Genomic DNA, 57,375 nt, shown 5'->3' with positions numbered 1-57,375 from the left:
CCAAGCTTCCAGTCCGGGTGAGTGGACTGAACCTTAATTACATCAGAATTGAATTTGTTCGGGTTCTCCCCAGCCAAAATGACAGCTGCTTTACCATTTTGGAGCAGAGAATTGGATGTATCCTTCACGTTCAGTACGTTTTTCGGGAAGAAACCTTTATCCATCCAGCGTTTGTATGTTTTCAGGTCTTGTAAATGCTGTGGTGAGCCCCAATAGGACGTCACTGTAGAAGGTGTATCATACATAATATCCAGTCCATATGGAAGCTGACCAGCCGTATTTACCAACTTGGAAGTTAATTGGCGAACACCATGCGTATGATTTGCATTGCTGTCTGCAATTGGAATCATGTTGGGTTCATTCGCCTTGATGCCGTCCAGGTATGCTTCGAGCGTTTCCATCGATTCTGGCTTCGGCAGATTATACTTCTCACGCAGGTCTTCACGGTACGCTATACCCTCGGTTACATATTCAATCCATGTCGATGGAACCGTGTAGATTTTGTCGTTAATCTTAACCGCATTCCACATATCATCCGGGACATGAGATTTGAGCTTTGGTGTTTTTGCCAACAGTTCATCCAGCGGCAGGAAAGCACCTTTCTTCGCATAAGACTGGTAATTCGTCCAGTCTGCTGTAAAGATTAAGTCAATTGGCTGTCCGGAAGACAGCAGCAATTTATATTTTTGATCCCAGTCCGTCCATGACGTGAAGTTGAATTTTACATTCACATTCAGATCGGCCTCAGCAAGCTTGTTAATTTCCGACTCAATCACAGGCAGATCTTTCGGAGCATCTCCAAGCATGTAAAATTGCAGGGTTACTTTTTCGCCTTTATTATCCGATGAGCCTCCCTGAGCATTACCTTGCGCATTCCCTCCCGAACCGCCGCCGTTGCACGCGGCCAGCACGCCAGCAAATAACATCAGAACAAGTACCATAGACAGGTGCCGAATCATTTTATTACGCATATGCATCCTCCCTTTTTGTGTTAAACCTATATGTTAGCGCAGACCCGCTATGCATCAGACCATCCATTTCCCCGGCAGCCTGACGTCCCCAACGTGTGTACGTTCTAACCTTTGACGGCTCCAATCGTGAGTCCTTTGACAAAATAACGTTGAACAAACGGATACAGGAACAAAATCGGGCCAGTTACGATAATCGCCATCGCCATCTTGGTCGACTCTGTTGGAACGTCTTGACTAAGCGTTACCCCCGTGCCAATCGCCATCTGGTCAATGAAGGTAATCGTATTCATCGTGTTGTACAAGTAAAATTGGAGCTGGTACATATCCGGGTTGTTGATAAACAAGGAAGATGTGAACCAGTCATTCCAATAGCCCAGGGCAAGAAATAGTCCAACGGTTGCAATGCCCGGCATCGCCAGTTTTAACACAATACTGAAGTAGATCCTGAAATCGTTGGCACCGTCAATCTTCGCCGATTCGATTAGTTCATCCGGCACCGCGGAGCGAATAAAGTTTTTCATGAGAATGATCAGAAACGGAGTCATCAGCCCGGGGAATATCAGCACAGTATACGTATCCGTCAGGTTGAAGTAGTTCGCCAGCATAATGTACCAAGGCACAAGACCTCCGCCAAACAGCGTTGTGAAGTAAATGAAAAAGGAGAACGTATTCCGGTACTTGAAATCTTTACGCTGGAGTACAAATCCCGCCATCGTGATAAAAAACAAGCCCAGTGTTGTGCCGACAACCGTTGTGAACACCGTTACCCCATACGCTTTGAGTACCTGTGTCGGGAATTTGAATACCATTTTGTAACCTTCCAGAGAGAAGTGTGTCGGAAAAAGATGATACCCATCCCGCACAATCGATTCGTTGCTGCTGAATGAACCTGACAAAATGAGCAGGAATGGCAACAGGCACATCAGCGACAAAACAATGATGATACCATAGGCAATGAGCTGAAAAGCCAAGTTGAATTCCGAATCTTTGGCACGAGTCTGGGTTCGTATCCGTCTTTGGGTATGTGTTTGTGTGCTCATGGTTATTCTCCCTTCTGCCCTGAGGGCGAGCTTATTCTAGAACAAAGCGTAATCTTCGTTGATTTTGCGGATAATGTAGTTGACCGTCATGATGAGGATGAAACCGAATAAGGATTGGTACAAACCAGCTGCGGTTGCCATACCAATATCAAAGGTTACTTTCAATGAACGATAGACATACGTATCAATGATATCCGTAGCGTTGTAGAGCACGCCGTTGTTCCCGATCAATTGATAGAACAGGTCGAACTGCCCTTTCATGATGCTGCCAAGTGAGAATAACAAGAGAATGACAAACGTTGGTTTGAGCATCGGCACTGTAATGTACCATATCCGTTGAAAGATATTCGCCCCGTCAATGCGGGCCGCTTCATAATACTCGTCACTTATTCCCGTTATTGCGGCTAGATAGATGACCATGCTGTACCCGAGGTTTTTCCATAAATAAAAGATAATGATCAGAAACACCCAGATCCATGGTGTGTTGTAGATATCAACCGGCCCTGCCTCAAAACGTTTGAGCACGGTATTCACAAACCCAGATTCATAGTTAAACATGTTGTAAGCGATTACACTTAATAGAACAAAAGAGATAAAGTAAGGCAGAAACATGACGGACTGGGTTATTTTTTTGAACAACTTCCCCCGAATTTCACTTAGCATGATCGCACAAAAGATCGCTAGACCGTTCCCCAGTATAATGAAAGCCAGGTTATACCCTACGGTATTTGTCGTAAGTTTCAGCAGCATTCCTGATTGCCAGAGAAACTTAAAGTTGTCTAACCCGACAAACGGACTTCCGAATAATCCTCCTGCAAAATCATAACTGGTGAATGCGTAGTAAATACCGACCATCGGAAAATACGAGTTAATGAGAAAAAAGATCAGCGTGGGCAGCAGCATCAGAAACATGATTTTGTTTTTGTTCAATTCTTTGAGCATGACTCGATCCCTCCCAAATGTAACGGTGATACGTAATAAAGAATGTTGTTGGTGCATGATGATCATGTTTGTTGCTGGTGAATATGGAGGCGAATGTTGATGTGCGTATGATGCCTGCACCAGTGAAGCTCTGAATTTATTGTAGACTGACCCCTTCGTTTCTGAATACTGAAGCTTCCTCCCATTCGTGAACGATGCTGCGAAATGAGAAGTGAACAATATGTACTAAGTATGAAATGAACGCATGTACGTTCACAAAAGTTGATATCGTGCATAGCTTCAGCCTAATGAACAATCCCGCGAAAGTTGAACTTTATCTAGGGAAAAGGAACTAAAAGGCTTGTCCAGCATTGATGTAAACGCATACATATTATATAATTTAAGTTACCTTGCTCTTCTGTTTTGCTACATATGAAATTCAGTACTTCTTATGAAAAATACATAAGTTCACTCATATCAGGAGGTTCGAGGGGGAAAAAGAATGCGCAAACGTTCAGAGGACAGTCAGAAAGTATTCACGCGGATTCTGATCGGTATTATTATCAGCACTGCCGCAACTCTACTTGTGGCATCAACCATTTTATACGTTAACTACAATCGTATTGCTCTCCGCCAGGTCTATCGTACCGATGTGAATAGCCTCACCCAGACGAGCCGTGAAGTGGCCAAAATGACGGAAAGTGCCAAGTCTCTCTCCTACCAGATTTATCAGGACTACACGATTTCTTCCCTGATGCTCTACTCCAAGCCCAGTATCTATCAGATCACTTCGGCCATGGAGCAACTCGATAACTACCGCATGTCTCTTCCTTTTATTGAATCCATCTATGTATATAACTCGAAAAGCAATGAATTTTTTATCAGTTCCGACGGAGTTCGCAATGGACAACAGTCTATATCCGAGATTGATGACCAAGGAATCAAACATATTCTGGATCGTTTCCATGACTATAAACCCTTTGTGCCTATCCCGCGCACGTATAAGGTCGGCTCAACCGAGGCCAGTGAGGTGAACAGTTACACTTACCTGTGCTACGACACCATTAATGACAACGCCAAACTCAATTACGCCGTTATCGTGAACATTAAAGATGACTGGCTTAGTCCCAATATGAATGCAGCAGACCAGCCGGGCAAAACCTTCATTGTGAATGAACAAGGCGAGTTGTTGTCCGATTTTGGAGACCGCCCACTGCTTAACAATCTCGCAAGCGAAACATTCATGCGTCCAATCATGCAAGATACCGAGCATTCTGCTTATTTTACCGAGCAAGTGGATGGGGAGAAATCACTCATCACCTACACCTCCCCAGACAGTCTAGGATGGCGTTATGTACGCATCACTCCCTATGATGTGATTACAGCTGATATTCGCGGCATGCGCACGCATACCCTGTTATTCTGCCTCGGATTGCTGGCTGCGGGCTTGATTCTTTCTTATCTTGTCTCCCGGAAGTTGTATCATCCGATTAATAACGTGCTTGTCCGCATGCGTGTAATGGAAGCCGAACGCCGGGGCAGTCTGCAACTGCTAAGGCAAGACTTTCTAAGGGGTGCTCTTCAAGGGCGTGAAACGGCAACCTGTAATATGCTTGAGGATCGGATGAGATTCTACGGTTCTCCCGTTGATGTACATCAATCGTCAAGACTCGTGCTTTTGCGCATCGACCATTATACAGAATTTTGCGAAACTTACCGGGAAGATACCCAACTTGTAAAATACGCGATGATGAACATTTGCACCGAGACGGCAGATACTCACTATTACGTGGAAGCTGTGGATATGGGCGGTGACCAGATTACACTGCTGTTTAATGAAAAATCGGAAAATAATTCTTTGTCAGAGCATGAGGATTCACATCAAATTGAAGAATTGCTACGTATGATGCAGGCTGCAGTCATGACTCATCTCAAATGCTCTATCTCTTGTACGCTGGGGCCAGAAGAAAATTCACTAGAGGAATGCATTGAAGGTTACGCTCGTTCCGCTGAGGCATCGCTGCATCGCCTGTTCAAGGGGCCAGGTTGCTTGATTCATACCGCAGGCATCATGGCGTATCAGAGCAAAGAGTATACTTTTCCTGCAGGCAAAGAAAGACAGCTTGTGGAATGCTTGATGACGGGCAAGACTGAGGAAGCCAAGCTAATCTACGCAGATATCGTTAGTGAGACAGCCGCCTATCCGTTTACCGTCTTTCAGCTTGCGCTGTCCCATCTGACGATGACCCTTAATCACGTTCGCAACACTCTCAAGAAGAACAATCAACTTACACTGGATTCCGTTTCAGGCAGTTTGATGCTTCCATTGAAAAATGCTGAGGATCTCAGCGAGGTGCATGAACATTTTTATCGGATGTTTGATGAACTCGGCTCCAAGGTAGAGGAAAAACGCACACTTAAGCATGAGGAACTCATTCGGAGAATCAACGATATAGTTGAACGCGATTATGCTGACCCGAATCTGTGCTTAACCTCCATTGCAGAGGAACTAGGCATGTCGCCAATCTACGTCAGCAGGTTATATAAACAGCTCACATTAAAAGGACTCACGGATGTCATTAATGAGACACGCATTGCTAAAGCACAGCATATGCTTGTGCAGACCGAAAATTCCGTTGCGGATATCGCAGAGCGAACCGGTTTTACCAACAGCTCTTATTTTTATCGGATGTTCAAAAAATTGAATGGCGTGACTCCTAACGATTATCGCCGTAAAGAGCTTCATTCTGAACATCTCTAATGTCCATTTATAAAAAGAAAAAGAGCGGTACCTTAGAGCAATGCATTTGCCCTTAGATACCGCCCCTTTTTTTATGCTTCGTCCTGATCTTCACCAGACTCGTCTGTAGCTTCACGCACTTTGTACTTATCCAGACGCATTTCATTGTACTCTCGCAAAGCCTCTTCCCCTACAATCACTTCGACACGGTGAATGTTCATGCCTTTACCCATGAATTTTTGTTCATATTCGGTCATAACGTGCTCTTCATTCAAACCGTCACGGTGCAGATTCAGAGACAAATTCGTCATCTGCAAGCCAAAATCTGCGATCGAGTTCAGGGAGAATTCAAACAAGGTTTCTGAATCCGTTTTAAAATGAATCTGCCCTTTTGGATTCAGCAGTTCAATATACTTTTTCAAGAAGCGTGGGTGTGTCAACCGACGGCGTGCATGTTTCGCTTTTGGCCACGGATCACTAAAATTCAAATAAATGCGTTCCAGTTCCTTAGGTTCAAACACTTCTTCAATCTGTTCGATGTTCGCGAGCGCCAGCTTTAGGTTCGGAGGTGTCTCTACCTCAGCCTGACTCCAAGCGTTACGAGCTTTTTCACTAGCACGGCGGACGAGCTCATCATACATATCGATACCGATAAAATTATATTGCGGATATTTATAACTCATTTGGCTGATAAATTGACCTTTACCCATGCCAAACTCGACAAAGATCGGATGATCATTGCCAAACAGCTCAGCCCACTTGCCTTTGTGTTGCTTTGGCTCCAGGACAACCAGATCCTCTTGTTGTTCCAGATTTTCTCTAATCCCTTTTCTACCACGTAAACGCATGTTATTCCTCCGTTTGTCCATACTTGTCCTAGACTCATTTTGCCCAAGAACCGGCAAATTGTAAAGAGCAATGAAAAAGGAATCTCCGGACCTGCCACGTTGGGCAAATCTCAAAGATTCCCTTTTCGATTTATTTGGAATTGGGGTCCAACTACTTTAGTAGTTCATAGTCTACCTTATCTTGGTGTGAAAAATCAAATGTCTTTTCGAAAGCATCGCGAACTTTTTGTCTTGCAGCCGCTTTCACTTTCGGATTTCCATTAAAACGAACGCCTGTCAAAGCCAGTGCCTCTTCTGCCGTCAGCTCAACAGATACATGCTGGAATTCATTATTTTTAACTTGGGAATTCATTCATATCACCTCACGGTATAGTATGATCCATGACGTCAACATTCATTCAAATGCCACGATGAAAACTACTCACTGGATGGTGTCTGACGCTGATTTAAATATAACACAAGGTGTAAACTACATCAAGTAAAAACCCTTGATTTGGCGGCCTTTTTTTCGTTTACATTCCCCTTTTTTTCGGATTTTTGATACAATAAATGACGAAAACCGCACAGCATCTGCATACCTTGCTCAGGTTTGATATTACAGAATAAGAAATAAATCAAAAAAAGGATTATATTTTAAGCCATAGACCTCAAAGGAGTACCTTGAAAATGAATGCACCAGCAACACAATCGCCACTAATGTGGGGGGATAAACGGTTCCACACCTGGAATTATGAAATGCGCGATCAGTTTAATAACAAAGTATTTAAAGTGATGCTGGATGCCGGGTTCACCTGCCCGAATCGGGATGGCTCCATTGCCAAAGGGGGCTGTACCTTCTGCAGTGCACGTGGATCAGGCGATTTTGCAGGTAGCAGACGTGAAGATCTCGTTAGCCAGTTCAATACGATTCGCGACAGACAGCATCTGAAATGGCCTTCAGCTCACTATATCGGTTACTTTCAGGCCTACACCAATACCTATGCACCAGTCGAAGAGCTGCGCGAATACTTTGAAGAGATTTTACAACAGCCGGGCGTTGTCGGTTTATCTATAGCTACTCGTCCAGACTGTTTACCAGACGACGTTGTGGAGTATTTGGCAGAGCTTAATCAGCGCACCTATTTATGGGTAGAGATGGGATTGCAGACGATCCACGATTCCACTTCGACTTTGATCAACCGTGCACATGATACGGCGTGTTATGAAGAAGCGGTAGAAAAGCTGCGTAAACACAATATTCGAGTCTGCACACACATTATCTATGGCTTGCCGCAAGAAACCCACGAAATGATGCTGGACACCGGTCGCGCGGTGGCAAATATGGATGTGCAGGGCATTAAGATTCATCTGCTTCATCTCATGCGTAAAACGCCAATGGTCAAACAGTATGAAGCCGGTCTGCTTCGGTTTCTTGAGCAGGATGAATATATTAAGCTGATCGTAGATACGCTCGAGATGCTCCCGCCCGAAATGATCGTACATCGCCTTACAGGAGATGCTCCTCGTAACCTGCTTATTGGACCCATGTGGTCTTTGAACAAATGGGAAGTTCTAAATTCCATTGACCGAGAACTGCGTGAACGTGATACATGGCAGGGTAAGTATTGGAGGGAGGCATAGATGGGCTTTCTGTCGGTTCTAAGCTGTGCGCATCAATGGATCGCTTCTCGGCTTCAGCCAGGAGATTTCGCAATTGATGCCACGGTGGGTACAGGTGCTGATACCTTGTTTCTCGCAAAGCAGGTAGGCCAGCGTGGTCAGGTCATCGGATTTGATATTCAAAACGAAGCGCTAACGCTAGCCCAGGCCAGGATTCGAAAGCATGCTGAAAGCAGCAAACTCGGCTCTATTTCCTTGATGGAATTAAGCCATGCACGAATGGCCGAAGCCGTCCCAGACGGCTGGATTGGTAAAGTAGGAGCTATTATGTTTAATCTGGGTTACTTACCTGCTGAAGGAGCAGATGCTTCTATCATTACCGAAACAACCAGCACAATCACAGCACTTGATGCTGCTACGATGTTATTGCGTCCACGCGGTATAATTACTGTCGTCTTATATCCGGGTCATGACGGTGGCGCTCAGGAAGCTGAGGCTGTATCCACATGGGCAGCTGCTTTACCTGTCGAACAGGCTCAGGTTGTGATGTACCGCCAGTTGCAGCGTCAAACTTCACCTTATTTAATCGGTATTGAAAAAAAATAAAAAATAATTTCCTTTGTTCACCAAATGAAATACACTGAACACATTGACTGGACCAGCCTTTGCTTTTTCATCCATGTCGCCGTGTTCACCTGCACGTATGCAATCGCATTCACTTGTTCTTCTTCATCTGCATGTGCCGGGTCGTTAGAGGGCCCAGAACTGGTTAAAGCGATTCACCAATTCATATACTAGAGGAGAGATATCCATGTCTACGCCATACCCGCTACAATTCCAACCTGAATTCAAAGAACGTGTATGGGGAGGCCGAGCGCTCGAGCAATTTGGTCTTACCCCCCCTGAAGGACATATTGGGGAAGGCTGGATGATTGCAGATCACGCCAACGGTACGACCAAGGTAATAAATGGCCCACTCGCTGGCAAAGGACTTGATGAGGTTCGTGAACAACTCGGAACAGCCTGGCTGGGTTCCAAAGGCGTTTCTGAAAAAGGCGGACGTTTCCCTCTGCTAATCAAACTGCTTGATTGTAACGACGACCTCTCCGTTCAGGTTCATCCTACGGATGATTACAAGGCTCTTCCTCCAGGTGAACTGGGTAAAACCGAAATGTGGTACGTGCTCGACGCCAAACCCGGCGCTCATATTATCTACGGCCTTAATGAAGGTGTAGATCGCGAAGGATTGAGACAGGCGCTGGAGAATGGTACCGTTATGGATACTCTTCGTCAAGTCCCCGTGGAAGCCGGAGATACATTCTTCATCCCTGCTGGAACAGTGCACGCTCTCTGCGCCGGTGTTGTTGTAGCAGAAATACAGCAAAATTCAGACACAACGTACCGGATCTATGATTACAACCGTCCTGGACTGGACGGCAAGCCACGTGAACTGCATGTGGAGGATTCCTTGAATGTCACCGCCTATGAAGGTGCCGGAGCAACAACAATGAAAACGAGCAATGCAGTACCTGGTGAATGGCTCCAGCTTGCTTCTTGTCCTTACTTTGTAGTAGAGAAAGGCGTGGTAAATGAACGCTGGGCGTTATCTACGACACCGGACAGCTTTACCATTCTTGTTGTGTGTGAAGGTGAGGGTACGCTTGAATGGAGTGGTTCTGAAGAAGGCGAGCAGTTGACATTGAAAGCAGGCCAATGTTATCTTCTGCCGGCTAATCTGGGTAACTATACACTAAGTGGCAATACAACCGTTCTTCGATCCTATCTTCCTTAAGTTTTAGTTACCGATAACCTGTGAAGGAGGAATTACACGAGATGCAGGAATCTACCTTTACGCTGATGGGCAATGAAGGTACCCGTGTTCATGTGTACCGCTGGCTTCCCGATCCGGACGAACACATTCAAGGCGTTGTACAAATCGCGCATGGAATGGGTGAAACCGCAGCGCGTTATGCCGAATTTGCGGGTTATCTCACCAAGCACGGCTTTGCTGTGTATGCTAATGACCATCGGGGTCATGGAAAAACGGTGGAGAGCACCGAATCACTGGGTGATGCAGGTGTGGACGCATTTCGCTGGATGGCTAAAGATATGGTCAATCTGGGCGAGCTAGTTGCCAAAGAACACTCCGGTGTCCCCCTGTTCCTTATGGGGCACAGTATGGGTTCCTTTTTGGTACAGCACCTGATGTATGCAGCGCACGAGAGATACCACGCGTTTGTGCTGTCCGGCACAAACGGCAAACGAGGATTACTTCGGTTTGGAGAAAAGCTGGCCCTACTCCAGTGCGGCATCCAAGGTGACAATCATCGAAGCCTGTTGCTGAATGCCATTGTATTTGGCGGATTTAACCGTGCGTTCCGTCCAGCTGCAACGCCTTTTGACTGGTTATCTCGTGACCAGCAGGAAGTGCAGCGATTCATCGACGACCCGATGTGTGGAGCGATATGTACCGCTGGCTTTTTCCGTGATTTTTTTAAACTGCTCCTTGAAATCCATCTTCCGCAGCACATGGAACGTATCCCCAAATCCAAGCCGGTTCTCCTGTTCTCTGGTGAACTGGATCCTGTCGGTCTTCGGGGTAAAGGTGTGTTAAACCTATACTCCCACTATAAGAAGCTTGGACTTCAAGATGTAGAATACCGTCTTTATCCAGGCGGACGACATGAGATGCTCCATGAGACCAATCGTAACGAAGTAGCTCAAGATGTCCTGAATTGGTTACAACGTCATATGCCAACGATCGAGCAACAACCTACACAAAATAGTAGTCAACAAGATTTCGATAAAGATCCGTCTTTGGAGATTCAATCGAATCAGACAGCTTTGATGTAAGATCTTTTTCTGATTCAATACCGATTCAAATGCGAGCAAAAACCCCCTGAACGAGCACATTACATATTGTGCTCGTTCAGGGGGTTTTATTCTATTGAAGTATCTCAGATTTCATAGGATGAGAAATAAAGTAGAGCGCAAATCTCAGAACTATTAACCTTCAATCAACAATGATTCTGGATCTTCAAGCAATTCTTTTACAGTCACCAGGAATCGTACAGCTTCGCTTCCATCAATAATCCGGTGATCGTAGGACAAGGCGATGTACATCATTGGACGGTTTTCCATCCGTTCAGCATCAATCGCCACTGGGCGAAGCTGAATTTTGTGCATCCCGAGAATACCTACCTGCGGAGTATTCAGGATTGGCGTAGACAGTAGGGAACCGAATGTTCCGCCATTGGTAATCGTAAATGTACCACCTTGCAGGTCAGACAATGCGAGCGTGTTGGAACGTGCTTTGGACGCCAGGTCTGCAATGCTTCTTTCGATTTCGGCAAAGCCCAGACGGTCAGCATCACGTACAACCGGAACAACCAAACCTTCTTTGGCAGATACCGCAATACCGATATCGTAGAATTTTTTCAATACAACGTCTTCGCCATCGATCTCTGCGTTAATCGTTGGGAATTTTTTAAGTGCACCTACAACTGCTTTGGTAAAGAAAGACATGAAGCCCAGGTTGATATCATGCTTCTCTTTGAACTTGTCCTTGCGACGTTTACGAACGTCCATGATCGCTGTCATGTCAACCTCATTGAAGGTAGTCAACATCGCTGCGGTCTGCTGTGCTTCAACCAAACGTTTCGCGATAGTTGCCCGGCGACGGGACATACGCTGACGCTCTACAGGCTTTGAAAAAGTTGTGCCGCTCGCTGCTGGAGCGCTAGGCGCGGAAGCAGGAGCTTTGGCTGCTGGCGGTGCCGCTGGAGTGGACGGCTGACTTCCATGGCTTTTCACATCATCCTGATACACACGGCCAATCGGATCTTTGCTCTGCACCTGATCCAGTTCAATCCCACGCTCACGAGCAAGCTTGCGTGCAGAAGGAGAAGCCGTTTTAATGCTATCCGATGGCTCAGGCGGTGCAGCAACAGCCGTTGCCGGAGCTACTGGAGCCCCAGGAGCAGGTGCGGAGGCCGATTTAGATTCGGACGTTGCTGGTTCGGAAGCAGCTGGAGTGCTTCCTCCCCCTGCCCCAGCTGAAAGCGTACCGATCGTTTCACCAATCTCAACGGTCTCACCTTCCTGACGAATGATCTTCTCGAGCACACCGCTCTCCTCAGCACTGATCTCGATGTTGACCTTGTCTGTCTCCAGTTCAAGCAGAACATCACCTTGATTAACGGTGTCTCCTTCTTTTACCATCCATCTGGATACCGTTCCCTCAGTTATTGACTCACCCATTGCAGGTACTTTAATTTCACTCACAGCTGTTACCTCCCCAGTGGAATATTATTCTTCGCCATTTGTTTCAACGCTGCTGTAATAATCAATTGCTGCTCCATGCTATGCACAAGCTGGTAACCGCTAGAAGGACTTGCATGCTCCGGACGGCCTTCATATCTCACGGTAGTGCCTTCAGGCGCGATCTCACGAAGACGAGGCTCCATATATGTCCATGCACCCATGTTTTTGTTCTCTTCCTGCACCCATACCAGCTCTTTTAATTGGCTGAAACGTACGAGTACACGTTTGATCTCTTCCGCTGGGAACGGATAGAGTTGCTCGACACGAATAATGTGAAGCCAGGAATAATCGCCCTTCTCCTTCTCAATCGCATCTTCCAGATCAATAGCAACTTTACCACTGCACAAAATAATGCGTTCCACCCGATCCGGTTTTGTACCTAAACCTGGTTGCTCCAGCACAAGTTCGAATTTACCTTCACTAAACTCCACGGCTGGTGACGCAACACGCGGATTACGAATCAAGCTTTTTGGTGACATCATCACAAGTGGTCGTGCATCTTCTGTCTCGGTTAAGGAAGCTTGACGACGCAACAGGTGGAAGTACTGTGAAGCACTCGACAGATTAACCACTGTCATATTGTCTTCCGCACACAATTGCAGGAAACGTTCCAGGCGTGCGCTAGTATGTTCTGGCCCTTGGCCTTCGTTAGCGTGTGGGAGTAACATAACCAGACTCGATTTTTGAGACCATTTTGCACGCCCTGCTGATACGAACTGGTCAAAAATGACCTGTGCACAGTTTGCAAAATCACCGAATTGTGCTTCCCAGATTACGAGTGTATCTGGTGAGTACACATTGTACCCATATTCAAATCCAACGACAGACTCTTCTGACAGTGGGCTGTTATAGATTGCAAACGATGCTTTTGCTTGTGGCAGATGGTGCAACGGACAGAATTTATCTCCATTCGTAGCATCATGCAGTACAAGGTTACGATGAGCAAAGGTTGCACGCTCCGCATCTTGACCACTGATACGGATCGGCTTGCCGTCTGCCAATATCGTTGCAAATGCCAGTGTTTCGGCAAGGCTCCAGTCTACTTTTTCCCCTTCATTCAGAGCTGTACTCCGGCGTTGCAAAATCCGTTGCAATTTTGGATATACATTGAACGTCTCTGGCCATTTCAGAAGATCAGCATTAATGCTGCGCAGTTGCTCCAAAGGCACCGCTGTTGGCGTAATTGTGACTGCCTCAGACTCGCTGATGTTGCGCTGGTAGTATTCATGCACTTCATTTTTCTTCATCTGATCATAGGCTTCTTTTAAGCGATCCGCTACGGCATTACGTACACTCGCGATGAAGGCATCATCAATGACGGACTCTTTCTTGAGCATATCCTGATACAGATGACTAACTGTTGGGTGATTCTTCACTTTGTCATACACGAGCGGCTGTGTCGTTTCAGGATCATCCGTTTCGTTATGACCGTAACGACGATATCCGATAAGGTCAATCAGGAAATCCTTCTTGAAACGGTTGCGATACTCCGCTGCCATGCGGATCGCCGCAATACAAGCCTCAGGGTTATCTGCGTTGACATGTACAATCGGAATTTCATAACCTTTGGCAAGGTCACTTGCATAATAAGTTGAACGCGAGTCACTGCTGTCCGTAGTGAAACCAAGACGGTTGTTCACGATGATGTGAATCGTTCCGCCATTTTGGTATCCTGGCAATGCTTTGAAATTAAGCGTTTCGGCCACAATACCTTCTCCCGGGAATGCCGCATCCCCGTGCATAAGAATGGTCGCTGCCTTCGTTACATCCTGCTTCGGATAACCTGGTTCACGGCGATCATCCTGAGCTGCACGTGCAAAACCTTGCACAACCGGATTGACGTACTCTAGATGGCTAGGGTTGTTGGCGAGTGTCAGGCGAGCCTGTACAGTCTCCCCGTCTTTCACAAAACGGTTCGCGCCCATATGGTATTTGACATCCCCCGTCCAACCATAATTGATCCCAGTTGAACCTTCTGATGGAACCAAGTCTTTGTTCGGGGCATGATGGAATTCAGAGAAAATTTTGCTATAAGGTTTGCCCAGGACATGAGCGAGCACGTTCAGACGTCCGCGGTGAGCCATCCCCATCAGAATATGACTGGAGCCTGCTTCCGTCATAAGGCGGACCGCTTCATCCAGCATAGGAACAAGAACATCGTTCCCCTCAATCGAGAAACGTTTCTGTCCAACAAACGTTTTGTGCAGGAAATCTTCAAATTGTTCAGCTTCAACCAAACGTTCCAGCAATGCTGTACGTTCTTGTTGCGTAAGCGGGGCCGGGGATGTGCGGGATTCCGCGCGACGATTCAGCCACTCGCGTTCTTGTACTTCATGCACATGGCTGAATTCGTAAGCGATCGGACCTGTATAGATTTGACGAAGACGTTGAATTGCATCCCAGCCAGTCGTTGTCTGACCGTCTGCACCTTCCCAGATCAGGGAAGCAGGCAGTGCTTTCAAATCTTCCTCATTTAATTGAAAATGCTTCGGTTCCAGCAAAGACGTATCTGTTGCTTCACTGATTCCAAGTGGATCAATATCTGCAGCCAGATGGCCATACGTACGGATGTTCCATACAAGTTTGCCTGCTGTAACCGCTTTCTGCAATAGTTGAATATCTACATTTCCAGAAGCAGCTTGACCATTCCCGCTATTCGAAAGAGTCTCTGCACCCTTGCCAGACATCGGCGGTGCTCCCCATTGCTCGAACAATTCACGATAGGCCGGTGTCACTGCACCCGGATCTTGGGTGAATAATTCATACTGTTCTTGTACGTATCCCATATTGGGACCATAGTAACTCTCCCAGGGTTTCATGTTGCCTTTCTCGATCGTCATCGACGTTCCCTCCGTCTTGATTTTGTCATAGGGTTTGACGGAAATCATTGAATAAGCTGTAATTCGCGTTCGTTCAACATTTTAAGCGAAATTTTTCATGAAGTCCAATCATCGTGCTGTTCGTGGTAATAACGTTGTTCCGACGCTCCCGTCAAAGGTTTGTCTGCGTTTTCAAAACCAAAGTAATACAATGATTAGTTCTACCGTCGCACAGATGTCGAATAATGTCCTGATCCGTTCGAAGGTTATACGTTCTTCCCCGTTTCCAAAGAAGTTCGTGTTCTAATCTCTATTCTATAAACTTTTACGCTCAGGAGCATTTCCTATTTTTAGCTCAATTGATGCATAAATTAGATGAATCGAATAATCGGTGCAATTCAGGGCAAGCCAGGAACGCTGGATTCGGCCAAATCCAGATCTGATGTCCGTATATACCTCCTTAATAAGAATTGTGGTCCATTCTGTCCAAAAACAAACCGTCCATTTAAACATTAACCAATTCAAATGTCATTCAACAAGAAATTGGATTTTCCAGAATGGAGCCTGACAATATACAACATAGAATAAAGCCGCTCGAATGCAAATCCCGGCGGCTTCCTGACTGACTGTCCTGCTTGTCCTGTCTGTCCTATCTTTCCTTCTGGGAAAGATTCATCATATAATTTGCAAAGGGCGTTAATTGCAAATCCTTCACTTGCTTTAATGTAAACCATGCTGCTCCCAGCGAGTCTTCACCATCAGGATTTATTTTGATGAGTTCCAACGGATTGCTCTGTCCGATAATAACATCGTATAGAATACCGATATGATGTACTTGCTCGGGTTCACCTCGGTACTCCCAATTCACAACAACGGATTGTGAAGAACGAATGGACCATTGCAAAGGAATGATCCCTGTCTCCTCTTCGAACTCTCGTTTCAATGCAGTTTCCGGCGGCTCCCCGAATTCCATTCTTCCGCCAGGCAGATCCCATTTTCCGTAGTATGGCCCACGAGCTTTCTGGATCAGCAGATAGAATTGTTCCCACACAGCCAGCCCATATACACCAACATGCGTATGCGTGTTCACATTTACGCCCTACCCTTCCCTTACTTCGATAATTTCAGCTTGTTCACTTATGTTCTAGTTCTACTTCTTCTCCTCATCTGCTATGTCATTCAGGTCAACGGCCAGACGAATCATATCCACACAGCGAATGCCGTCCTCAATGATCTCTTCCTCATAATGTCTCACAAAAAAATCACGGTCCACGCCGGTTATCCGAAATCCACAGCGCTGGTACAACTTCAATTGATGAAAGCTGGAATTGCCCGTTCCGATCTCCAATATACGACAACCTAGCCTTCTTGCGGCCTCCATAGCTTCCTTAATCATGTGTTTGCCAACACCCTGTCCTTGCAGTTCCTCCTGCACCGCGATGTTCACAATCTCTGCTGTCTCCGGACGAGTCTTGAGTAATACAAACTCTCCTACCATCTCTCCTTCATACTCCGCTATAAAACAAACACCTCTGCTGAGATATTCGTCTACAATCGTTTTTGAAGGATCCGCCATCAGTAAAAGTTCATACGGTTTTTCTTCATCCCAGTCCAATATTCGGAACGACAAGTTCATGTCAATCCCCACCTCTTCGCATCCAAATTATTCTTTCCATGTCTTTTGCAGAAGCCCTATGTATGGCAAATCTACAAATTACTCGTTATGAAGTTCTAAGGTCCCTCTGAAGTACCTGATGTTGCTACTGTTTCTGCTGTCCTGAAATCTATGTTAGTCGTTCTGTTTGTTGTCTATGTGTCCTGCTTGATTGGAGTAATGGCGAATGGACATCCCCGTTGACCTCTGCATTCCTTGTTTTTCATAAAATGTCTGGACATCCGGATCACACAAGAGATCGATCATATATAGCCCCTGTAGACGCTGAAGCATGCGCTGTGTGAGTTCACTTCCGATCCCTCGACCCTTATACTCCGGCAGTACTTCCAGCAAAGGAATATATGCACTAAGCACTCCATCCGAGATAGCTTGAATAAAACCGACAACGTTCCCTGTTCGCTCATCGATAGCAAGTTCAATCGCATACGACTGCTCTAGCAATTTCAGAAATGTTGAAGGTGATGGCGGGTTCGGCCAACCGTCAAAGAACCCTCCACTTAGTTGCTCACTATCCATTCCAGTCAGCTTATCTCGAAATACGATTCCCATCGCTTGCACCTCCAAAACAAAGTAAATTCCATTATATCATAATATTTGGAACTAAATATATAGATATGGATACGATGTGATCATTCCTATTCACTCAGGCTCAAATGCTCATGAATCAATTTCCAAGCTCCTTCCTGGCCTTTTACAAATACATTTGTAGCTCTTCCTTGCCCTGAAGCCAAATGCCCACGAACGTATCCTTCCCAGTGATAGGTATAAGTGCATACCGCCTGTCGCTCATCTACGGCAATCCAATGCACATCCTCTGCACGATAGACCTCTTCCTTCACCGTATCCCAGGCATGTTCGAAGTAATTCTGAATCTCATCCAAGGTTGTACAAGAAGTACCTGTAAACCAATAGATTGCATTCGGCGCAAGCAACTTGCTCACTTCGTCAAACTGATGCGTGTTCGTTGCTTCTATGTACGCTCTCAGCGTTTCCTCGTGTCCCATAGCCCTCATCCTCATTCCTTCTGTATTATGTATCCGTGTTCTCTTCTCTCATGGTCACGGTCTAATCACTATATGTCTTGAACGTCTCCTGCAGGGTTCGTCCGCTCGACTTCTCCCAGACCACACTTCGTTCAAATGTACCTGAGTTAAAAAAACGCGGGAACCGCTCTGCAAACCAGTCTTGCATCGGCAATTCCAATGCCTGTCTCAAGGGCACCCATACCAACTCCCCCTCGGGCGGGTCGGTAAGAAGTTCTCCTTCATATGAAGTTATCAGATAGTTAAACACCATGTATCTTAACCCTTGCTCAGGATCACAAAACTCATCCAGCCCTTTGTACTTAATTTGCCTCGCCCAAAGTCCTGTCTCTTCACGGACTTCACGGATGGCCCCGTCCACGATACTTTCGGGGAACTCCACTTTTCCGCCAGGAGCAATGTACCCCGGGAATCCTTTATGATTCGGTCGATTCATCAGCAAAACCTGATCGCTAACCGGGTTCCACACCATACTCATCGTGTAAATCTCAACCTGATAATTCATGTTCATCCTCCCCTGCTACGCTTTTCTCACGTTTTACTACATTTCTGGAGATTATGCGTTTATTCCTGCTAGACTTTGTTCCACATCAAAGACGGACGCCCGTAATACCAGATGCCCGCCTTGAATTACATAAATATGTGGTTTTTCGTTAATTAGGGGTACGCTTAACTTAGGATACAGCTGTAATCCATATTCGGCGTTTCTTCCAGTTTGCCCGGCGATATGCCTGTAACATTCCGAATTTGCGGATGCTGGCCTTGGGTAACACTTTGTAAGACATCGTCACTTCAAACTCCTCATCAAATGGAAAAAAGGATAACGCAACCTTCTCACCTGATACCCACTCGACTTGGATATTGGAACTTGGACAGGTGTCGAAGCCACAGCCGAGCCCTTCTGAAAAAAAATCATAACGTGCTGTAGGTGTACCTGGCTCTTCCATACATAAAAAGAGACTAAGCTGGTCACAGAACAACATGATCTCTACATCGTTTTTCAGCCGCTCTTCCAGTTCTGAAGCATTAACGCCTAATTCTTTCTTCCAGCTCTCCTGCTGTAGCTGCTCTTCTTGCAAATACTGCCTGATGTCATCATCATCCTCAGGATTTGCCCCCAGTGTTTTTTGAAACAACTCTGTATACATCAGGCTACACAGTAAACCCGCATAAGGATTCTGCTGCCTTACTTCTTCGATTCCCTTGCGGTAAAACACAAATCGCGGTCTCAGCGGGAAATCACGAAAGGAGTAAGGAATTTGACTATAATCGTTCCATAAAGGAGCAGCATCCAGATCAATCCAGCCCCGGTCATGCTCCTTCGCCGCGAGAATCAGGTCATCCCGATGCGAGCCTTGGGGAAGCCACTCCCTCTTCCAATGTGCAGCCATATCTCCAGCAACCATTCCATGCTCGTGCTGTGCGGTCAAAACAAAATCATGCTCTCTCTCATATACGATCATTTGCTGTCACCCTTCCGCATGGTTTACGTTTACATTTACGTTGACTTTAACATAATTTGGGTTACACTTTCTTATAAGCTGCCTTCCACCCTACAGTTTAGCTACCTTATCCCCGTATTTATAACATTTCGGATTAAACGAGCATGTAAAGGTGTTGTCAGTTCGCTGAAATTTGGTACACTAATGATTGTGTCTTGATTACATTACATACAGAAAGCGGGATCTCATGAATTTATACTCACCTTACATCGAGTTTAACCGCAAAGAATGGGCCGGACTCAAAGAACATCAGGTCACTCTTACGCTGACAGAAGCTGAATTGGAACAATTAAAGGGCTTGAACGAAGAAGTATCCATTCAGGAAGTTGAGGATGTTTATTTACCACTAACCCACTTCATTGACCTATATGCAAGAGCATCGAGAGAGCTTGATCGCCTAACGGCCTCTTTTATGAAAAAAGAAACTCTTCACTCCCCCTATATTATCGGGATTGGGGGCAGTGTTGCCGTGGGGAAAAGCACAGCTGCACGCTTGCTCCAGGCGTTGCTTGCCAGAGGCAAAAACAAACCCAAGGTCGATCTGGTCACCACGGACGGCTTTTTATATCCCAATGCGGTGCTGCAAGAAAAAGGGATCATGAACCGCAAAGGTTTTCCTGAAAGTTATGATATTAAATCACTCATTAAGTTCATGGGCGATGTGAAATCAGGCAAGCCTGAGGTACAAGCACCGGTCTATTCACATCTGGCCTATGACGTAATCCAGGGTGAAGAGAAAACGATCTGCCAGCCGGATATTCTGATAATTGAAGGCATCAACGTATTGCAAGTGAAACGGGAGACTCCATTACTTGTAAGTGATTTCTTTGACTTTTCCATCTACATCGATGCAGAGGAAGAACATATTCGTCACTGGTACGTCGAACGTTTCAAGTTGCTCCGTCAGACCGCTTTTCAGAGTAAGGATTCCTTCTTCCATCAGCGGTTTGCCAATATTAACGAAGAGGAAACCATTGAGACAGCCAATCAGATTTGGCAAGACATTAACGCGAAAAATCTGCATGAAAACATTTTGCCGACCAAAGGACGTGCACGGTTAATTCTGAAAAAAGAAGCCGATCACTCCATTCAGCAGATTCAATTGCGCAAGTTGTAACCCATAACCACGGCAACCTTTTTAGCCATGGGATAGATATACTGCTTATTACCCGTCAGATGCACTGTTATTACCCTATTAAAGGAGAGAAAATGATATGCAAACCCTCGTGGTTCTCGGCAGCATTATGATGTTTCTGGCCGTTGCACTGGGTGCCTTCGGGGCACATGCGCTCAAACGCAAGTTATCCGCTGACATGATCAAAATCTATGAGACCGGTGTCCAGTATCATATCGCTCACGGACTCGGCATCATCCTGCTTGGACTGTTCGCAGACAGGTTAACCTCATCATCCCTTGTCATGACCTCGGGATGGCTCTTGTTTGCCGGGATCATCCTGTTCTCAGGAAGCCTCTATACACTGAGTGTTACAGGTGTGCGCAAGTGGGGAGCCGTCACACCCATAGGTGGTGTAGCCTTCCTTGCCGGCTGGATTACATTGCTGTTCGCAGCTCTTTAAGAAAAGGAAACGCGTAACAAAAATATGGAGTGTCCTGGTTGCAAGAACATGTCGTGCCGGGACGCTCTTTTTTATTTAATCCAGCCACAGTCTGGAAATAGCGGGCTGCTTCCCCTCCTCATATACCTCTTCACTTGTAGACTCCTGCTCCCGTTTTAGAACATATACATCAGGATTGGAAAGTTTGGCCCACTCCGAGTAACCAAAAGAGGGATCATAATAACGAATAATTAAGGACAACAGGTTGCCATGCGTCACAACGGCTCCATGACGCTCCGGTCTGAGCCAACATTCATTCAGCAGCGCCAAAGCTCTGGCAACTGCGACTCTGGAAGATTCTCCGCCCTCTGCTGCCCAATCTTCATCCTCATATGTACGTTTCAGCACATCCATCCAGTCTGGCAGATCCCTTGTACTCAGCACTCTTTCCTGCAAGCGCTCATCGGTATGAATGTGCTGCTCTATCGCTGCACCCAAAGGCATTGCAGTCTGTAAGGCTCTTTTCCATGGACTGGATACGATATAAGAAATTCCTTGACCGGACAATACATCTGCCAATTTTTCAGCCTGTCTGCATCCCTCATCCGTCAGACTTGCGTGTGGCTCCTGTCCTTCGGCTTTTGCGTGACGAATCAGGTAAATCGACTCCATTACCGACACCTCCGATAGTCCAGTCTACAGTACGTTTTCGCTTAGATATTGAAGTGCAGCACGCATCTTATTATGATCTTCCATTCGACCCGATGAACTGGAAAAGGATACGTTCCCTGCCTGCACCTGCCCCGTGTTCCCAGCTTGTTGCTGTGTGCCAAGCTCAAGTCGCTGACTCAAATGATTTACCGTACCTGCGCTACCATCTACAATCCGGATATGATCTGGTAACAACCTGCGCAGAATAGTTGTATAGAACGGGTAATGCGTACAGCCCATAACTATCGTACCGTACTGTTCCAGATCCAGGCCGGCTAGCTTGGAGCGGAAGTATGCTGTTATTTTGACCGGATCAAACTCCAGTTGCTCACACCACTCTACCAGTTCAGGCAGCGCAAGGGAATCGACACGATGCTCATCATCAACGCGAGAGACCAATTCGTTATACTTCGCTTGACTCAGTGTCAAAGCCGTAGCAAACACAAGCACCCGCTTGCCGTTGTCCCTATTCATCTCGACGGCTGGTTTGACTGCCGGTTCCATACCGATAATAGGAATGTCATACATGGAACGCAGATCATTCACTGCCAAGCTGGTTGCCGTATTACACGCAATCACAATTGCATCTACTTGTTCCCGTACAATCGCCTCCACGCAAGCGAAAATATAACGACGAACCTCGTCCGCCGGCTTGGTTCCATAAGGGACATGTAGTGTATCTGCGTAATATATATAGGATTCTTCTGGAAACTGTTGCAAAGCGGTATGCAGTACCGTTAATCCACCGATACCTGAATCAAAAAAAGCAATCTTCTTCGTCAAAGCTGTCACCTCTATAACGTATTCTTTCGGTTCTGAGGAACCGTCCTTTTACTTCTCATGCTGACTGGAGGTGAAGGTTATGTTAATCGGATTGATCTACTGCGATCATGTTATATTGCCTCAGCCAGTCTTTACCACTGTCCCAGTCTTGCACTGGATTGTCTTCTCCCAACAGTTCAGCACTGGCCCGAGCCATGATCCACTCTTTCAGCCCATTGTCGCCGCTGGATTCCAGCTGATCTAACAAGAAATTCAGACCTTCTGATCCCGTTTGTAGAATAGCTTCATATACGTCCCGATGGCCTGCAATATAATCATTCGGGTTGCTGCTGGCAGCCAGAACAGGTTCGTTGACCATCGTATTCAAACTTTGTTCAATCGTTTCCGCTGCGGAACGGTTATCCGCTGTAACTGTACATGCAGATAAGGCTAAAGCTGTGCATAAGGAAAGTAAGCTCGTCATAAGCCATTTACGTTTCATTACAGCCCCCTCTAAAAAAGGTTCCCTTCAAATAAAGACTTTCCTTGTACCATCCAGTATCGTTCCTTCTCAGGAACCATATCCAAAAAGTCCTTGTAACTCCCGATCCAGCCATCCGGCATGTAATGCTCAAAGGAGGCAGGCTCCGGGAACATCGAGAAGAATAGCCGCTTGTCAAAATCGACAAGAAAGGACGGCACATACTTAAACCATTCGTCACCCGTAGGATCGGTTTCCCGAAAATGATGAAGCTCGCTCCTCAGTTCAATTGCGGTTACCTGCTCCTCCTGAATCGCCTGTAAAAAAGCAGATGCCGTCTCCTCATTCAACACCTGAATGCCAAACCGTTCTTCCATCTCTATATTTAAAAACCAATACTCCCGTTCGGTGACGTACCAGCGCCACACGCCCTGAAACCAAACGCCAACAATGGTATTCTCAGCATAGACAGGTTCTGTTTTCATCGCTCTATCTCCTGGCGCAAATTCTTTCCCTGCTTCGCCTCATCGGTAATACATGCCGCAGAGCTGTCATCATAATTATACTCGTCCCGATCAATACGGATATGCGCTTCCATGACATATTGAAAGTCTTTTTGTAAGAATGAACGAATCATGCGGTTTGCTCTCCTATGCCATCCAACGATGAAGCAGCTTTTCCCCTTCACTTCTCCGGCCAGCAGCCTGTTGCTCCAGAAATTCGGGAACTTCTCGTAGTTCAGTTGGACGATATCCAGCTCCGCACCCACAATTATGATAGGTAACACCATGCTGATATAACGTCATGACTTTGGTCCACTGTTTGATATCCGTTTGCTTGGGTGCTTGAAAATCATGCCCCATATTCACCATGACCTCTGCACATTGCGGACATTTATGTTCAAGTCGTGCTGCGGTTTCCTTGCTTAAATCATACGGTGATACTTGTTTGTAAGACTTACGGCAGTTAAAGCATGCATATATTTCTTTATACGGTCCAGATATGGCATATCGGCACATCTTCATCAAGCCTCCTTGTCATTTTCCATTATACGGGTTTTTATACACGGTTACGAATCTACTTTTACCATCACTGGCACATGGCCTCTTTCCAAGCCAAGCCCAAATCCGCCACAGAAGTGAACCGCTGGAAACGATCCGGATTTACTGCACGAAGGGCGATTTCATATAATGCCTCTCCAGCATCCCAACGTTCACGGGAACGATCGAGTTCTCCGCCAAGCAGGGCAAAGGCCATAGCGCCCATGTTAAAAACATTCGTGACCGCATCAATCGATGCACCAAGCTCAAATTCCTCCGGAGACATAAAACGGGATGAACCCCACATTCGTCCCATCGTATTCGTGAATGCACCTGCACGGTATAGATCAATATCACAGATGTGAATCTCTTCCGCTCCAAAATCATAAATCAAACTGCCGTCGTAGAAGTCTACAGCCACATACCCTTTGCGCTCCGCTTCAATATGAAAGTCCAGAATGCGCTCCATGGCTTGGATTCGCGTCTGTACCTGAAGTTGTCTGAACTGGACATAAGGTGATCGCGGATCTTCGTACTTGGCTGGAGGCGGGAAAGACCAGTGCGAATGCAAACACTCTCCCTCCACCCAATCGAACACACAAGCGTAACCGTCGTCTGTGGCAAAATGGTCTATTAATCGAATTAATCGGTCATGCGCCAGCTCTTCATAGATCAAGACAGAAGACTGCAAATGACGTATCGCTTCCGCCGTGCTTATCATATCATTGGCCTGAAGAGTACGTGCTCCCGCATACTTCACAAATTGCTTTTGACCGTCCTTCCGTACCAAGCCGAATGAAATATTGCCAGAGTCCTGTTGATCAAATACACGGAAGACAGTCCCTAGCGGAGTTAACCAGTCGAAGGCATGTTTTTCTTTTAATATAAACGAAACACCATCTACTTCATGAACAACCTGATCGGTCATAGAACTCCTCCTCTTGCCTTTAAATTAGATATTTTCATCTACACTTTTGTTGTAAAAATACGTCATATGCGCCTCATCATATCCTTGGCCGTTCACTTCCAGTGCATTGCGTTCGATGCCGTAGGTTTCAAATCCATACCGCTCATACAACCGTTTTGCTGAAACATTTGTCGTCACTACACTCAGATTAATCTGCTTGATATTCTCCAGATGTTTCCCCCGTTCTAGAACCTCGGATAACAACCGGGAAGCTAGTCCATTCCCCCGATGAGCTGGTGATACATAGACACCCCAGATGAATCCTTTGTGCCTGAGCTTTAGACCGTATTCTCTTTTGAAACCCATCATGCCCGCAAGCATGCCATCAGGCGTGAACGCCCCAAGAATATAATCATCAGGCTCATTATGTATTCGCTCTTTTACCTCACTAACGGACAACTGGCTGGACAACTCGTAGGAAGCGCCAAAGGCTTCGGGATGCGTCCGTAGTGCTTCAAGCCGCAGAGGCCAATATAGATCCGATTCGTCCCGTTGAATATTACGCAGCATATACCTCTCTTTGAAAGCATCTGAACTCATCCCTCATCCACTCCTTTCTATGTCAAGAAATATCAGGTCATCCACAGTACAAACACTTTCTTCCTCTGAACGCCCTTATTTCAGTTTATCCGTTCTGCTTCGCCTACCGATCTCGGCTCTGGTTCTGACTGTGGCGCCGATCACGGTCACGCTCCATCGCTTCCTGGACCCGGTCACGGGCCGGGAGTTTGCTGTTGATATGCAGGAGTAGCCCTGTAATGATAATGAGCAGCGCAACGACAATCACCTCAAACATTAGATCAGACCTCCATTTCCACTTGGAAAAGATGATGATTCTGCCTCGTGTATGATCACATGATCACGTACTCCTGACTATCGAAGACCGCGGGCAATCAGCCATTCCAGCCATTTCCATGGCAACAGCGCTTTTCCAATAATGAGCATCCGTGAACCTTTGCCCAGTGCATAGCGCAGCCTTGGTGCACGCATTCGTGCAATGCGCCCGATCAGATCAGCGACCTCCTGCGGGTCAGGTGCAGTCTCACTGGCGTGTTTTGAATACCGTAGAACTGCATCCAGCTTATGTTTATAAGCCGAATCCTCATTCCGGTGAATCTCGCCCAGACCTTTGTTCCAGATGGGCGTGCGATACGCTCCAGGCTCCACGAGCACCACCCGTATGCCAAATGAAGACATCTCATGGCGCAGACTTTCCGAGAAGCCTTCCACGGCAAATTTCGAGGCAGCGTATGGGGCATATCCCGGAAAACCGGATAGGCCGCTTACGCTCGAAAGATTAACAATCAGCCCGCGTTTCTGTCCACGCATGACAGGCAGAATTGCTCGTGTCACCGCGATAAGCCCGAACAGGTTCGTTTCCATCTGGCGTCTCCAGTCCTCCATTGACACTTCCTCAATAAATCCACCTACAGCAAAACCCGCATTGTTCACCAGCACATCGATTTGTCCATATTGCTGTAACACCGTATCCACAGCGGTTTGAACAGAATCCGAATCTGTCACATCAAGCTGTACATAATCAATCCGCTCGGTCACTCCTGCTTCCTCGGCTCGGTTCGCAAGTTCTCCCTTGCGATTTAGATCTCGCATTGTGGCCATAACACGATACCCTTCCTTGGCAAGAGTGATGGCAGTCAGCATACCAAAACCGCTGGAGGTACCTGTAATCAGAGCTACAGGAGATTGTTCACTCGGCTTGCCTGATCTGGTTACATTTGCATGAGCTGTTTGAAGTGCTTCCGTTGTTTTTTCCGCTCCTGATGTAGTCCTGCCATCCACAGGGTTTGGCGAATCCTCTCCTATTTTATAAGCCCACACGGTCACTTTATCACCTACTTTCATGATCTTTTAACCAGTACATGCAAACTCTGCATTGAACCTCAATTAATCCAACCGTCTCTCCACCCGCCTCATCTTCGTTATCCCTGCTTCAAACGTATACGGCACAAATTGAACCTCGGGCAGCACACATTGCAGTCGACCTGCCAATTTCCCCAACTCTTGCAACACAGCGGCCTGCGCCCGCTCCTGATCGGTATCCTCACTGACCTGCATTGACACCTCCAGTATTCCACTGCCACGCTGCACGACGCGATAATGCTCAATAGCTGGCGAAGCCGCGATGACCGCACGACTGATGAAATCCGGAAAGACCGAAACAGCCTCACCCTCATATTTATGCGAAAAATAAAGCGTATCATCACAGCGGCCTTCAATCCGCTCAATGGCGGTAAACAATGAACCACACGCGCACCGCTCTGCCGCTTCGGTTAATATATCATTCAGCCGATACCGGATGATCGGCTGTGACGTTCGGGAGAAGTCTGTAATCACAGGCACGAACCTCCGGGTGGCAGGATCAAGGTATTCTTTTTCAATATACACAATATCTTCATTCAGATGTATCGTCCCGTGCTCGCAAGTCGCCCCCAAGAAACCTTCTGTACACTGGTACACCTGATGAACGGTCTGTCCGAAAACACGCTCCAGCACGTTACGATCCAGCGGATCAAGCACCTCGGCTACAGCAATAATTTTGTCTGGCACATGGGTTAAACGTCCCATTATATAAGCATCAGCCAGCATACGAAGCATGGAGGGCGGAGCGACCCATACCGTGGGTTGGTATTCTTCCATGCGCTCAACGAGGACATCCACATGCTCCAGCAGGTCAAAATACTGAAATTGCAGTTTGCCGCGTTTCACCGATTCATACAGATTGCTATTCGCTCTTAAGAAGAACGCGATCTTCGCGGGTTTACATAGCCCGCCTGGTAACAGTTTCGCCAGCACTGTGCCCGTCCACGCATCCTGCTCCCGATTACTCACCAGAAAAATGCCACGGTTACCCGATGTGCCGGAAGATAGTCCTACCGTGACACCTTGAATGGAAGACTGTTTGAAATTACGGGTATCCTCACTTTCGCCAGCGAGGACCAGCGCCTCTTCCTTCGTAATACCTACCGTGTTCAACGTGTCGAAATGCTGCATCATCACCGTTTTATCGATCTGCGGGAACTGTCTCCACTCGGTTGCGTTCAAGCCTCCCCACCACTTTTGATAAAATGGAGACCGTGCCCGAATCCGCTCCACATGCCGAATGATTCGGCGTTCCTGCCACTGTTCCAGCTGTGCCCTCGTACGCCATCTGCGCAAACCACGTGCAAGTGCATAATGAGTAACAATACGAACCGGATTGCTCATCGTTCCGTTCCCCCTGTGCCCCATGCGCTCAGCGCCTCTTGGCAATGACTCGGCACGATGCGAAGCACAGGGAACTGTTGATGCAGGTGAACCAGCTTGTCAAAGTTCTGTCTGTACTCCTGCCGATCTGACATAATGATGCCTGCCAGTGCATGAGGTCTGCGCTGTTCACGGAAAGCACGGCTCGACCATACTGCATCTGCACATAAAAAATATTCATGCTGCTCTGTCCGCAGCAACAATCCCATCATGCCTTCTGCATGACCCGATACATCTACGCCAAGCAAGCTGCCATCTCCAAAAAGATCGTATACCTCTTCCCAAGGAAACCCTGCTGGGGCTTCAATCCCTGTAGTCTTCCTCATGTCCGTCCATCGCTTGGCAGGGTCGTTCACGGGCAGTGACCGCTGGATAAAGTCATCAGGTAGCAGCCCAGCCAGAAAACCAGCCTTCACCGCCGCAATCGAACCAAGAGAGCGAACCGCATCATAGGCTCTCGGCAAATAAATAAACCGAGCCTCCGGGAAGTCCTTGGCACCTGCAATGTGATCCCCGTGAAAATGCGAAAGAATAACATAACGGACATCTGATGGCACCAGCCCGTTCCGCTTCAGAAAATAAACGGCACTGTCTTCTTCCCGAAATACAACGGGCGTGATATGGCGATATAATGCATTTGGCAGTCGAGCGGTCTCTTCAAAAAAACGGGAACTGTACCCCGTGTCCAGTAGGATCGGGCCATGATCGGGATGGAGAATACAAGCGAAGCCTGCCGGAAAATGAACCGGACGGAAGCTTCCTCCCCGTAACGTAAGGAACTCCGGATGAGTACAGAAACCTGCTGCACCTAAATATAATTTTACTGGCTTCGTTGTTAACATTTTTCACTCCTCCACCAATCTGTAAATTGCTGCAGACCCGCTTCAATGGACACCCGCGGTACATATCCTAGCTGCGCCTTGGCATCGGTAATGTCCAACGTTTGCGGCACACCCAAAGATCCAACGGTGTATCTGGTCAGTAACGGTTCTCCCAGAGCAGGGATGAATCGATGCACACCTTCCAGCACACTGGCCACTCCATAGGCTGTTTTATAAGGAATATTCAAACGCCGCAAGGGCATGTCTAACATGTCAAAAAGAGTCCCTACCAGCTCTGCAAACGGCCTTGGGTCTGCGTTCGAAATATTGTAGGCTCTCCCAAGTGCATCATCAGAAGCATCACTGCACAATAACAGCGCATCCACCACATTATCTACGCACGTCAGATCAATCAGTGCCTGTCCACCTTCAATCATCGGTACTCCCCGTTTGGCATTCGCTGCAACAATCCGCGGGAAAAGCGTTTGGTCATACGGACCAAAAATGGCACGCGGGCGAATCATAATCGATGGCAATCCGTTACGATGTGCCTCCATCACAATGTCTTCAGCAATACGTTTGGTAGCCGCATAATGATTGGCCGGTTTAGCCGGCAGCAGGTCATGTTCATGGACTTCATAACGCGGTATGTAGTTAAAATAAATACTCGGCGTGGAAACATGCACGAACCGCTGCACCTGATGGCGTAGAGAACAATCAATCAGATTTTGTGTTCCCTGCACATTACTGCTGTAGAAATCCTGATATTTCCCCCAGGGTGAGGATAAGGCTGCGCAGTGGAACACAACATCCTGATTTGCACATGCTGCATCTACAATCTGGACATCCCGAATATCACCCTTGATAAAGCAAACTCCACCCGCTTCAAGCAGGCTGCCTATCTCATGCTGTCGCCCCATACCCGTCACTTCCCAGCCTTCTGCTGCAAGCCTTATCGCCAGGTGTCTGCCCAGGCAGCCTGTAGCCCCGGTCACTAATGCTCTCTTCATCGTTGTTCACCGTTCCATTCTATGTCATGAGTCAATGCTTCCGTCAACATAATCTGCTGTAAACGTGCAAGACGCCAGGCTGCAAGTACGACCGCAAATTGTTCAAAAAAAGGCCGCCGATCCTGCCGCACATACACCACATCCCTGGCACCCCGCCAAGCCGTCCTCCAAGCTCGCAGGCTACCTCTGCTGCTTTGAATCTGCCGGATACCACTTCCCAGCATGGGCAGTGCTAACATCGCTTTATCGTCACCTGACTGCGGTGTCACTTCGATTCCTTCGCCTAGCATCACTTCAGGTTCAAGCAATGCTCGCACCAAGCCATTACCAGGATGAAACAGATGAATGCCACTGGTTGCCCTCGGGTTACACTCAATCGCATACACCTGACCCGTCACATCTTCGATAAAATCAAATCCAATCTGTCCGCTGAAACCCGCCGCCCACACAAAGTGTTCTACCCATGCGCGTGTGCCTTCATGCTGCACCTGTTCAAAAAAACACTCGCGCCTACGTTGCCCGTACGATATCGGCTGTCGTAGGCGGCATGCGCGACTATATGGCCTTCATGTACTACACTGTAGGTGCACAGTCCTCGTCCATGGATGTACTGCTGTGCCACCCAAGGCGAGGCAGGAGATAACGTGTCTTCGCCCGGTGGATCGTGGTGCAGAGAGTTAAGCTTCTCGGGAGCGGAAATCTGCGGCCGATGTAGTTCTTCCGTCCTCCGATTGACATTCTTATTCTCATCCTTATTGATGACGATGTTGGACCCTTCGAGTCTTGGCATACGCACCTTGGCAGCAAATCGGGAATAGACTGGTTTCCAGACCCAATCTCCCTTTAAAACATGTTGCTTCTCCAGCCACTCCTGCGGAGTTTGAATCAGATGTGTATCTGGAACCGAAAGCCCCATAGACTTGGCAAGCATATTAAAATCATACTTATGATGCAGGACATGCAGCTGCTCCAAACTGGAAACAAGAACACGACAATGCTGTCGCAAGCGTTCAGCCCCAGCAGCCACATAAAACACTTCTTCACACATCGGGATCAACACATCGATCTGCCATATCTTAACCCAATGTTCCAGTGCTGACAGGTACTCCTGCGTATGATGACGCGGCGATGGAACAAGTACGCATTGCTCCACCGCACTAGACGTTCTGCACAGATGGCGTTCCATACTCTCCGCAATAAATACAAGGTGACCTGACCGATGCAACATACGCGCCAAATCCAGCGTAACCGGAGCCCTTCCTCCGGTAAGGAGTACCCTGTACGTCTGACCTGCTTGTCCTTGAAGCACACGTTGGTCACGTCGTGCAAATTCAGTAGTCAAAGATGAGTCCTCCCAAAGACAGACCAGCCGCCGTTCCGATCATCAATACCCGATCACCACGCTCTATTCGTTGCTGACGAATCGCCTCATGCAATCCCATCGGAATGGAGGCCGCAATCGTATTACCATGACCTCGTGTAATATCCATGAACCGTTCTGCGGGAATCCCCAGCTTCTTGCGAATCAGGCGCATCGCCATTGCACTGCCCTGATGAGGAATGACCAGGGAGAAATCCTCCATTTGATTACCGGAAGCTTGAAGCATCTCATCCATAAAACCGGGTAACAGCTTGGACGCCATGCGAAAAATCGCCTGTCCATCCATATGAAAAAGGAATGGATCTGGATGTGCCACATCATACCGGGCCGCATGCTGCCGTGTGCCTCCGCCTGCAATCTCCGAAAACCGTGCACCGCGGCTATAGGTTCGCAGAGATGCATGAACGATCTGTGACCCGGATTCCACAGATGCTCGCTCAATGATGACTGCTGCCGCGCCATCACCAAACAAGGCAGCACTCTCAGGATCTTTCCAGTTCAATCCGGCTGAAGCGATCTCGGTGGCTACGAGTAATACACGCTGGTAACGTCCAGCGTCCACCATATAAGAGATGACGTCTAGTCCGTTCAGGAAACTGAGACAGGTCGCATCCATATCAAAAGCAGGTACACCTGATTCTTCCTGTCCCATGGCCTGCTGGATAAAGACGGCTGTACTTGGCAATGGCTGTTCTTTCGTACCGCTGGTGCATACCAAACAATCGATCTCATCAAAAGACAGCCCCGCATCGGCAAGAGCTGCTTCTGCCGCTCTTGCACCCATATAGGAAGAAGTCTCCTCGTCCGAAGCATAATAACGGTAGCCGACGCCCGTCGCTTTGCTGACCCAGCCTGCGGGTACATTTAATCGCTCATCCAACTCTTCATCCGTCACTTTCATCTGAGGCAGGTATTTCCCTGTACCTGCGATTCTTACTCTTCTAAGCTGCATATGCCAACCTCTTCTCTTTCATGCGTGTTATGTAAATTACGTGATATTACCCATTAAACGAATATAGCTGCAACTGAATAATACACCCTATTCAAAACATATTTGAAGTAACCTCATGATGAACTTGTATTATCATCTAAATGAACAGAAGGGCAGATTGCTCTGCCCTCCCATTCACATATTATCTATTCCTGCACATGCTGTTCACAGTCTGGATAGGTGGACATCTATGTCTGCTACCTGCTACCCGTTACTGGGCTTGAGGAGATCAGCGAGTGCCGCATCCAACGAAGCATAAGTGAACGTAAAACCTGCCTTTTCGATTCTGTCGGGAATAACCCAGCGGCTCTTGAGTACCAGTTCCGTTTCCGTGCGGATAAATATAGCTCCAAGCTCAAGCATCCAGCGCGGGGACGGAAGTCCAATACGTGCCCCCATCTGCTTCCTAAGGCTTGCCATCAGCTCACGATTAGTCACTGGATGAGGAGATGAAGCATTATAGACACCTTCCAGCTCCGAATGCTCCTGTACAAACATCACCATGCGGAACAAGTCCTCCATATGAATCCAGCTAAATTTTTGGGTTCCTGCTCCCTGGGCTCCACCCAGGCCAAATCGAACCAGATTCGTCAGCGGTTCCATCACCCCGCCTTCCCCAAGCACAATCGCAATGCGTAATGCAATTTGACGTGTAGACGGCAACTCAACTCCGAAGAATGCCTTCTCCCATGCCTTGGCGACCTCCACAGAGAAACCCGAGCCAACCTCTCCATCTTGTTCCGTCATTGGACGATCTTCCGCATGTCTATAGATGGTTGCCGTACTGGAGTTAATCCACAATTCGGGCGGATGCACACATGATAATACTGCTTCACCGAGAATGTGTGTGGTTTCAGTTCTGGAATCCAAAATGATTTTACGATTCTCATCTGTATAACGGCAATTCACCGATTTACCAGCCAGATTTATCAGCATCTCCGCGCCTTCAAGTGCTTCAATGATGGCTGCACGATCTTCCCAAGAGATGTGTCCAGACTGGCGTGAGATGACCAGCACATCGTATCCCAGCTTTTTAAACCGGACTGTAAAATCCTGACCGACAAATCCCGTTCCACCAGCAAGTACAACCTTTTTCACGGTATCCCCTCATTTCCGCAGATGGATCATGCCATCTATGCAGTGCATTCATATCAGACTAAACAACATGGAAGACCGTTTCGTTTGATATTGATTCCATTTGAATGTGGAGAGACGCCCATCGGAGCTTAAAAAGCTCCACTTCCATTCGAACCGTCCGCTCAGACTGCTTCTTGCACGCCAATCGCTGTATATAACCTACTTCGCTCTTCGTTCGCCCAAGCATTCGATGCATCCTGCTCTAGTCGAACCTGTAGTTCATCATGAAAATCATGAATCATATACCCTTCGGGGAGTTCACCCAATATGGATGCAAAATCATACTCAGGCAAAGTTCGCCGCCCTTCGCCAATTTCTTTTAGCCAATTCATCCAGTCTTGCAGTGTAAGTACACCTTCCTGCCACAACTCAGCCTGCAGACCAAGCACATCCTGCAGTTGCTCATATGCGAGTACATCCGTGAATTGGCGGCAAGCCATGATGCCCAGTTCGTACAATTCGATTGCAGCACGACGGATATCATGTGTCAGCTCCACTTCCAGCCCTTCAAGGTAATCCTGAACCTGAATATGCTGACCATCATCATACAGTAAAGGCGCATGGGCGAGCATGCGAATAATGTCTTGCAACTCATTTGATGAGATGATATTTTGCTCCTCTAGAGCAGGTAATTGATAAGCTGTAATGATCATTCACTCCTGTTTCGGTCATCTATTGTTGACCTATAGTATAACACGCTTTTCTTCGTTGAATTTGGCATTCAGAAGAAGAATCCTCTGAAGATACAAAGGAAGAATCGAGGTTCTCACACACGGCGCTTGACTAACTACTACACGTTGTAGTAGTTTATATGTACTACGTAGTGTAGTAATAAAAATGTCGTTATGGACGCATAACGTTGTAAAGGAGTGCTTCTTTGGTGCACCAAACTCAAAAATGGTCCGAAACCGAGTTGGAACTGATGGAGGCGATCTGGTCTTGTACTCCTCCGGTCACTTCTTCCGAACTGTTAGACATGTTTAAGGAAAAGGGAAAAGCGTGGAAGGCACAGACCATTTCGACGTTCCTATCCAGACTCGTGGATAAAGGAGCGCTCACTGTTACAAGACAGGGCCGAACCAACTACTATGAGCCTCTTTTACTGCCAGAAGACTACAAACTTCAGAAAACCAAAACAGTACTCGACGGCCTCTATCAAGGCTCGGTTAAAAATCTCGTTTCAGCTATGTATGACGGGGATAAGCTTTCAGAAGAAGACATTGCCGAACTAAAACAATGGCTGTCGGAAAAGTAGGTGGCGCACATGAATCTTTTTATTGATCTGCTAGTAACGTTGACGGTGGCCGGAAGCATTGCTGCAGCTTGCATTCTTGCCTTGCGCTTTTTGTCTGTCCATCTTTTCCCCGCTTCCTGGCGTTACGGGCTGAGTAAAATGGCTTTCGTTTTTTATGTACTGCCCCTATCGTTCGGAATGACATGGTTCTCCAGCCTGTTTCAAGCTTCAAACCAAAACCTTGAACAATCTGACTTCTTGCATGGCATGCTTGGAGGAGTGCTTACCCCAGAATGGACGATATCTTCTGCGTCGGCCTATATTTTGCTCAGTGCTTGGGGTTCGGGTGTTCTCGTATATTCAACGTGGCAGATCTATTGTTACTGCAAATTCACGCATGCGTTGAAACGTACACAAACCGAGGTAAAAGAAAATAGTGAGGCCGCCTTACTGCTCCCCATCATGAAAGAAAAGCTAGGTATTCACCAGCATGTCAACCTGGCATATAGTCCAATGTTACGAAGTCCCGTACTGGTCGGTTTAACTAAACCTACGATTTATTTACCTCAAGCGGGTACAACTTACTTGAATATGAGTCTCGTCTATCATCATGAATTAACTCACCTTAAACATAAAGACCTGTGGATCAAGGCACTCACTCTAGCGGTCAGCGCTTTGCACTGGTTCAATCCTCTTGTTCACCTCCTTCGCCAAGAGATTCACACATGGAGTGAATTTTCTTGTGATGAAAAGGTTGTCCAGGATATGTCCATTGAAGATCGCAAGCGTTATGGTGAAACCATTTTAAACGTCACCGCAGGAGCGCGAAGCTTGCCTGTGCAATTTTGCTCATCCCTTTCAGGGGAGGGAAAACAATTAAAAAGGAGACTTACGATGGTGTTTGATGTCAAAAAAATGAAAAAGAAACATTGGATCATAACGATCGCATCCGTATGTTTAATTGCTGTAGCAAGTACGTCTACAGCTGTATGGGCATCGAGCCATATGCCCAAAGTAGAGCGAGGGGCCACTGAAGCCGTAATTGTACCTGACTACTCCAGAGAGACTGCCAGTCGAGCCACTGAACCTAGTGCTTCTACACCTCGAGAGGAAGTCTCTGGAGCCGTAACTGTACCTGACAACTCCAGGGCGGCTACCGTTCCAGCGGCTGAATCCAGAGCCACTTCTCCTCGGGATGAGGTCTCTGAGGCTACAATTGCACCTGACAGCTCCAGGGCGGCTACCGTTCCAGCGGCTGAATCCAGAACCACTTCTCCTCGGGATAAGGTCTCTGAGGCCACAATTGCACCTGACAACTCCAGGGCGGCTACCGTTCCAGCGGCCGAGTCCAGAGCAACTGAGCTTAGAGCTTCTAGCGATACTGCAGAAAAATGAGTCTTGTCCACCCATATTTAATGTAGTGCTCACCATAAAAAGCAAAAAACAGGACAAAGCAGTTTCATTCCGCTTCGTCCTGTTTCTCGTTTTCTCGTTTAACTATAAAAATGCCTTCACAGTGCCAAAATATTCACGAATCATATTAATCGGCTTTAAATACCCTGGTGAAGGAGCGGATATGCCGTATTCTGCAGCGTAGCCGTTTTTGGCCGCAATATATTTCGCTCTGAACATATGGTAGTCACTCGTGACAATCATAATTTTGGGATGTTCCAGCCCGGAAGCCAGAATGATTTTTTTAGAAAAAGCCAAATTTTCCTGCGTACTTGTCGAGCGATCTTCCATGATGATCTGAGCGGGGGCAATACCCTGATCCACCAAATAATTTTTCATCGCCAGCGCCTCAGGAATGGATTCACCTGGCCCCTGTCCACCAGATACAATGACTGGCGTCAGTGGGTGACTGCGAATATAATCCAGACTGGCATCCAACCTTTGTTTCAAGGTTAGTGACAATTCGGTTCCCTTGATGCCCGACCCAAGTATGATGACATAGTCCGCTCGCTCCTCCTCCTTCGAACCAAGCTGGGTAAATACCAGGGCTTCAATAATGATAAAGGAAACGGCACCAATACCGAAAACGATCAACAACACACGTTTCAGCCAGATGTGTTTCTCATAATCAATCCGTCTTAATATGATAAAGGTAGCCGCGAGGAGAGTAAAAAATTTCACGGCAAAGTTCCAGCCCCAAAAGATCAGAAAGAAAACCAAACACGCTAGCAGGATCAGATCCAAAATATATCCTTTATCCCGTAAAAATTTCTGTATCAGTACAGCAACACTCCTTCCCATACATAGACATCCACACTTGTTATATTATGCCCTTACAATCGTGAGCTTGGGCCAGTGCTGTTGCCAATTCTTTTTGCACACACGCTCGTTATAGTAGGCCGCATCCAGAAACGCCGGGCTTTTGCGCACAACTAATGCATACAGATCCTCCAGCCCGTAAGGGGCACATATCTTCATTTGATCGCCCTCATGTAATTGTACACCGATGGCAGTTACTTGCTCAGGCCAAACGCGCAATGCATCTTCAGTCGAGTGATACGGCATGTCTCCGTTGCGCAGGTGCATCCTGGCCTGATTTTTAACCGACCATTTCGTGTTACCTGTTGCAGTACATAGCTCCTGCTCAAGTTCGTAATCCCGTTCCTCTCGAAGATCGGCAGCATCAAAATAGACAACATCAATATCGCTATGCAGCTCCCGTCTGGTAAATCCATGAAGATCATCCCATATGTAATTGCGAATATAACCCGCACCGATGTAACAATCAGGCAACTCTAGCGAACGCACAAGCCGCAGATCCTGCATGATCTGCTCATGTTCTCGTAGGGCTCTAACAAGCTGTTCTTCGTATTGCACAGCAACTCCTCCTTGGCCTATTCAAAACCGATATCTTCGTTCCCTTTAAAGTGTAAAAAACAGTTCAACTTATATAGGTCGTTGGGTTCTGAGTAATAAAAAGAGACTACTATCTTTCAATATAACATGTTTCGAACCCTGGAATAAAATAAACAACTCCCCTCAAGTCGTCATTTTCAAGTACATTCGAAATAAATGCACCCCTGAAAATCACGGTTCCTGAGCGGAGTTGTGATGTCATGTGATCGATATTCCTTGGTGAAGATATTTAATACTTACTATCCAAATATTTGATGCTTGCTATCCAGCTATTTAATCGGTATCCAAATTTGAGGCGAGTGTCCCGTCCCTCGATAGACCTCAAGTTCGGGTAGCCAAGCATGTTCGTATGCATTTGAAGGGAACCATTCACCTACAATCCGTTTCCACAGCTTTTGCATTCCCTGAGGCATCGGTTCCTCCACCTCAAACACAACCCATTTGCTGGCCGGGAACGTTAACATTGATAATCCTTCTGGCTGCTCCCCATCATACGTTGTTGCAATCCAGTACTCCATCTGTTTGTCCTCTAACTCTCCCTGATCCACACACACGCCTAGCAAACCTGGAATAACCCCATTATTCAATGCAGCTATCCGATCCTCTGTACCGCTGCTGTAGGCTTCCTCCCACATGTTACCGATCCCCTGCAAATGTTGCCCATCCACATATGAAAATCGTTGACTGATACCTGTAATGGAAAATGGCTCTTTCTCGACAATATGATGCTTCATTGGCTCCGCTCCTTGTAAACTGACTTGAATAACGAGGCGATTATACGACTGAACTGAAGCACCTGACTTTCGAGTTTCACTTGGCGTTACACCATGTTGTCTTCGGAATGCTTTCGAAAATGATTCAGGTGTATCATATCCATACTTCATTGCCAAATCCATGATTTTACGTTCTCCTTGCAACAGTTCATGTGCCGCCAAGGTTAATCTTCTGCGCCGGATGTACTCCGCCACGGTAACGTCGGTCATCAAACCAAAGATACGTTGAAAATGAAATGCCGACATATGCGCGTGCGCTGCAATCTGTTCCACAGTCATCGGATCTAACAAATGTTCTTCTATATATTGTATTGACTTCTGGATCGCTTCAATCCATTTCATGTGCTAATCACTCCTTGCTCATCATGATACACGAAGAAGGGTATAGAAGCCTGTCATTTTGTGCTTTCTTATGACCGATGTCTTTTTGCCGATTGTCTGTTGTCCAATCTCCGTTTCACGCGCTCCAACTCTAGCTTCCGAATTCTACCCTATCCCCACATACCAATCAGCAAGATGCCGCCAAATATAACGATGGAACAGAGAATACGTTTCATGCCCTGCTGTTCTTTTAATAACCATATCCCCAGAAAAGCCGCGAATACCGTTCCCACTTCCCGAAGCGGGCCCAATCTGGCCATCGGAGCCTGTTCCAGTGCAAATAGAAAGAGCAGATATGATCCCGGATTCAGCAAAGCTCCAAGCAAAATCGTCGAACGATTGACCTTCCACTCCCGACGCAAACCGCCTGAAGCAAGTAGCGCTGGCGTTAATCCAGCCACAAAACCAATATTCGTAACCTCAAGCAACGCCACGGGCGAAATATGCTGCAAATTTAATTTGTCCACAAATACATAACTCGTCGTACATAATCCCACACACAAGGCCATCCAAACCGGTTTCGCCCCCTTCACTCCAGAGCCTGCTTGTCCCTTCCTGCTCCCCACACCGCTAAGAACGACGAAACCAACAATCATACAGGCAATGCCTATCCATCCGAATCCCGACAACCTTTCTCCAAGAAAAGCAACCCCGATCAACGGCACCAGCAACGTGCTTGTACCCCGCATAATCGGATAGATCTGAGACAGGTCGCCAAGCTCATACGTCTGAGACAACAGCCAGGAATATAACGCCTGCAGTGCCATCGACACGATCAACAGTGCATAAGCTGACACGGGTAACGAATCACGAGACAATTCTACCACCAGCACAGGCAGCAGCAATACGGTGGGAATCATCATAATCGACCATAGAAAAACACTTTTGTTCAAACTTCGTTTCGTAAACATACTCCAGACGGCATGTGCCATTCCTGAAGCAAGCACCAGAATTAACGGTAAAATCATCCTGTATACGTTCCTCTCTGTTTTCCTTGCTTATGCTTTCTGTTTCTTTGCCACACTCTAGCACACTCTAGAATACCTTACGTCACAATCTCCGGTTGGTGCTCCGGCTGTTCCCTCACCACCGATCCATCTTCCAGACGAAGCCAGGTATCAAACTCCCGTTCACCTTCACACATCTGAATGACACGTCCTCCGCGCAACATCCCTTCCCTTCCATAGGTACTGTGGCCACTCGAACGCCCGTAACAAAGACGTATCCCTTGGTACTGGCCGTGAAAATCATTCACATGATCGTGTCCGCAGAACGTCCCCATTACATCCCCCATCTCCAGCAGCGCAGCAAACAACCCCGAATTGATTTGTGCACAGCAGACAGGTTCATATTTGTTGCCATAGCAAATTTGACTGTCCCACATCAGTTGATATTCCGGAATCGGGATATGGAAAAACGCCAAGGCTGGCAGCTTATCCCCGCGACTGCGGCCGGGATTAACGCGTGTGGATTCGTCCATCAGCCACCGGAGCTGACTCTGCTGAATCCAGCCATAACCGGGGATCGATTCCACGGTCGAATAACTCCCGGAATCGAGCAGATACAACACCGCTGCCGGAAGTCCATTCGCTCCGGCAATTTCCAGCGTGTAATTGCCCAACCCTGCAATATCACGCGGCCCCGCTTCCGTCACACTATGCGCATGCTTCTGAACAACGTGCATAAGCTCTGCTGGAGTAATTCGTTGCTCGGCATCATGATTGCCAAACACAAAAGCCCATGGAATCCCACACATCTCCACTGCCGAGACAGCATCACGAAAAGCCTGCTCCGGATGCTCACACGCTTGATTTCCCGAATCGACAGGCCCGGTGTAGATCACATCTCCTGTGAAAATAACCAGATCCGGCTGTTCCAGTTCGATGATAGATTGCATCATCCGCCGGCTTCGCAGATCTTCAGGCCGCCCGTCTTTCCAGTGTAAATCGGTAAATTGTACGATGGTAAAGGTTCCATTTTCGCGAAAAGCAAGCGGTCGTTTCACTGTGTTGTCCTCCCGAATACCACATGAATACGCGTTGAAAGCGAGCAATACGCATCATTTCATTCATGCAGTTTGGTCTATTGGTTATATGTATTGCTGATTAGTGCTTGGAATAACTATTGAAACATCGTCCGAATCTGTCTGCACCAGTAAAACCCGTCATAGCTCGGCAAGTTGAGTTCACTTCTATTTTAGATGTGGTTTGTTGTGGTTTTTAGTTGTTTCATATGATGATATCGCCACATCTATCGTCTGTCAACACTTCCTTGATATCTAAATATTCATATTTACCAAATGAAATTGACAAGTGGTTTTCACCAACTTAAACTATTAAAAACAACAACAATCCACACAAAGACCAAACTTCTATATATAGAACATACGGAGGCGGAATTGGAATGTCATTAACATATGAAGAGCGTAAACATACGATCCTTGCCCAGCTTGCCACACAGGGCAAAGTTCAGGTACAAACGTTGGCTCAGCTATTTCAGGTGTCCACAGAAACCATAAGGCGGGATCTGGATCGGCTGGAGAAGGAAGGTGAGTTGCGTAAAGTGTACGGGGGCGCTGTACGTGTCCGCTCAGGTATGATTGAAGCGCCCTTCCAAAAGCGCTCACAGCTGCAAGTTCAAGAAAAGCAGGCTATTGCTGCCGCGGCAGCTTCCTTGATTGAAGACGGCGAAACCATCATGCTGGACAACGGCACAACGACACTCGAAATTATGCGTCAATTGAAGCATCGCTCCCACGTAACGGTGATTACGAATTCGGTCCCGATCCTGACTGTTGCCCTCGAATCTTTTGCAGGTAAAATCATTTTTGCCGGAGGTGAGATCCACACTGCTGTTCAAGCCGCCACTGGGCCTGGAGCACATGAGATACTTGACCAGTTCAAAGTGAATAAAGCGTTCATTTCGGCTGGAGGTGTTTCCTTCACCGATGGAATTACGGATTATGTACTGGAGGAAGCCCTGATCTCGCGTAAAATGATGGAACGAGCCGAGGAAGCCATCCTGGTGGCGGATCATACCAAGTTTGGACGCTCCACGTTTGCCAGAATTGCACCTACCGAGCACATATCCATGGTGATTACGGACTCTAGCTGCCCTGCCGAATGGATTGAAAACTTTGGGCGGCTGGAGATTGAAACGGTCGTTTCGGATTGACATGGATATGCATGTTCTATATTTTGGATATAATGCTCATTCTATTTTTACTAAAAAATGGGTGAAAGGAGTGGCCTAGCGATGATGAGCAGCAAAAAGGAAATGCTTCTGAACGTGTCCGAGCACCTGTTCTATCTGCATGGCTTTCATGCCATTGGCTTAAAACGGATCATTACCGATGCTGACGTGGCCATCATGACGTTATACAATCACTTTGCGTCCAAGGAAGACCTGATTGTCGAGGTGCTTCTGCGCCGCGAACAGCGCTATCTGGAGCAACTGCGTTTGTATGCAGATAACAAGGCACAGTCCGTCTTCCTCAATCTGGCTGAGGGTCATGCCAAGTGGCTGATGGAGCATGAAGCCAGGGGATGTCTTTTTTTACGAGCGAAGGAAGAATTCGGGGCTGATCCAAACCATATTATTGTACAAACCGTTAATGGGCACAAAAAACACCTCATAACCCTGATAAAAAAAAGTGATCCCGAAGCAAATGATCGGAGCATCATGCAATTTATGCTGTTGTTAGAGGGTTCGACGGCTCTGGCGGAAACGCAAAATGTAAAAGAGGTCTGCCGGGAACTGATTCACATGACTCAAAATAGTTTCAAATCATAACACAAAGGGTGAGTTCATATTTCAACTCACTTTTTTATTTTCACAAGAAATATAATGATCGTTCTATCTAAAAAAGGCGGTGAAATTGAATGAAAAAGATAGTCCTTCCTGGCGTTGCCCTGATCGCAGTATGTTATGCTTTTGGGCGTTTCAGTTACGGACTGTTTATGCCAGAAATCTCCGAGGCTTTACAATTATCCGAATCGGCATCCGGGACCATTAACTCGGCAACCTATATTGCTTATTGTCTTGCCCTTCTGACTGCGCCGCTTATCATTAATCACAAAGGGCACCATTATGTCATTCAACTTGCTGGAATCAGCGCTATTCTTGGCTTGATAGGCATCGGACTGGCACACGATACTTGGCTACTTGCGGCCGGTGTTTTTCTTGCCGGACTCAGCACAGGATGGGCGTCTCCAGCCCTCGGGAATGCAGTAAGTGCAGAACTCGCACCAAACCTGCACGCCAGAGGGAACAGCTGGATCAATACAGGCACCAGCTTTGGCATTATCGTCTCCGGTCCACTCTACTTGCTATTCACCGATTACTGGCGTTTAAGTTATATTCTGTTCGCCCTCATCGGAATAACCGTATTGCTATGGAACCGACATGCGATTCCCGCTTCCAAAGCACTCCCTTGTACGAAGTCCATCTGGTCTTGCATGAGACCCACCAGACCAGGATCGGCTTTGCTTATGGCTTGTATGTTAACAGGCGCAAGCTCTGCGATCTATTGGACTTTCGCCCGAAACTTTCTAACGGACGAGAAAGGGGCCTCCGATTCGGAAGCCGTCTTGTTCTGGATTGTTATGGGCGTGACAGGCATACTTGGCGGAAGTGCAGGTCGGATCATAGAACGGATTGAGTTAGGTTGGTCCTATCGTATAGGCATTCTGTTGTTATCGATCTCGCTTGGCGTTATTGTCCTGCCTTCGATGACATCAAGTATGGTTTCAGCCGTCCTGTTCGGCAGCACGTACATTTTTCTCACAAGTGTTTTCATTGTATGGGCAACGAGACTGTTCCAACCAAATGTCTCCATCGGCATTAGTCTTGCATTTCTCGCCCTGGGCGTGGGCCAATTCTTAGGATCATTTATGGCGGGATATACTATCGAGGTATTTTCCAGCACGACAGCTTTTATGGCGTTTGCTATACTCGGTTTGCTGGGACTATTCCTTCGCGTGAAACCGGCCTGAGCCGTCTCCAAAGCTGTCGGAAGACAGCGCATCATTATACTTGCAACATATTTCCGTAGAAGCATGGTTGCAGACTTACACCGTTTAATGTAACTTTGGTTCCTGTTCCGAGCGGAGATTAGGCTACAATAGGCTTAAATCTCTTCGGAACTGGCCGCACCAAAATAACGAGCTAGCTTCCATCGCTCTCCACCTTTGACTAATTCAAAGGGAAGCTACGCCCTGCCCTGACCAACCGCAAATGAGGATTCGCAATGAGTAGATCTACCGATATGCCCTTATGACCTCATTGTCCCAGACCTGAACCTCAATATATCGTTCGGGACCCTGTTTGCCGGTCCGATTCCAATCCTGTGGCAAACCATAGGTCTGAATCAGTTCATCTATTTCGTCTTTGGTATAAACCTGCTTGCGATAAGATTTATCGTCTTCATAACGCATCGTTGGGAAGAGATCACCGTAGGTGAAGCTTACAACTTCTGCGGGTAATTCCTCCCATGGAACGATGATGTGATCCGGCTCCTGATACCATGATTCTAGCCAGGGACATACACCGAGCGTTAGATAATGGGGATAGTCTTGTGCCGGCTTTCCTCCCTTAGCTATGAATTTCTCATATGCCATATGCTCAAGGCGTCTCCTTATTGTTATGTAGTCGGATGACCGCTTAGCGGCAAAAACTCGGCCTTCCTGCCGAATCTGTTGTGAAACTGCTTCAGCCTCTCTCTGAGACAGGCTTGAGAGATTACGGAACGGGCCTACATTTTTCTCAAAATAATGGTATCCATTAAGTTTTTTTATGCAACTCATCTCCTTACAAAACATTGAATTGATTCTACTCAACATCATATCTTATGTTGAGATTTTTAGTCGTGTTCATCTTTATTAATTAGGAATTTTTAGCCAAAAATGATAAAATGGAACTACCGTATACGTAAGAATATTTCCCCACCCTGTTAGTCCAATCATTTGATTTGTACAAAAGAAGGAGGTCATCCAATGTTTGATGTAAGCGTAAAACAAATAGATGATCAACTGCTCATACGCTGGCAGTTTTCCAGGATTGAAATCCCCATTTCACAAATCACATCTGTAACTTTAGATAACACCTATGGAGGAAGTGAGCCTTCAGCTGTCCGGATCGGTTATGCACGTTCAACCGAGAGGATTCTAATCCGTACCACGAATCAATCATACATTTTGTTTACGAGCAGCGAAAACATGTTTCCTGCAATTCAAGCAATGGTTTCTCCCTCAGCAACCTCATCTATCTAATAGAACATAGCTAAGAGCCACCGATCAGATTAAAAAATCTAGTCGGTGGCTCTTTTCCATTTAATCTTATTTACGTATCCGTACGTACCTCGTCCCATGCTTGATCGAGATAACAGATAAGCCAGTTAAGGGCACGATGCCGCTCATAAGCTACACCGGGATTTAAACCTGCAGGCGGCAATTCCTCTTTAATTCTACTGTTTACACAGACCCAGTTGTACCGATAGATCAAGTCGGCCTCGTCCAAAATTTCACCTTTGCTGCGAATAGTGGCATCCGATAAAAACGCCGCAAAGCTGTCCTTTTGCTGTAAATAACCAACATCCTTACTTACGTTGCACAGCTCTGTAGGTGGATTCAATTCCTCCGCGTACCCTAGCGCCCACAGCATGACGTGGTATGCCTCATATCCCCAAGAGAAACGAATGACCTCTTGCTGCTGTGCTCCCTGCTGATCCAGAAAAGACTTTTCATCCGGAGAAAAGAAGGCGGACGCATCATACTTGTCGATGACTTCCTGCACAAGCGCTGCGGTGTCATCGTCACTTTCACCTGCTCCAAGGCACTCACCTTTTAGGGCGGCTATACAGAGAGCTACAGCACGCTTCGCAACCTCTTCCTTCGTTCGAATCGTCGTGTCCTGCTCACCTGCTCTTGCTGGCAGATTGGCATTATACGGAACCCCTTGTGCCGCTAATCGCTGTTCGGAACGTGCCTTGCGCTCCACAGCATCCGCTGAGGGCGGACGAGTGTCATCCAGATAACTGGTGTGTGCAGTTACCGTGTAATCCTCTACTTCGGATTCTCCGTTTACATCCAGAAGCAGCTGACCCTGAGCATTCAGCAGGGAGCCACCTCCCCAGAAAATGACGGCATCCAGTGCTTCAGCCAGTTGTAATAACTCGTTAAAGAACTCTTCCGAGATATCTTCCTCTGTCTCGATGCCAATCACCATGTTCAGGGTGGAGCATTTAATCAGTACCTTTTCCTGAAGCGCAGCATTACGCCCTTCGATCTGACTCAGAAAACCAAGCATACCTTGAATCATCGTGCCGAACTCCTCGGGATGCGTCTGGCTGGTCATGATGTTGAAGCCCTTTGTTTTCTTGCTAAACCATTTCTTCTGAATCACCTGTATGTGGGTATGGTCTTCTCTCCGCTGGATGGCGGCACCAGGATAGATGGATCGAATAATTTCATATAACTGATCCAGGTCAAACTGGGAGCTATATATCGCGCAGTTTCTCATGATGGTGTTTGGCCTCCTTCTTACTTCTGAAATTTTAATCTTTAAAAATGATGGGGTATCCCCGGACTGACCCTTGATTAATCCTTGTAGGGATCAAACTCATTTCCACCAGCCATCGCTACGCCTACCGGGCGTAGGACATGATTGATTTTCAGCGTATTCGCATGTGCATGTAACACGTCTTGCAATTTTTTGTAGACAAATGGGCTCTCATCCGTGCCAGCTCCACGGAGCTCCACACCATAAGCACGAATCGCGGCTTGCATCTGCTCTTCACTAATTTCGCCGCCCATACGCGTGCGAAGTTTGTAATTCATCTTACCTGCCGCCTGTGTACGACTCATGATTCGTCCTGCCCCGTGAACCGTACTGCGGAAGGACTCGGTATTCTCCTCACTATGGATGCCTTCTACAATGACCGAAATATCCCCCATACTTCCGCCAACAAAGCCAAGCTGTCCCGGTGCCAGCGGTGTGGCTCCTTTACGAACAACGACGACTTCCTCGCCCCTATGCTGCTCTTTCCACGCAAAGTTATGATGATTATGTACGGCATATTCAGCACTCGCTCCAAGGATACCCAGCACCTGCTCTATCACGTAATCCCGCCCAGCATAGGCATAACGACCCGCCAGTGTCATACCTGCCCAATACATATCACCCATTTCACTGTTCAGGTCAAACAGGGTTGGCGGCTGATCCATTGATTCACCCGGTGCTTTGCCACTGAACTCTCGTCCAGCCGCCAGATTAAGGAATCCACTCGCCACCTTATGCCCAAAACCACGGCTGCCAAAATGATTGGCAATCCATACCTTGCCCGTTTGCTCTTCCACAAAAATATCGACAAAATGATTGCCGCTGCCAACGGTTCCGAGTTGATTCCGCGCCAATGTCTTCAACTTTTGTTGCAATCCGCCTTCAATGGCATCAAAGAGGTTCCAGTTCGGATCGTCAAACAGTTCATGTTCCACTGGAGCTTTATTGTTCCGGCCTACGCCGAATGAGATTGTTGCATTGATATCATCCATAATGACCGCAATCCGGTCACGTATATCATTCCATATCAGGTTGGTGCGCACAGCTTTGTTGCCGCAGGCAATATCGTACCCCACTCCTGAGGGACTGATCGTGTTGCGATAAGCAACCACTCCGCCAATCGGCTGCGAATATCCCTTGTGATGATCGGCCATTAAGGCCACACCCAGCACGTCTCCATATTTCGAACAAGTCACTGCTTGACTGACGGCATTCTCCAGCGGCTCCCCCCAGACTTTGATGTTATCCACGATACGCATATTCCGTAACCTCCTATGTATTCTTTTTTCCTAAGTTTAACAAAGATCCACCCCGCTCGAAACGCTACAATTGTATAGGTATCGGGATATGCCATATTGCTGTACAGTGCTTTCACTCTTCCGTTCGCTCACATAGAAAAAGAGAGCGTCCGCTAAGGGCTCACTCCCTCTTTACCGTGTCATCGAAAACATACTGCCGTTTATAAATGTTTTCGGTAGCCTTGAACCTTCTCGTCTTTAAAGCCCAGTTTCTCATAAAATCGATGGGCTTCCTTGCGTTGATCCCCAGACACCAGAATGATGTACGCACATCCTAGATCTTTGGCAATATGTTCGATCTTAAGCATGAGCTTCTGTCCAACGCCCTGCCTGCGAATCCGTTCGGAGACAATGACATTTTCAACGACCATAAATGGCTCGCAAGAACCCATCAGATCCATGCATTCAACCCCCATAACCGATCCAACAAGTTTATCCTGATCATAGGCTCCAAGCACATAGTAGTGACCCTGTTTCTTCATTTGTTGAAACGTCTTTTGCATTTGCTGTGCATTCATCTGCTGTTCATTGAGAGGTGTGCCCATCAATTCATGATACAGCTGGTTTAACGCAGTTAAATCCTGCGGTTCAATTTGTTTAATCGTAATCATCGTAACGCCTCTTCTCCTTCTGACCTGATGAGATCTTTCTTGAAATAGTAATGTTGGTGTCCTGTAGGTGCATTCTCGATCATCGTCATCAGCTCGTACCCGTGTTTTTGGTAAAATTCGGGGGCCTGGTAGGAGAACGTATTCAGCATAATGAAATCACACCCCTTCTCCCGGGCCAAACGCTCTATCTCCTGTAGCAGTTTCGTTCCATACCCTTTGTGTCTCTCTTTGGCATCAACCCACAAAATATCTAGCTCGACCCAGTTCCAGCATAATGTGCTCAGTACCCCTGCTACAATCTGACCTGCCTCGTTTCGAATATGAAAATGGAGTTCCTCGTATCTGTTCCTCAAAGCCTCACTCACATGTGCCGCATTGTAGGCGACTAATTGTTGACGGACATATTCGGAATCTGATTTGGTACTTGGTGTAATGTTGGTATGTGGCATACCTGCACTCCCTTCTCGGTTCTACATCAATCAAAATTTGCAATCTACTATCTATGTACCGTATATTATCGCTGAACCCTGCCTCACTCATCTTATCCTAAATTACACTAAATGGAAACGACACACCTTCCTCATAGGAAAGTGCGTCTGTTACCGTTGCATCTAAACCTGATTAAACTAAGATCTACTGGGCTTCTCTCAGATAAACCTCTACATAACCCCAGCCCGTCATGCCCAACGGATCTGTAGCCATTACCCAAATTTGAATAGGCGTATTACTTCCCTCTAGTGCTGCCACGTATAATTTCTGTCCAACCATTCGGACTGTTGCTAATTGTTCATCAGAAGACTCCGCTTCTATGACAAGTGTCGATCTGTCATCATCCTCATCTCTAAACATGTAGGACAAGTCTATCTCAATTTCATCTCCACCTACATAAGCCGTATTTCCTGCCGGTGCCTCAATTAATTCAGGCCCTGCACCATCAAAGGTATATCTGATTTGCTTTTTTAGTAGTGCATGGTGCAATGTGAAATCCGGTTCTTCTCTGAGCGGAATTGGATTGTCGTTTACACCTATGGACTGCAGATTGGGCAAGTCAACCAGGCCACTAGGCAGATGAGTCAGCTGATTATTACTCATATACAATGCTTGCAGGGAATTCAGTCCCGTCACGTCCAACGAAGCAAGGCGATTATTTTCCAGATCCAAATACTCCAGATGCTCAAGTCCTGTGACATTGATTTCACTCAGACGATTCCCCGACAGATTGAGCCACTCTAATTGTTCGAACCCGGAGGCATCCGCTTTGCTTATTTCATTGCCAGATAGATCAATTTCTACGACATTTAATCCTTTAAATATATCGACCCCCGTCAAATCGGAAATGCCAGCATCTCTTGCATACAATCCTCCATCTGTCTGGATAAGAGCCTCAGCTAATTCCTCTTTGGTCAGCGGAGCATCTAAATCCTTTTGTAGCCAAAATGCTATAGCTCCAGCCAAATGCGTATCAGGGAATTGACGGCTAATCGTATTCACTTGTACGGTAACCTGGAGTTGTGCCGTTACACTGGCGCCTTGTTCATCTGTAGCTTGAATGGTCAGCATCGTCTGACCAGCAGCCCGTGGTGCAAGTCGAATTACTGAGTCCGTCACAGTAGAGGATACCATGTTCTCATCTCCCGACAAGACAACGAACTTCAATGGTCTGCCCTCTGGATCACTGAAATAGGAAGAGGCCTGCAAGTCCTTCGAAGCATGATCCAACGTTAATTCCTGAGCAGGCAAACCTCCCGGAGCAACGATTGGAGCACGATTGCCGATTCCTGGATTAGACGGGTTCGTTGGTTTCGTTGGGTTTGAAGGGACAGACGGATTACCTGGATTAACTGATCCTCCGCTTTCTCCACCTGTTGTTCCGCCCGGCGTCGTTCCAGTATTACTGTTGTTGTTCACCGTACCATTCCCTGTGCCTGCTGTTCCTGTAATCGTACCTTGTGTCTCCGTTACCTTGCCTGGAGTATCGTTTGGCCCCTGCGAATTGGAACCTTCTTGCTCTGAACTTGCTGCCTCCAATACTTGAATTGTATCTGTTGCTCGCAACGCAATGACAGCCATTTCTTGTCTGGATGTAGAGCGTTTGGGTGCAAAATACCCATTCTCTCCCTTGAGAAGACCTAATTCAACGGCCTGTTGCACACTGGACAAAGCCCAGGCGCTAATGTCCGTCTTATCCTTGAATGATAAGGATCGCTGCCCATTTGATGATCCATCATACCCTTTCACCTTAAGAGCCCGAATCATCGTAACAGCGAGCTCTTCCCTAGTCACTACACCATTCGCCCGGAACGTACCATCGGGATATCCCTTCATGATTCCAGTTGAATTAAGAGCATAGATATAAGTTTCGTTTGAAGTTGTATGCTCCAGATCTTTGAATAGTTGGTTCGGTCGTTGATCTGAAGGCGAGGCATCTATCTCTAGGAGTTGAGACAGCATATGTGCAAGTTCCCCTCTTGTCATGGGTGCACCTGGATTAAAACGACCTGTTCCGTCTGGAAGAATCCATCGTTGCTGGGTAACCTTTTCAATAGCTTGCTGGGCCCAAGGGGCAGCCTGATGCAAGTCCTGAGTACTTGTCGCATCCTCCGCGGCACTTACTGTTCCCGGAGCACCAACGAGAGTAAGCGACAACACAGCGGCTATATACGTCGCAACTTTATTCCGACGCTGATCAGAGTAACCTTTGGAATTGGAACTACGAATAGACATTTATTAACATAACCTCCTACAGAATCTTATCGCTAATGACACCGAAAATTCACAGCGTTATTTCGTTAGATTCATTGTAGAAGAGACGACATCATCCAGACAGTCTACAAAAAAGTAGACATTGTTTCACAGCTTATAATAAGCCCCGCTGTTCGGCAATTTGTACCGCGTGCGCACGACTGCTTGCTCCAAGCTTGGCAAACACACGGCGTATATGTGTATTTACTGTGCCAGGTGATATCCCAAATTCGGCTGCAATCTGCTTGCTGGTCAAGCCTTCTGCAATATGACCAAATATTTTCTGCTCCATGGGGCTGAGTCCCACTTCCTTCTGTTCATGCTTCGCTTCATCTGGTGCTGAACGGCCCCGCACCTTTTTGTTTTGGGCAAAAGCAGAAAGTAGTTGCTTCACATAAGTTGTTTTCACTCCATCATCCGAGACAGCCTTCGCACGGCGAAGCACCAAATACTGTTGAAGTAGCCGTTTTACCGGCTCCCCTTCGGCAACAAATGAACGGATATATCCTTCTGGTTCTCCCAGAATAAGAGCACGTGATAAGGCCACAACACCAGCATCTGAATATCCTTGTTGTTGCAGCATCACGGACTCTAACAAGGCACATTCAATCTGCTCTGTCAACAGATCGCGTTTTTCAGCTTGTTCTCGAACTCGTTTCAGTTCCTCTTGAGCGTAATCATACTGTTCAAGAGTCACGGCCGCACGTATTCGAACCATCCACTGAAATAGTTGGTCACAACTCATTTCAACTGGCATTTGTTGTTCGTCTACCGGATCAGCGAGAATGTGCGTAGCCGTCTCCACAGGATGATACTCAAGCCATATTCGATTACGATGTGCCACCAATACAGTTTTCCAGTACTCCGCATCCTTCTCGGACAGCAGACTCTCAGCCTGCTGCAACAGCTTTATACCTTCCTCGGGTCTACCGGAATGTAATTCAAGCCTGGCTTTCAATACATATGCAGGAACGAGTAGTGCCGCAACTTTGATCTGCAAAGCCACTTCAAGAGCTCGATCCGCATACTTCACTGCTTCAAATAACTGGTCCTGTTCCATCAAAACCTCACCATATCCTGATCCATAGTAGGACGTTACATAGGCAGGTTCATCATACCAGCGCTTCGTAATGGCTCCAAAACAAACTTCGGCTCTCCTCAAGTAACCATGAACGCCATGAAAACTTCGCACACGCATGCTCTCTCTTCGATCGTAGTCCATATACTGAAATGCGATATCATCAGGATAGCCCTGATCCATATAAGACATCAAATAAGAAGAGAGTCCTTCTAAATCACGGTTAAGATACGCCATATAGGCTCTCATGACACAGGTCACTTGTAGCAAATATTTAATAATAGCTGGTGCAACCTGTCCTTGAAGATGCATGCGGATGACATGCTCCAACTCATCCAGCTGCTTCCCCATCTCCCCGTAAGGCATTTCACGCGCTACAAGAAACAAATAAGACATATACAACTTGGGACGAGCCTTCACCATTTCCAGCGGCAAAACATCAAAATATTTACGGAGTGTCCACCACTCTCCCATAATGAAATGGGCAAACAATTCTTCCAGCAATCTTGCAGCATCCTCCATATGCAGCCCAAGAATATAATGATCCAGCGCTTCGGATGGATATCCATGCTGTTCATACCAAAGCGCGGCAAAACCATGTAATTCATTGCCCAACTCTGAGTGGTTATGTGCTAGCTCGCGCTTCAGGAACGCCGAAAACAAATGATGATAACGATACCACTCCCCTTCCCGATCCAGAGGGATAAGAAAAAGATGTTCTTTCTCCAGCTGCCTTAACAACTGCGGAGCTTCCTCCAAACCACTTAACACCTGACCTAAACGGCTGTTCATCCTTCTTGTTATCGCAGTTCGAAGCAAAAAGCGCTGCATTTCTGGTGACTGACGTTGGAATACCTCTTCTAGCAAATAATCCGAGATGTTTCTGTTTCCTGCTTCTGCATCCTTTGCACGATGTGGGAATGAAGACATGATTGGCATTGAACTTTTCGCCGAGTCTGCCCCTAATGTGTGAGATAAAGCAAGCAGCTTTAGCCCGGCTGCCCAACCCTCCGTCTGCTGCACCCAGCCCAGGGCATCCCTGCTGGCATGCTCCATACGCATAACGTTCTGACAGAAGTCGATGCCTTCTTCCGTTGTAAACGCAAGTTCCTGAAGAGTAAGTTGCTTCAACTCCCCTCTCAGGCGCAGCTTCTCCAGCTTAAACGGAGGATACGTCCGACCCGATATGACCAGATGAATAGACGAAGGAAGGTTTTCAATAAAATCCTGCATCTGCAAATGAATTTCCGGCCGAGTTATAGCATGGTAATCATCCAAAATAAGCATGGTATGCTGATCACTCCGGGCAACACGATTCAGCAATAAAATTAATGCTGTTCTTGGCTCAATTGCATATCGTTGCAAGAACTGAGGCAAGACCTCTCGACATAACCCCTGTCTCACGCGGTCCAGCGCATGAATAATGTAAAGCCAAAATTGAAGTGGATCTTGATCCTTTTCATCCAAACAGACGCAAGCCGCATAACCTGCCGCACTTCTCAGCCAATTCCCAAGCAGTGTTGATTTTCCCGAACCGGCGGGAGCAGTCAACAACGTCACCTTGGAATTCATAACTTCATTGTACTGCGAGCTGAGCCTTGGACGATCCATGGTATCCGTTGGTAGAGGGGGCAATTCTAGTTTGTTCGTCAGAATCATAAATTGAAGCCAATCGCCATGGAAACCAGCTGTTTGTTCTTGTTGCATGTAATCCTCCTGAACCCGCACTGAGGTGCACATTATAGAAATCGTTGTATGTACATTTAGATATTCTAAGTATACAGGGAACAACATCAATACCGCACACCATTTTACACAAAACAAAGCCAAACAGCCCTGCACAGAAAGTACAGGGCAAACAAAACGATTTTTTATCTTTTTATCTCAATGACTTCAAATTCACGATGATATAATTCAAACCGGAAAACAGCGGAATTAATGCGATTCTTGCCAGAGTGATCCGGTTCGCCAGATTCACTGCTCCTTCGCCCCCTCCAGTAACTTCAGGATTTCCAATGCCACATCACGTGGAGATTTCAGTTGACCTAACTCGTAAGCGTCTCGAAATGCTCCGGACAGCGCAAATTCCTCTGCACTCTTTCCTCTCGCCACGGCCTGCAATTCCGTATCCACCATGCCCGGATCAAAGACGATGATCTCTGCCGGATTAGACTGTGAAGCTTGTTCCATCGCTACACATTGTGTGAACATGTTGATTCCTGCCTTTGATGTACAATAAGTAGCCATCGAAGGAGCGGGATAACTGCCCGAAGCAGAACTCACATTAATAATTTTTCGGCGTGCCGTCATATGGTTGGTATGGTGAATAAAAGATGACGTAAGAATCATCGGCGCAGCCAGGCTAATATTCAGATGAATGCTAATCTCATCCGCAAGACACTGATCTATGGGTTTCAACGGTTCAAGCATGGCCGCATTATTAATAAGTCCGATGCATTCCACAGAAAGAAGCGGAATCTGCTCCAATATGCGCGAGATTACATCGTCGATGCCATGAATGTCTTCAAGATTGAACTGGACATGAGTGTACCGTTCATACGTATTGCCCAAGTCTGATGCTCCGCGCGCTATGCCGTAGACAGAGTCACCTTTTTCCAAACAAAGTTCCGCAACTTGTCTGCCAATGCCTTTGGATGTACCTGTGATAATAAAGGTTCTGTTTCCCAATATGCTCTCCACCTTTCAATTCTCATATATCTGCTCAATGCCGCATCATTGATATGTATTTCATCCCGAAACATGTCAGTCACGCTCTTCCGGTTTTCTCCACAACGTCACCCACAAAATAGGCAAACCAAAATACGGATCTTCCTGCCCCATTGCCTTCATTGGACGCAACTCCACACACTCAAATGGTTCCTCTAGTAAATATCGAAGTTTCTCCTCCGTAAAAGCAAGTCCGCCCCGCATCGTCTTCTCACGGTAGACTTCCCAATCGTTCATCACATGTTCTGGCCCACCCTGACCGCCAAATCCCGGTGCAAAACAAGTCATACCAAACAGACCTCCCGGCTTCAACGCACGATGAATCATCTCAATGTAAGGAATACGCTGATGCGGTAGCAGATGGTGCAGACAGCCCGAATCGTAGACTAAATCATATTCCTGCTCTGGCGCCAGTTCGAACACAGAACGACATTCAAAATGTACATCCAGTTGTTCTTCCGCGGCCCGTTCCTTGGCCCAAGCAATCGCAGTCTCTGACAGATCATAGGCGTCAACCTGATAACCGTGCCCTGCTAGATACAATGCATTCCGCCCGGGGCCACATCCCAGCTCCAATGCTCTGCCCCCTTTTAATCTTCCAGCTTCTACATCAGCAACCAGATTCTCGTCTGGCTTGTTTGGAAAAAACGGAATGGGTCTGTCCCGATTCTCATAGAACGGCTCCCAAAATTGCTTGGCCGATCTGAAATCCGCATCGAGCATGTCATAGAGATCCTGCACACTTTTGATTGTTTTTTCCAAGTCTGAATTCCTCCTGTTTCATCGCTTAAAATAGGTTTCCCACTACGTTCACCCTACTGTCTCACTAGCATTTTTGCATGAAATCCAACTCAATTCACTACACTTTATTATAACATTTTTAACCATTCATTCTCTATTTTTCATGTGTAAATTTAGTAGAATATGCATTATTTTTTCCATACAAAAAGCGAACAACATCACATGTCGTCCGCTTGAAATTCCAGCTATAAGATTACAACTGTACAGCTATAAATACAGTTCGTTTTATCCCTTGCGTTCCATCACAGCAAAGTAATTCTTCTCATTATCTGCAAAATTGAAGACACGCCCTGTCGGCATCTCTACAACTTCTCCAACCGTTACATGTTTAGCAGACAAATCGGCATATAACCAATCAAGGTCATCTGTGAAAAACATCAACGAAGGTGTGCCCAGATTTACCCCTGCTGACATACGTGCCACGACCTCTTTATCATGCAAAATGATACTTGTCTGTGAATCTTTCGCAGGCGCAATCTCAATCCATCGCATACCTCCATCAAGAATAACCTCATCCACGATATGGAATCCGGCTACTTCCGTCCAGAAAGCCAGGGATTCGTCCTGGTTATTGACGTATAGCATAACTTGGCCTAATTTGCTAAACATGTACCAAACCACTCCTCTAATCAAGTTATCTCGGTATTCCTTCACACTTAGATTGCCTCAGATTCCAATTGAGTATAACATGTATGTCCTATTTTAAGATAAACATTTTAGAGAAGCCAAATTGACGTTTCATGTCCCTTACCATTGTTAACCTCTGTTGTTTTAAGATCACAGCAGTTTTTTGGTCAAATAAAGGACAACCTCATCATCGATAATCGTCTCTTCACCAGGTTGAAGATAATGATCATCTCTGTGAAGACCCCGGCCGTCTGGAATATAGCCCCGATGTGCGTAGAGTACTTGGGCTTTGCCATAATCTGCATACACGCCTACCCCAATGCCTGCTACTTCAGAACGTTCCTTCACCACTTTCTCAGCGTGATCCATCAGCTTGGAACCGATCCCTTGCCGCTGAAACTTCATCAGAACGTTGAAATCATTGATCTCGGGAATGCCCTGTTCCTGAAAAGAAGGATACTGCGATGTCCAAATCACGTTGACATAACCAGCAAATTGCCCGTTCAATTCGGCAATCAGGGTTACGCGCTTCCCCTTCTCTTGTTCTTCCCAATATCGTTCATACAATTCAGGCGGTTTGTGCCACCCCTGTTCCTGAAATGATTCTGAGATGACTTGCGCGTCCTGCTTGGTTAAAAGTCGAATATGTACATTGCTCATGAAGTTCTCCTCTCCATTACAGCCTTCGTATAAAATAACACTTCTAATATGACGAAAGTTTTAGTGTACGTTTTAAATTCCCAGTCGATCTCGAAGCGAAGTGATCTGGGCAACATGATGTTTGCCATGCCATGCATACAGTCCCAAACAATGATCGAGTCTCATCGTCTTATTGGACGAAGGGCTATAGAACTTTTTAGCATAGTCATCATCCGAGAAGGAGCTTAACAATGCTACCCAGCGGCGATGCAGTGCATCCAGAAGCTGGAGGGAAAACTCGATTTCCAGATCCTTGGAATCACTCAATTCGGCCCAGCGCTCCTCAAAATACGGGCGAATCGCGGGCGTATCCTCTGTCAAAGCGAGCTTGAAGCGAATCACACTGTTCATATGGCTATCTGCCATGTGGTGAATAA

The 57,375-nt window shown here is 46.9% G+C and carries 61 protein-coding genes (2 of these 61 cut by a window edge); 13 read left to right on the top strand and 48 right to left on the bottom strand.

Annotation, left to right across the window (positions count from 1 at the left end):
* From ABIE27_RS19155 to ABIE27_RS19145, 3 genes are all read right to left on the bottom strand, one after another.
* Nucleotides 1–977, bottom strand: partial view of an ABC transporter substrate-binding protein gene (locus tag ABIE27_RS19155; protein ID WP_429351248.1) — the 5' portion only. 577 nt of this gene lie to the left of the window's left edge; the window shows 977 of its 1,554 coding nt (coding positions 1–977); its start codon is at nucleotides 975–977; its stop codon lies off the left edge, out of view.
* Between the two features lie 98 nt (nucleotides 978–1,075).
* Nucleotides 1,076–2,011, bottom strand: a complete 936-nt coding sequence (locus ABIE27_RS19150) for a carbohydrate ABC transporter permease (protein ID WP_240036924.1) — start codon at nucleotides 2,009–2,011, stop codon at nucleotides 1,076–1,078.
* Between the two features lie 36 nt (nucleotides 2,012–2,047).
* Nucleotides 2,048–2,953 (bottom strand): ABC transporter permease, encoded by a 906-nt coding sequence (locus ABIE27_RS19145; RefSeq protein WP_090922181.1) that lies wholly within the window; start codon nucleotides 2,951–2,953, stop codon nucleotides 2,048–2,050.
* Between the two features lie 481 nt (nucleotides 2,954–3,434).
* On the opposite strand from ABIE27_RS19145, the gene ABIE27_RS19140 reads away from it, so the two are divergent.
* Entirely contained in the window at nucleotides 3,435–5,693 is a 2,259-nt protein-coding gene (locus ABIE27_RS19140; RefSeq protein ID WP_429351247.1) for an AraC family transcriptional regulator, read from the top strand.
* 71 nt (nucleotides 5,694–5,764) lie between these two features.
* On the opposite strand, the gene trmB is transcribed toward ABIE27_RS19140, so the two are convergent.
* Nucleotides 5,765–6,520 carry a tRNA (guanosine(46)-N7)-methyltransferase TrmB gene (gene trmB, locus ABIE27_RS19135; protein ID WP_123065097.1) on the bottom strand — a complete coding sequence of 252 codons (756 nt, stop codon included), beginning with the start codon at nucleotides 6,518–6,520 and terminating at the stop codon, nucleotides 5,765–5,767.
* 151 nt (nucleotides 6,521–6,671) lie between these two features.
* Nucleotides 6,672–6,872 (bottom strand): hypothetical protein, encoded by a 201-nt coding sequence (locus tag ABIE27_RS19130; RefSeq protein WP_090922175.1) that lies wholly within the window; start codon nucleotides 6,870–6,872, stop codon nucleotides 6,672–6,674.
* Nucleotides 6,873–7,186: 314 nt separating this feature from the next.
* On the opposite strand from ABIE27_RS19130, the gene ABIE27_RS19125 reads away from it, so the two are divergent.
* From ABIE27_RS19125 to ABIE27_RS19110, 4 genes are all read left to right on the top strand, one after another.
* On the top strand, nucleotides 7,187–8,140 hold the full coding sequence (locus ABIE27_RS19125) for a TIGR01212 family radical SAM protein (protein WP_123065098.1): 954 nt from the start codon (nucleotides 7,187–7,189) through the stop codon (nucleotides 8,138–8,140).
* Entirely contained in the window at nucleotides 8,141–8,725 is a 585-nt protein-coding gene (locus tag ABIE27_RS19120; protein WP_429351246.1) for a class I SAM-dependent methyltransferase, read from the top strand.
* Between the two features lie 205 nt (nucleotides 8,726–8,930).
* The gene (locus ABIE27_RS19115) at nucleotides 8,931–9,911 is read left to right on the top strand and encodes a type I phosphomannose isomerase catalytic subunit (RefSeq protein WP_123065100.1); all 981 of its coding nucleotides are present in this window, start codon (nucleotides 8,931–8,933) and stop codon (nucleotides 9,909–9,911) included.
* A gap of 41 nt (nucleotides 9,912–9,952) precedes the next feature.
* Nucleotides 9,953–10,972, top strand: coding sequence for an alpha/beta fold hydrolase (locus ABIE27_RS19110; RefSeq protein ID WP_123065101.1), 1,020 nt, complete (start codon nucleotides 9,953–9,955; stop codon nucleotides 10,970–10,972).
* Nucleotides 10,973–11,125: 153 nt separating this feature from the next.
* On the opposite strand, the gene odhB is transcribed toward ABIE27_RS19110, so the two are convergent.
* From odhB to ABIE27_RS19070, 8 genes are all read right to left on the bottom strand, one after another.
* The gene (gene odhB / locus ABIE27_RS19105; protein ID WP_123065102.1) at nucleotides 11,126–12,403 is read right to left on the bottom strand and encodes a 2-oxoglutarate dehydrogenase complex dihydrolipoyllysine-residue succinyltransferase; all 1,278 of its coding nucleotides are present in this window, start codon (nucleotides 12,401–12,403) and stop codon (nucleotides 11,126–11,128) included.
* Nucleotides 12,404–12,408: 5 nt separating this feature from the next.
* A complete protein-coding gene (locus ABIE27_RS19100) occupies nucleotides 12,409–15,282 on the bottom strand; it encodes a 2-oxoglutarate dehydrogenase E1 component (protein WP_123065103.1) in 2,874 nt (957 codons plus the stop codon).
* Between the two features lie 628 nt (nucleotides 15,283–15,910).
* Complete coding sequence (locus ABIE27_RS19095) at nucleotides 15,911–16,351, bottom strand: NUDIX domain-containing protein (protein ID WP_123065104.1); 441 nt, start codon at nucleotides 16,349–16,351, stop codon at nucleotides 15,911–15,913.
* 60 nt (nucleotides 16,352–16,411) lie between these two features.
* A complete protein-coding gene (locus tag ABIE27_RS19090; protein WP_123065105.1) occupies nucleotides 16,412–16,897 on the bottom strand; it encodes a GNAT family N-acetyltransferase in 486 nt (161 codons plus the stop codon).
* Nucleotides 16,898–17,050: 153 nt separating this feature from the next.
* Nucleotides 17,051–17,485 (bottom strand): GNAT family N-acetyltransferase, encoded by a 435-nt coding sequence (locus ABIE27_RS19085; RefSeq protein ID WP_123065106.1) that lies wholly within the window; start codon nucleotides 17,483–17,485, stop codon nucleotides 17,051–17,053.
* Between the two features lie 86 nt (nucleotides 17,486–17,571).
* A complete protein-coding gene (locus tag ABIE27_RS19080) occupies nucleotides 17,572–17,940 on the bottom strand; it encodes a YybH family protein (protein ID WP_123065107.1) in 369 nt (122 codons plus the stop codon).
* A 61-nt stretch (nucleotides 17,941–18,001) separates the two neighbouring features.
* Entirely contained in the window at nucleotides 18,002–18,490 is a 489-nt protein-coding gene (locus ABIE27_RS19075) for an 8-oxo-dGTP diphosphatase (protein ID WP_123065108.1), read from the bottom strand.
* A gap of 163 nt (nucleotides 18,491–18,653) precedes the next feature.
* Nucleotides 18,654–19,442 (bottom strand): DUF3891 family protein, encoded by a 789-nt coding sequence (locus tag ABIE27_RS19070; RefSeq protein ID WP_123065109.1) that lies wholly within the window; start codon nucleotides 19,440–19,442, stop codon nucleotides 18,654–18,656.
* 226 nt (nucleotides 19,443–19,668) lie between these two features.
* Between ABIE27_RS19070 and coaA the strand changes: the two genes are divergently transcribed.
* Entirely contained in the window at nucleotides 19,669–20,598 is a 930-nt protein-coding gene (gene coaA / locus ABIE27_RS19065) for a type I pantothenate kinase (RefSeq protein WP_123065110.1), read from the top strand.
* Between the two features lie 97 nt (nucleotides 20,599–20,695).
* Entirely contained in the window at nucleotides 20,696–21,058 is a 363-nt protein-coding gene (locus ABIE27_RS19060; protein ID WP_123065111.1) for a DUF423 domain-containing protein, read from the top strand.
* Between the two features lie 75 nt (nucleotides 21,059–21,133).
* On the opposite strand, the gene ABIE27_RS19055 is transcribed toward ABIE27_RS19060, so the two are convergent.
* From ABIE27_RS19055 to ABIE27_RS18970, 18 genes are all read right to left on the bottom strand, one after another.
* Nucleotides 21,134–21,709 (bottom strand): histidine phosphatase family protein, encoded by a 576-nt coding sequence (locus tag ABIE27_RS19055; protein ID WP_123065112.1) that lies wholly within the window; start codon nucleotides 21,707–21,709, stop codon nucleotides 21,134–21,136.
* A 24-nt stretch (nucleotides 21,710–21,733) separates the two neighbouring features.
* Nucleotides 21,734–22,531: a glutamate racemase gene (murI, locus tag ABIE27_RS19050; protein ID WP_123065113.1), complete on the bottom strand. Its 798-nt coding sequence runs from the start codon at nucleotides 22,529–22,531 to the stop codon at nucleotides 21,734–21,736.
* A gap of 82 nt (nucleotides 22,532–22,613) precedes the next feature.
* Nucleotides 22,614–23,012, bottom strand: coding sequence for a hypothetical protein (locus ABIE27_RS19045; RefSeq protein WP_123065114.1), 399 nt, complete (start codon nucleotides 23,010–23,012; stop codon nucleotides 22,614–22,616).
* Between the two features lie 11 nt (nucleotides 23,013–23,023).
* The gene (locus ABIE27_RS19040; RefSeq protein ID WP_123065115.1) at nucleotides 23,024–23,476 is read right to left on the bottom strand and encodes a hypothetical protein; all 453 of its coding nucleotides are present in this window, start codon (nucleotides 23,474–23,476) and stop codon (nucleotides 23,024–23,026) included.
* Nucleotides 23,473–23,628, bottom strand: a complete 156-nt coding sequence (locus ABIE27_RS19035; RefSeq protein WP_161556956.1) for a hypothetical protein — start codon at nucleotides 23,626–23,628, stop codon at nucleotides 23,473–23,475. The genes ABIE27_RS19040 and ABIE27_RS19035 overlap by 4 nt, the downstream gene beginning before the upstream one ends.
* Nucleotides 23,629–23,641: 13 nt before the next feature.
* Nucleotides 23,642–24,010 (bottom strand): hypothetical protein, encoded by a 369-nt coding sequence (locus ABIE27_RS19030; RefSeq protein WP_429351330.1) that lies wholly within the window; start codon nucleotides 24,008–24,010, stop codon nucleotides 23,642–23,644.
* Between the two features lie 70 nt (nucleotides 24,011–24,080).
* Nucleotides 24,081–24,959 (bottom strand): serine/threonine protein kinase, encoded by an 879-nt coding sequence (locus tag ABIE27_RS19025; RefSeq protein ID WP_192895118.1) that lies wholly within the window; start codon nucleotides 24,957–24,959, stop codon nucleotides 24,081–24,083.
* A 24-nt stretch (nucleotides 24,960–24,983) separates the two neighbouring features.
* Nucleotides 24,984–25,538, bottom strand: a complete 555-nt coding sequence (locus ABIE27_RS19020) for a GNAT family N-acetyltransferase (protein WP_123065117.1) — start codon at nucleotides 25,536–25,538, stop codon at nucleotides 24,984–24,986.
* A gap of 103 nt (nucleotides 25,539–25,641) precedes the next feature.
* Nucleotides 25,642–25,794 (bottom strand): hypothetical protein, encoded by a 153-nt coding sequence (locus ABIE27_RS19015; protein WP_192895119.1) that lies wholly within the window; start codon nucleotides 25,792–25,794, stop codon nucleotides 25,642–25,644.
* Between the two features lie 77 nt (nucleotides 25,795–25,871).
* Nucleotides 25,872–26,861: an SDR family oxidoreductase gene (locus ABIE27_RS19010; protein ID WP_123065118.1), complete on the bottom strand. Its 990-nt coding sequence runs from the start codon at nucleotides 26,859–26,861 to the stop codon at nucleotides 25,872–25,874.
* A gap of 42 nt (nucleotides 26,862–26,903) precedes the next feature.
* Entirely contained in the window at nucleotides 26,904–28,223 is a 1,320-nt protein-coding gene (locus ABIE27_RS19005; RefSeq protein ID WP_429351245.1) for a F390 synthetase-related protein, read from the bottom strand.
* Nucleotides 28,220–29,104 (bottom strand): MBL fold metallo-hydrolase, encoded by an 885-nt coding sequence (locus ABIE27_RS19000; RefSeq protein WP_429351244.1) that lies wholly within the window; start codon nucleotides 29,102–29,104, stop codon nucleotides 28,220–28,222. Before ABIE27_RS19000 ends, ABIE27_RS19005 begins: the two co-directional genes overlap by 4 nt.
* Nucleotides 29,098–30,093, bottom strand: a complete 996-nt coding sequence (locus ABIE27_RS18995) for an NAD-dependent epimerase/dehydratase family protein (RefSeq protein WP_429351243.1) — start codon at nucleotides 30,091–30,093, stop codon at nucleotides 29,098–29,100. The genes ABIE27_RS19000 and ABIE27_RS18995 overlap by 7 nt, the downstream gene beginning before the upstream one ends.
* The gene (locus ABIE27_RS18990) at nucleotides 30,090–30,581 is read right to left on the bottom strand and encodes a hypothetical protein (protein WP_429351242.1); all 492 of its coding nucleotides are present in this window, start codon (nucleotides 30,579–30,581) and stop codon (nucleotides 30,090–30,092) included. Before ABIE27_RS18990 ends, ABIE27_RS18995 begins: the two co-directional genes overlap by 4 nt.
* The gene (locus ABIE27_RS18985; protein WP_429351241.1) at nucleotides 30,551–31,435 is read right to left on the bottom strand and encodes a hypothetical protein; all 885 of its coding nucleotides are present in this window, start codon (nucleotides 31,433–31,435) and stop codon (nucleotides 30,551–30,553) included. The genes ABIE27_RS18990 and ABIE27_RS18985 overlap by 31 nt, the downstream gene beginning before the upstream one ends.
* Entirely contained in the window at nucleotides 31,425–32,426 is a 1,002-nt protein-coding gene (locus ABIE27_RS18980) for a beta-ketoacyl-ACP synthase III (RefSeq protein WP_123065122.1), read from the bottom strand. Before ABIE27_RS18980 ends, ABIE27_RS18985 begins: the two co-directional genes overlap by 11 nt.
* Nucleotides 32,427–32,669: 243 nt before the next feature.
* Nucleotides 32,670–33,563, bottom strand: coding sequence for a TIGR01777 family oxidoreductase (locus ABIE27_RS18975; RefSeq protein WP_123065123.1), 894 nt, complete (start codon nucleotides 33,561–33,563; stop codon nucleotides 32,670–32,672).
* Nucleotides 33,564–33,724: 161 nt separating this feature from the next.
* Nucleotides 33,725–34,255 carry a hypothetical protein gene (locus tag ABIE27_RS18970; protein WP_123065124.1) on the bottom strand — a complete coding sequence of 177 codons (531 nt, stop codon included), beginning with the start codon at nucleotides 34,253–34,255 and terminating at the stop codon, nucleotides 33,725–33,727.
* A gap of 227 nt (nucleotides 34,256–34,482) precedes the next feature.
* On the opposite strand from ABIE27_RS18970, the gene ABIE27_RS18965 reads away from it, so the two are divergent.
* Together ABIE27_RS18965 and ABIE27_RS18960 are read left to right on the top strand one after the other, a co-directional pair.
* Entirely contained in the window at nucleotides 34,483–34,857 is a 375-nt protein-coding gene (locus tag ABIE27_RS18965; RefSeq protein WP_123065125.1) for a BlaI/MecI/CopY family transcriptional regulator, read from the top strand.
* 9 nt (nucleotides 34,858–34,866) lie between these two features.
* Nucleotides 34,867–36,231: a M56 family metallopeptidase gene (locus tag ABIE27_RS18960; protein ID WP_429351240.1), complete on the top strand. Its 1,365-nt coding sequence runs from the start codon at nucleotides 34,867–34,869 to the stop codon at nucleotides 36,229–36,231.
* A 102-nt stretch (nucleotides 36,232–36,333) separates the two neighbouring features.
* Here the strand turns inward: ABIE27_RS18960 and ABIE27_RS18955 are convergent, their stop codons facing one another.
* The 5 genes from ABIE27_RS18955 to ABIE27_RS18935 all read right to left on the bottom strand — a co-directional run bounded on the left by ABIE27_RS18955 (nucleotide 36,334) and on the right by ABIE27_RS18935 (nucleotide 40,863).
* On the bottom strand, nucleotides 36,334–37,089 hold the full coding sequence (locus ABIE27_RS18955) for a YdcF family protein (protein WP_205127935.1): 756 nt from the start codon (nucleotides 37,087–37,089) through the stop codon (nucleotides 36,334–36,336).
* Between the two features lie 24 nt (nucleotides 37,090–37,113).
* Nucleotides 37,114–37,665 carry a nucleotidyltransferase family protein gene (locus ABIE27_RS18950; protein WP_240036928.1) on the bottom strand — a complete coding sequence of 184 codons (552 nt, stop codon included), beginning with the start codon at nucleotides 37,663–37,665 and terminating at the stop codon, nucleotides 37,114–37,116.
* Between the two features lie 308 nt (nucleotides 37,666–37,973).
* Complete coding sequence (locus ABIE27_RS18945; protein WP_123065127.1) at nucleotides 37,974–38,819, bottom strand: AraC family transcriptional regulator; 846 nt, start codon at nucleotides 38,817–38,819, stop codon at nucleotides 37,974–37,976.
* Nucleotides 38,820–38,968: 149 nt separating this feature from the next.
* Nucleotides 38,969–39,826 (bottom strand): EamA family transporter, encoded by an 858-nt coding sequence (locus tag ABIE27_RS18940; RefSeq protein ID WP_429351239.1) that lies wholly within the window; start codon nucleotides 39,824–39,826, stop codon nucleotides 38,969–38,971.
* A 77-nt stretch (nucleotides 39,827–39,903) separates the two neighbouring features.
* Nucleotides 39,904–40,863 (bottom strand): metallophosphoesterase family protein, encoded by a 960-nt coding sequence (locus ABIE27_RS18935; protein WP_123065129.1) that lies wholly within the window; start codon nucleotides 40,861–40,863, stop codon nucleotides 39,904–39,906.
* Between the two features lie 398 nt (nucleotides 40,864–41,261).
* Between ABIE27_RS18935 and ABIE27_RS18930 the strand changes: the two genes are divergently transcribed.
* The 3 genes from ABIE27_RS18930 to ABIE27_RS18920 all read left to right on the top strand — a co-directional run bounded on the left by ABIE27_RS18930 (nucleotide 41,262) and on the right by ABIE27_RS18920 (nucleotide 43,852).
* The gene (locus ABIE27_RS18930) at nucleotides 41,262–42,032 is read left to right on the top strand and encodes a DeoR/GlpR family DNA-binding transcription regulator (RefSeq protein WP_123065130.1); all 771 of its coding nucleotides are present in this window, start codon (nucleotides 41,262–41,264) and stop codon (nucleotides 42,030–42,032) included.
* An 81-nt stretch (nucleotides 42,033–42,113) separates the two neighbouring features.
* A complete protein-coding gene (locus ABIE27_RS18925; protein WP_240036930.1) occupies nucleotides 42,114–42,650 on the top strand; it encodes a TetR/AcrR family transcriptional regulator in 537 nt (178 codons plus the stop codon).
* An 89-nt stretch (nucleotides 42,651–42,739) separates the two neighbouring features.
* On the top strand, nucleotides 42,740–43,852 hold the full coding sequence (locus tag ABIE27_RS18920; RefSeq protein ID WP_123065131.1) for an MFS transporter: 1,113 nt from the start codon (nucleotides 42,740–42,742) through the stop codon (nucleotides 43,850–43,852).
* A gap of 264 nt (nucleotides 43,853–44,116) precedes the next feature.
* On the opposite strand, the gene ABIE27_RS18915 is transcribed toward ABIE27_RS18920, so the two are convergent.
* The gene (locus ABIE27_RS18915) at nucleotides 44,117–44,476 is read right to left on the bottom strand and encodes a hypothetical protein (RefSeq protein WP_240036932.1); all 360 of its coding nucleotides are present in this window, start codon (nucleotides 44,474–44,476) and stop codon (nucleotides 44,117–44,119) included.
* Nucleotides 44,477–44,851: 375 nt separating this feature from the next.
* Here ABIE27_RS18915 and ABIE27_RS18910 point away from each other — a divergent pair, with 375 nt between their 5' ends.
* Nucleotides 44,852–45,127 (top strand): hypothetical protein, encoded by a 276-nt coding sequence (locus ABIE27_RS18910; RefSeq protein ID WP_123065133.1) that lies wholly within the window; start codon nucleotides 44,852–44,854, stop codon nucleotides 45,125–45,127.
* Nucleotides 45,128–45,197: 70 nt separating this feature from the next.
* Here ABIE27_RS18910 and ABIE27_RS18905 read toward each other — a convergent pair whose 3' ends face one another.
* The 11 genes from ABIE27_RS18905 to ABIE27_RS18855 form a co-directional block, all read right to left on the bottom strand.
* The gene (locus ABIE27_RS18905; RefSeq protein ID WP_429351238.1) at nucleotides 45,198–46,376 is read right to left on the bottom strand and encodes a DUF4272 domain-containing protein; all 1,179 of its coding nucleotides are present in this window, start codon (nucleotides 46,374–46,376) and stop codon (nucleotides 45,198–45,200) included.
* 77 nt (nucleotides 46,377–46,453) lie between these two features.
* Nucleotides 46,454–47,674: an RtcB family protein gene (locus ABIE27_RS18900; protein ID WP_123065135.1), complete on the bottom strand. Its 1,221-nt coding sequence runs from the start codon at nucleotides 47,672–47,674 to the stop codon at nucleotides 46,454–46,456.
* A gap of 200 nt (nucleotides 47,675–47,874) precedes the next feature.
* Complete coding sequence (locus ABIE27_RS18895; protein WP_123065136.1) at nucleotides 47,875–48,324, bottom strand: GNAT family N-acetyltransferase; 450 nt, start codon at nucleotides 48,322–48,324, stop codon at nucleotides 47,875–47,877.
* Nucleotides 48,321–48,773, bottom strand: a complete 453-nt coding sequence (locus ABIE27_RS18890) for a GNAT family N-acetyltransferase (protein ID WP_123065137.1) — start codon at nucleotides 48,771–48,773, stop codon at nucleotides 48,321–48,323. Before ABIE27_RS18890 ends, ABIE27_RS18895 begins: the two co-directional genes overlap by 4 nt.
* 184 nt (nucleotides 48,774–48,957) lie before the next feature.
* Nucleotides 48,958–51,048, bottom strand: coding sequence for an S-layer homology domain-containing protein (locus ABIE27_RS18885; RefSeq protein WP_429351237.1), 2,091 nt, complete (start codon nucleotides 51,046–51,048; stop codon nucleotides 48,958–48,960).
* Between the two features lie 133 nt (nucleotides 51,049–51,181).
* Nucleotides 51,182–53,851, bottom strand: coding sequence for a LuxR C-terminal-related transcriptional regulator (locus ABIE27_RS18880; RefSeq protein WP_161556957.1), 2,670 nt, complete (start codon nucleotides 53,849–53,851; stop codon nucleotides 51,182–51,184).
* A 267-nt stretch (nucleotides 53,852–54,118) separates the two neighbouring features.
* Complete coding sequence (locus ABIE27_RS18875; protein ID WP_123065140.1) at nucleotides 54,119–54,832, bottom strand: SDR family NAD(P)-dependent oxidoreductase; 714 nt, start codon at nucleotides 54,830–54,832, stop codon at nucleotides 54,119–54,121.
* 75 nt (nucleotides 54,833–54,907) lie between these two features.
* Nucleotides 54,908–55,633, bottom strand: coding sequence for a class I SAM-dependent methyltransferase (locus ABIE27_RS18870; RefSeq protein WP_429351236.1), 726 nt, complete (start codon nucleotides 55,631–55,633; stop codon nucleotides 54,908–54,910).
* A 264-nt stretch (nucleotides 55,634–55,897) separates the two neighbouring features.
* Nucleotides 55,898–56,281, bottom strand: coding sequence for a VOC family protein (locus ABIE27_RS18865; protein WP_429351235.1), 384 nt, complete (start codon nucleotides 56,279–56,281; stop codon nucleotides 55,898–55,900).
* A gap of 168 nt (nucleotides 56,282–56,449) precedes the next feature.
* A complete protein-coding gene (locus tag ABIE27_RS18860) occupies nucleotides 56,450–56,959 on the bottom strand; it encodes a GNAT family N-acetyltransferase (protein ID WP_123065143.1) in 510 nt (169 codons plus the stop codon).
* Between the two features lie 72 nt (nucleotides 56,960–57,031).
* Nucleotides 57,032–57,375 carry the 3' portion of a YfiT family bacillithiol transferase gene (locus tag ABIE27_RS18855; RefSeq protein WP_429351234.1) on the bottom strand. 181 nt of this gene lie beyond the right edge of the window, so 344 of the gene's 525 nt are visible here — the last part of the coding sequence; its start codon lies off the right edge, out of view; its stop codon occupies nucleotides 57,032–57,034.

It is taken from the genome of Paenibacillus sp. 4624, assembly GCF_050435065.1.
Lineage (GTDB): Bacteria > Bacillota > Bacilli > Paenibacillales > Paenibacillaceae > Paenibacillus > Paenibacillus amylolyticus_D.
This window is presented reverse-complemented; position numbering and strand designations above follow the sequence as displayed.

What these genes read in the sequence shown, in the direction of transcription:
- ABIE27_RS18915 (WP_240036932.1), bottom strand. Translation starts at nt 44,476, where the DNA reads ATGGCATATGAGAAATTCATAGCTAAGGGAGGAAAGCCGGCACAAGAC.
- ABIE27_RS19090 (WP_123065105.1), bottom strand. Translation starts at nt 16,897, where the DNA reads ATGAACTTGTCGTTCCGAATATTGGACTGGGATGAAGAAAAACCGTAT.
- ABIE27_RS19110 (WP_123065101.1), top strand. Translation starts at nt 9,953, where the DNA reads ATGCAGGAATCTACCTTTACGCTGATGGGCAATGAAGGTACCCGTGTT.
- ABIE27_RS19055 (WP_123065112.1), bottom strand. Translation starts at nt 21,709, where the DNA reads ATGGAGTCGATTTACCTGATTCGTCACGCAAAAGCCGAAGGACAGGAG.
- ABIE27_RS18895 (WP_123065136.1), bottom strand. Translation starts at nt 48,324, where the DNA reads ATGATTACGATTAAACAAATTGAACCGCAGGATTTAACTGCGTTAAAC.
- ABIE27_RS19030 (WP_429351330.1), bottom strand. Translation starts at nt 24,010, where the DNA reads ATGTGCCGATATGCCATATCTGGACCGTATAAAGAAATATATGCATGC.
- ABIE27_RS19075 (WP_123065108.1), bottom strand. Translation starts at nt 18,490, where the DNA reads ATGAACATGAATTATCAGGTTGAGATTTACACGATGAGTATGGTGTGG.
- ABIE27_RS19085 (WP_123065106.1), bottom strand. Translation starts at nt 17,485, where the DNA reads ATGGGAATCGTATTTCGAGATAAGCTGACTGGAATGGATAGTGAGCAA.
- ABIE27_RS19010 (WP_123065118.1), bottom strand. Translation starts at nt 26,861, where the DNA reads ATGAAAGTAGGTGATAAAGTGACCGTGTGGGCTTATAAAATAGGAGAG.
- ABIE27_RS18865 (WP_429351235.1), bottom strand. Translation starts at nt 56,281, where the DNA reads ATGTTTAGCAAATTAGGCCAAGTTATGCTATACGTCAATAACCAGGAC.
- ABIE27_RS18945 (WP_123065127.1), bottom strand. Translation starts at nt 38,819, where the DNA reads ATGAAATGGATTGAAGCGATCCAGAAGTCAATACAATATATAGAAGAA.
- ABIE27_RS19020 (WP_123065117.1), bottom strand. Translation starts at nt 25,538, where the DNA reads ATGAGTTCAGATGCTTTCAAAGAGAGGTATATGCTGCGTAATATTCAA.
- ABIE27_RS18900 (WP_123065135.1), bottom strand. Translation starts at nt 47,674, where the DNA reads ATGCGTATCGTGGATAACATCAAAGTCTGGGGGGAGCCGCTGGAGAAT.
- ABIE27_RS18905 (WP_429351238.1), bottom strand. Translation starts at nt 46,376, where the DNA reads ATGAGAAACTGCGCGATATATAGCTCCCAGTTTGACCTGGATCAGTTA.
- ABIE27_RS18940 (WP_429351239.1), bottom strand. Translation starts at nt 39,826, where the DNA reads ATGATTTTACCGTTAATTCTGGTGCTTGCTTCAGGAATGGCACATGCC.
- ABIE27_RS19125 (WP_123065098.1), top strand. Translation starts at nt 7,187, where the DNA reads ATGAATGCACCAGCAACACAATCGCCACTAATGTGGGGGGATAAACGG.
- ABIE27_RS18880 (WP_161556957.1), bottom strand. Translation starts at nt 53,851, where the DNA reads ATGCAACAAGAACAAACAGCTGGTTTCCATGGCGATTGGCTTCAATTT.
- ABIE27_RS19000 (WP_429351244.1), bottom strand. Translation starts at nt 29,104, where the DNA reads ATGTTAACAACGAAGCCAGTAAAATTATATTTAGGTGCAGCAGGTTTC.
- ABIE27_RS19060 (WP_123065111.1), top strand. Translation starts at nt 20,696, where the DNA reads ATGCAAACCCTCGTGGTTCTCGGCAGCATTATGATGTTTCTGGCCGTT.
- ABIE27_RS18890 (WP_123065137.1), bottom strand. Translation starts at nt 48,773, where the DNA reads ATGCCACATACCAACATTACACCAAGTACCAAATCAGATTCCGAATAT.
- ABIE27_RS19045 (WP_123065114.1), bottom strand. Translation starts at nt 23,012, where the DNA reads ATGAAACGTAAATGGCTTATGACGAGCTTACTTTCCTTATGCACAGCT.
- ABIE27_RS18960 (WP_429351240.1), top strand. Translation starts at nt 34,867, where the DNA reads ATGAATCTTTTTATTGATCTGCTAGTAACGTTGACGGTGGCCGGAAGC.
- ABIE27_RS19140 (WP_429351247.1), top strand. Translation starts at nt 3,435, where the DNA reads ATGCGCAAACGTTCAGAGGACAGTCAGAAAGTATTCACGCGGATTCTG.
- ABIE27_RS19035 (WP_161556956.1), bottom strand. Translation starts at nt 23,628, where the DNA reads ATGATTCGTTCATTCTTACAAAAAGACTTTCAATATGTCATGGAAGCG.
- ABIE27_RS19005 (WP_429351245.1), bottom strand. Translation starts at nt 28,223, where the DNA reads ATGAGCAATCCGGTTCGTATTGTTACTCATTATGCACTTGCACGTGGT.
- ABIE27_RS19080 (WP_123065107.1), bottom strand. Translation starts at nt 17,940, where the DNA reads ATGGGACACGAGGAAACGCTGAGAGCGTACATAGAAGCAACGAACACG.
- ABIE27_RS19115 (WP_123065100.1), top strand. Translation starts at nt 8,931, where the DNA reads ATGTCTACGCCATACCCGCTACAATTCCAACCTGAATTCAAAGAACGT.
- ABIE27_RS19130 (WP_090922175.1), bottom strand. Translation starts at nt 6,872, where the DNA reads ATGAATTCCCAAGTTAAAAATAATGAATTCCAGCATGTATCTGTTGAG.
- ABIE27_RS18995 (WP_429351243.1), bottom strand. Translation starts at nt 30,093, where the DNA reads ATGAAGAGAGCATTAGTGACCGGGGCTACAGGCTGCCTGGGCAGACAC.
- ABIE27_RS19040 (WP_123065115.1), bottom strand. Translation starts at nt 23,476, where the DNA reads ATGAAAACAGAACCTGTCTATGCTGAGAATACCATTGTTGGCGTTTGG.
- ABIE27_RS19025 (WP_192895118.1), bottom strand. Translation starts at nt 24,959, where the DNA reads ATGACCGATCAGGTTGTTCATGAAGTAGATGGTGTTTCGTTTATATTA.
- ABIE27_RS19145 (WP_090922181.1), bottom strand. Translation starts at nt 2,953, where the DNA reads ATGCTCAAAGAATTGAACAAAAACAAAATCATGTTTCTGATGCTGCTG.
- ABIE27_RS19120 (WP_429351246.1), top strand. Translation starts at nt 8,141, where the DNA reads ATGGGCTTTCTGTCGGTTCTAAGCTGTGCGCATCAATGGATCGCTTCT.
- ABIE27_RS18860 (WP_123065143.1), bottom strand. Translation starts at nt 56,959, where the DNA reads ATGAGCAATGTACATATTCGACTTTTAACCAAGCAGGACGCGCAAGTC.
- ABIE27_RS18955 (WP_205127935.1), bottom strand. Translation starts at nt 37,089, where the DNA reads ATGGGAAGGAGTGTTGCTGTACTGATACAGAAATTTTTACGGGATAAA.
- ABIE27_RS18910 (WP_123065133.1), top strand. Translation starts at nt 44,852, where the DNA reads ATGTTTGATGTAAGCGTAAAACAAATAGATGATCAACTGCTCATACGC.
- trmB (WP_123065097.1), bottom strand. Translation starts at nt 6,520, where the DNA reads ATGCGTTTACGTGGTAGAAAAGGGATTAGAGAAAATCTGGAACAACAA.
- ABIE27_RS18930 (WP_123065130.1), top strand. Translation starts at nt 41,262, where the DNA reads ATGTCATTAACATATGAAGAGCGTAAACATACGATCCTTGCCCAGCTT.
- ABIE27_RS19015 (WP_192895119.1), bottom strand. Translation starts at nt 25,794, where the DNA reads ATGTTTGAGGTGATTGTCGTTGCGCTGCTCATTATCATTACAGGGCTA.
- ABIE27_RS18980 (WP_123065122.1), bottom strand. Translation starts at nt 32,426, where the DNA reads ATGCAGCTTAGAAGAGTAAGAATCGCAGGTACAGGGAAATACCTGCCT.
- coaA (WP_123065110.1), top strand. Translation starts at nt 19,669, where the DNA reads ATGAATTTATACTCACCTTACATCGAGTTTAACCGCAAAGAATGGGCC.
- ABIE27_RS19150 (WP_240036924.1), bottom strand. Translation starts at nt 2,011, where the DNA reads ATGAGCACACAAACACATACCCAAAGACGGATACGAACCCAGACTCGT.
- ABIE27_RS19070 (WP_123065109.1), bottom strand. Translation starts at nt 19,442, where the DNA reads ATGATCGTATATGAGAGAGAGCATGATTTTGTTTTGACCGCACAGCAC.
- ABIE27_RS18925 (WP_240036930.1), top strand. Translation starts at nt 42,114, where the DNA reads ATGATGAGCAGCAAAAAGGAAATGCTTCTGAACGTGTCCGAGCACCTG.
- ABIE27_RS18920 (WP_123065131.1), top strand. Translation starts at nt 42,740, where the DNA reads ATGAAAAAGATAGTCCTTCCTGGCGTTGCCCTGATCGCAGTATGTTAT.
- ABIE27_RS18970 (WP_123065124.1), bottom strand. Translation starts at nt 34,255, where the DNA reads ATGATCATTACAGCTTATCAATTACCTGCTCTAGAGGAGCAAAATATC.
- ABIE27_RS19100 (WP_123065103.1), bottom strand. Translation starts at nt 15,282, where the DNA reads ATGACGATCGAGAAAGGCAACATGAAACCCTGGGAGAGTTACTATGGT.
- ABIE27_RS18885 (WP_429351237.1), bottom strand. Translation starts at nt 51,048, where the DNA reads ATGTCTATTCGTAGTTCCAATTCCAAAGGTTACTCTGATCAGCGTCGG.